This window comes from Nostoc sp. (genome assembly GCF_036917195.1).
Taxonomy (GTDB): domain Bacteria; phylum Cyanobacteriota; class Cyanobacteriia; order Cyanobacteriales; family Nostocaceae; genus Nostoc.
In genome coordinates, this window is sequence record NZ_JBALDG010000068.1 from 1 (window position 1) to 57671 (window position 57671).

The window sequence follows — 57671 nt, forward strand, 5'->3', positions numbered from 1 at the left end:
TTATTTTGGCGAACTCATTTGTTATTTCGGCGAACTCATTTGTTATTTTGGCGAACTCATTTGTTATTTTGGCGAACTCATTTGTTATTTCGGCGAACTCATTTGTTATTTTGGCGAACTCATTTGTTATTTCGGCGAACTCATTTGTTATTTTGGCGAACTCATTTGTTATTTTGGCGAACTCATTTGTTATTTCGGCGTGTCCATAATGCACCCTACGAAACTACTAGAATTGAAACCTATGCTGGTCATACTTGTGTGTACACCCTAGCTTCTAAAAGGAGAGAGGAATGGAATCTTACTCCCCTTCCCTTGCAGGGAAGGGGCTGGGGGTTAGGTCTGTATGAGACTCAACTGAGAAGTGTTATATTCCCTATTCCCCACGAAACACAAATCAAGACCTTAATATAACGAACAACAAACAGACCAATAATAAACCTAATAGCAACAGCAAAGCCTGATTGCGTTTTACCCAACTTTTCACAGTTACTGCAAAACTGTTAGTGTAACGCTGCTGTTGCAAATCTAACTTTGTCTCTTCAATATTTTGGTAAAGGGTACACTCTTTAGCGTAGGGACGCTGAGGAAAATTGCAAGTATCATCAGTGTGATAGGTGCAGGTGTCGCACAGATACCCATCCCCAGTGGCGCGGTGCAATGGAATACCAGGATGACCGTAAGCTTTGAGTGTTGTGCGGCAATAGGGACAATTAATAGCTTGACTATCAATGAGTTGATGGCAGTGGGGACAAGATACAGTAGCCAAAACCTTTAGTGCAAATAGGTTGAGTAAACACTTTGATTCTAGCCATTTACAAGGGTAATGGGGAAATACATACGTAGCCTGTTAATTTTAAATATGGCTAGCTCTCAGAATTGGTAATTTTAACAGTAAAAGTATTAATTTTATGATGATTTTTTAGATTTTTCTAAGTGATTTCTATCACTCCAAATAATTAAGGCTATGTCATAATCGAGCAAATATAAACTTTTGTCCCACGTCCAATAATTATTTAGAGGTAGAAAAATATTGCCTTTTAATCCTGAGCTGTGCCGTAACGAAAGCGAAGTTGAAAGCAAACTTATAGTGCAATATTTGCTACCGCAGCTAGGTTATACTCCTGACACCTGGCATCAAGAGGTTGCCCTTGGTAGCATCCGCTTAGACTTCTTAGCATTTGCCGCACAAGTGATTCCCTTTGTCTTAGATGCCAACTCACCGCTGAGTGTCGTCATGGAGGCAAAACATCCCAAACAAAACTTAAATAATCACGTCCTGCGACTTAGGCATTATTTAACCAGCTTAAATGTCAGATATGGATTGTTGACTAATGGCAAAGAGATTAGAATTTATCAAAAATTGCAATCCGATATTCAACTACTATTTCAATGTTCTGGGAAGGACGTTGAGGCGAAATTAGATAATATTAAAGCTTTAATTGGTAGAGACACTTTTAAAGAAGGACAGTTAGTAGAGAAAACAGAACTTGAAATAAATGAAACTAATTCAAATTTTGAAACAAAGAGGAAACATTCAATGAAAACGATTGCAATTTACCACAATAAAGGCGGCGTTGGTAAGACTACTGTTGCAGTCAACCTTGCAGCAGCATTAAGTAAAAAAGGGAAACGGGTACTATTAATTGATATAGATTCCCAGGCAAATACTACTTTTGCTACAGGATTAATCAAATTTCAATTTGAAGAAGATGATAATTTAAGAGAGCGAAACGTATACCATTTATTAGAATCAGGAGATTTTAACTTTATTCCAGAAGTAGTGCGTACATCTGATTATTTCAACAATCCAGAAATTGATGTTATTCCTTCACATATCACATTGATTCAATATCAGGAGATACTGAATAAAATATTAGCTAGTAGGAGCAGGCTAGTAACAAAATTAAAAAAGGTAGAAAATAATTATGATATTGTAATTATTGATACTCCTCCATCTAGAGATTTGTATGCTGAAGTTGCACTGATTGCTACTGATTACCTGATAATCCCATCCGATTTGAAACCATTTGCTAACCAAGGTTTACCAACTGTCAAAAATTTTGTTAATCAAATTAATGAATCCAGAGAAATTATGGGTAAACCGCCCATTATATTAATGGGCGTTCTTGCTTCTAAAATATCAACAAATGCTAGATTTTTACAATACAATTTTCCTAAACAGAGAGAAGTAATTTCAGAGCGCTATCAACTGCCACTCATGGAAGCTGTAATTTATGACAGAACAGCATTATCAGAGTGTATGAATCAGACTATCTCAGTTGGAGATTTAGAATATCCTGACCCGAAGTCTGTTATTAAATTTGCCGAATTAAAAACTTCTGCTCAAATTTCTGCTGAAGAATTTAATGTATTAGCAGATGAAGTTATCCAAAAAATGGGAGTTTATTAATGATTAATTTTTCTTTGGTGGATGTGAAAAGTATTGCTTCTAATGAACCTCGTTCAAATTTTGCAGAAGCTGATTTAGAGAACCTTGCAGACATAATTATAGAAACAGGAGGAATTATCAGACCATTAGTTCTGAAAGTAACAGGAGTAGAAAGCTATACGGTAGTTGATGGACATTTTGAATATTATGCTGCTGTCAGGGCAAGAGAAAAAAATCCTCGACAAGGTGAAATGGTTAATGCTTGTGTCATTGCCCCAAAAGTAGAGGATTTAGTAGTAAAGCAAGTTGCATCTTTCAAAGGAATTGATTCTTCTAGTAAAACAGTAACATCAGAGCCTGAAACCAAAAAATTAGAACCACGTTTGGCAAATCTAGAATTACGTCTTGAGAAACAATTTAATGAATTTAAGTCAGAATTTATACAAGAAAGACAGAGAATAGATGGTCAGTTCAAGCAACTTGAAAACCTGATTCCCCAAAAGGGTGAACAGAGTAATCCACTTAGTTTATTAAACTCTTTGGATAAAGAAGAGTTATCTAGAAAGTTACAACGCTCTAGAATTCGTGGGGCTGAAAAACTTGCAAAAGACATATTTGATGCTCGACGCAAGAAACCAAAGCAAGAGTTTGAAGATTATCGTGATCTAATGAAATCTATCCAAGGATTAGGCGTGCAAACAATTTTGACTATTATTGATGAGTGGTCAAGAAGTTATTAGAATTGTAGGTTGGATTGAACGAAGTGGAACCCAAAAAATCGCGAAAAAAGTTGGGTTTCGTTCCTCAACCCAACCTACGCAGGTTAAGGTTTTGGCTCTAACTGAACCCTATTACAATATGTCAATGCTTAACCCCGCACCTGTCGCAGTGCATTAAACGCCTTACCTCGTAACCCAATTGGTAACAACGATAATCCTAAACCAGTCCAAGCTTTAGGAGTTGAAAAAGACTGTCCCGCCAAAACTAGCTCTCTGCCTTTTTGCGTTTCACCCTTTTCAATTAAACGCAAGCCTAATAATAATTGCGTTTCTGTTAAACGATTTTTCCTGATTATCTCTATTTTTTTAGACTCAAATTTATAACTTTCTAAATACTGCATTTTATCAAATAAATAAGGAATGGCTCGATTAATACCTTGCTGCTCTGCATGAGAGCGATATTCCATCAATAATTCTGGTAAGTAATAACCATTTTTTCCAGCCAAAGCCAGACGCACAAATAAATCATTATCCTCGCAATTTTGCAGATTTGGCTGCATATATCCTAATTCTTGCAAGGTTTTACGGCGAAATAATGTTGCCCCAATTTGAAAGCTTTGGTGAATAAATACAACTTCTAACAAATTATCTACAATACCTGCTGGTAAATTCTTCCTACCCCAGCGTTGAGAATTTTCTTGAGTTTTTGCCTCATCCCGCACATTGTTAATATCAATTATCCAATGGTCTGTACCAACAAAATCAATGCTAGAGTCTTGAGCAAGAATCGCTGCGGTGCTTGCAAGAAAATCGGGTGTTAACCGATCATCATCATCAAATTTAATAAAATATTCACCGCTGGCAGCATCAAAGCCAGAGCGCATATTATTACTTTTACCAATATTTTGCAGATGACGGATATATTTAATCCGGTGGTCTGTGTACTGTGACATCAACTCAGGTGTGCGATCGCTAGAACCGTCATCACAAACAATTAGCTCAAAGTCTTGCTCAGACTGATTCAGTACACTGTCAATTGCATAAGGAAGAAGATGAACACGATTAAAAGTAGGAATGCAAACAGTAATTTTAGGCATATTATATACTAATAACTGCAAAATCTAGAAACTTTAGATCAATTGCTAATTTAATGCATCGCCAATAAAGCTATATCCATTTTCAAAAATCCTTTTTATCTTGAAGTTACTGAGTAACGCAAATAATATTATCGTTACTTTCTAAGCTATTATTCCCAAATAATTAATAATATACACATCTTTAGATTTTATGCTGAGGTCAAAGAGGAAGTGATTTTGGTTATGGATGATACTAAACATTACTCGTTGTTTGTCTGCATTGGCAAAACCCGTGTTGTGGTATCGCTTCTGTCAAAAATACCCTGTGCGCTTGGGCATTCGATTAAAGTACATGGCAGTGTACCAGTAATGAGAATGTCTTAGATGCTGTCTAGAATGCGATAATATTTGGGGTTGCTAAAGCAGTAGTGGTTGTCTCTCAACAAATTAGCAATAATGCACAGAGCAAATAAAAATTTATTTCTGAACTTGTATCAGCCCACAGTTATTCACTGATAAATAAACAATATTTTTGATTTAAGTATAAAAGGAGTAAAAATGTCTGACATTGAAGACAAAAAAATAATTGCTCGACGGTGGATTGAACTCATTAGTGAGCATCGGATTGAAGATATCTGCGAGATGACTGCCCCAACTTGGAAAATGCACGGTGGTTTACCTGGGCTTCCCCCAGGGCCAGATGGAGTACGTAAACTCTTTGGTTCATTTGGGGCTATCGAGCAGAAATGGACAATTGAAGACGTAATTGCTGAAGGTGACAAAGTTGTGGTGCGTGCAACCAACACCTGCGCTCAGGAAAGTTTCTTTGGAATACCTAGTCATGGTCGAGAGCAGACGTTCACGGCTATGTTCATTCATTGGATTGTTGATGGCAAGATAATTGAAACCTGGCGAAACGCTGATGATCTCGGACGAGTTCTTCAGCTTGGGGCGCGGATTGAGCCAGGTACGTCTGGGCAATAACTTTACCTGCTTCCCAGTGAAGGGTATCCCCATAATCTTTGATTTGGCGGCGAGACGGCAGTCGCTTCTGCTAAGGGAGACGCTGCGCGAACAAGTCGGTACCGGACGCCAGTCACCAGATAAAGGAAACGGAAACCTGTCTTCTCCTAAGGGAGACGCTACGCGTAGCTTGCTTCCCCGTAGGGGTACAATGCTGCCTCCCCAACGCGCTGCCTCATGAATTTAGGGCTAAAAACGAAACGCCCCTTAACTAATGCTTGCTCCAAGCAAGTGAGGGAGAGGAGTAGTTGAGTTTTTAACGACTCAGAGCTTGCTTCTTAGAGTTGTCTATGATAGTTTGCTAACTAGCATAAAATACAGTAACCATATCAAGTTACCGGGTTTTATTGAACACTATTGTTGATCTAGTTGAAGGAGTCTGGAGTTAAGAGTATCTAGGTACTCTATTAAATATATGACAAGCAGGAAAGAGATTCCCAGCGATTGAGAAGTCGATGCCTGGGATAAACCTAAATTTTTCAATTCATCCAGAGCATTTGTGATCAATGAAACGCCTACTGCGATCGCTGTAAACAAAATCGCCAGCGTTAGGGATGAAATACGTAGATAGTCTGGCATGGAAGCCGCTAATTTAGCACTACAAATGCTCAACAGGCGTTGTCTCTTGTAAAACTGTATTGCACGTCTGGTATTAAGCACAAAAGTACGGTAAACCCAAGTATTTGCAGAGGGTAATCATATGCAGATTGGACTGTTCCACCAAATGTGGGCTACTCCTAATATTGAAGACCGGGAATTTTTTGCTCAGACGATCGCCGATGTGCAATTGGCTGAGACACTGGGTTTTGAATCCTGCTCTTTTGGAGAACATCATTTTATTAGAGAGCGGCCTTTTTATGGTCGATTACCAGTTCCGGAAGTGTTCATTGCTAGGCTAGCCGGGGAAACAACCCGAATTAAACTTGGCACAGCAATTAAAATTCTCACCTTAGAAAGTCCACTACGTTTTGCAGAATCTGTATCTTTATTGGATTTACTAACTAATGGTAGGGTAATGTTTGGGCTAGGTCATGGAAGTCCTGCTGATATGGAACATACTGGCTTCAGCCAAGAGGAAAAACATCAAATCTTCCGTCAGCAACTTCTGGAAGTACTAGACTACCTTTCACCCCAGCGACAAGGCTCCCAAATTACACCAGTACCCCGCCAAGGGTTAGGAAAATTGTTCTGGTTAGGGGTACGCGATCGCGAAACCATAGTCTTAGCTGCTAAACTTGGTCTGAATCTACTAGTCGGACAAGGGGAAGGAGCATCTGCTCAAAACATCTATAGCGATATCTATCGACAAGCAGGTGGTACTGGAGCATTGCGAGGGTTTAGGCTGGTGTACGTTGCCCAAACCGATGCCGAAGCTCAAAAGACAGTTGCCTCATCTGCCGAAATATTCTTCAGCGTCAGAGAAAAGTTACCAGCATACATAGAAGCACAACGTCAAGGACGTATCGCCCTAGGGCCGCCGAAAGACTTAGCAGATATGTTGAAGCGGATCAATTACATTGTAGGTTCCCCCGCAACTGTTGCTGCACAACTTAACGAGTATGTTGCAGCTACTCAGGTAGACCGCTTGGGGATCAAGATTCATCTGCCAGGACTGGCGAATGAGCATGTAAGGCAAACAATGAAGCTATTCGCCCAAGAGGTTGCCCCTAAGGTGCAGTTATCAAAACAACCACAGGCAGCCTAAGCAATTCAAAATTCAAAATAAATCCCACTATAGATAGCAGGCATCCTGGCTATTGACTTGATACTTTCATAAAGCCTGGGCAGCTGATCTTTAGTTTCCTGAACTTGGTAGTCAGGATAGCACCCTACAATGAATATACGTATGCAAACTATTCACAACCGTAAAGTCAAAGGTGGAGGCTAAACGTTGGCACAATTGCAAACACAACCTTTGGCTTTGTCAGGCTCTCAAAAAAATTGGGTCTTACTCGGTGTCGGACTTGGGATATTTATGTCTACCCTAGATCTCGGCATCATCAATGTTGCTTTACCCACATTGGTGCAAGCCTTTGATACCAGTTTCCCAACGACCCAATGGGCTGTATTGAGTTACCAGTTGGTCAGTTCCAGTTTAGTTTTGGGGGCAACGCGCCTGGGGGATATGTGGGGCAAAAAGTCCTTATATCAGGGGGGACTTGTTGTGTTCACTTTCAGTTCGCTATTATGTGGTTTTGCACCTGGTATTGAGTGGTTGATCGGCTTTCGGGCCCTTCAAGGACTAGGGGCTGTGTTCATTTCTGGGCTTGGTTTGGCAATCATCACAGAAGTTTTTCCCTCTTCCGAACGAGGTCGGGCTGTTGGCATCATCGGTAGTGTAGTGTCACTGGGAATTGCTTTTGGCCCTTCCGCTGGCGGATTGCTTCTAAGCTTGTCAGGCTGGCATAGTATATTCTTCATCAATGTACCGCTGGGGATCATAGCTAGTTTCTTAATAGCTAGGGTGGTGCCTCCTTCTGTACGCATTCAGGGCAAACAGAAATTTGACTTTTTTGGAGCCATATTGGCTTTATTGACTCTGGGTAGTTTTGGGCTGGGTATGACGCTAGGGCAAAGCCAGGGCTTTAGCAGTAGCAATGCATTGATATTATTAGCGATCGCCGCCGCGAGTTTTATGACTTTTTTGGTAGTTGAAGCGATCGTAGAGCAGCCACTATTAGAGCTAAACCTGTTTCGCAATCTTCAGTTGAGTATGGGTTTGCTAAGTGGCTGGCTAGCATTCACTGTTATTGGCGGTTCACTGCTGATCGTCCCTTTCTTTCTAGAAGGCGTCAAGCATTATCCGACGGTAAAAGTGGGGCTGCTATTAGCCGTGTCGCCTGTACTTAGTGGGTTAATTGCCCCATTAGCTGGAACACTTTCAGACCGCTTTGGCGGTCGAGTGATCAGTTCCATTGGGCTGGGGTTGATGATTGGCGGCTGTCTGGGGATCAGCACCTTTGATGCTCAAATAACTGAGTTAGGCTATGTGTCGCGCTATTTTATTTACGGCATTGGACTGGGTTTATTCCAATCACCCAACAACAGCACTGTCATGGGAGCAGTACCGAGGGAGCGGCTAGGGATTGCTTCTGGGCTGCTGTCTTTGTCACGTACCTTAGGGAACACAGTAGGAGTTTCTCTAATCGGGGCAGTATTTGGAGCGCTAATCGCTAGTATGTCTGCGGGTGCAGATGTCTCTGTTGCCCCTCCTGAGGCGATCGTTGCGGGGTTCCAAGGGACTTTTCGCTTTGCAGCCCTAATACTGTGTGGAGCAGCAGTTGCATCCGTTTTGAGGAGCAGGGGGCAGGGGGCAGGGGAAGCAGGGGGAGCAGGGGGAGCAGGGGAGGAATAATTAATGCCCAATGCCCAATGCCCAATGCCCAATACAACTCTTGGAGAGGCTGCGCCAACGGCTTACCTCGGCTTTGCTACTTCGACGCCGCTCAGTACAAGTCGGCACAAGTCGCCCAACTCTTGGAGAGGCTTCGCCCTAAGCGTAGCTATGCCGCAGGCTTTACGACTACGCTCAGGACAAGCTCAGTACAAGTGCCCAATGCAACTCTTGGAGAGGCTGCGCCAATGACGCCTCTGAGTACAAGTGCCCGATATCCAATGTCCAATATTCAATTATCAATTACTAAGGAGTTAAATAAATGACAGGTAAATTAGAGGGGAAAGTAGCAATTATTACTGGAGCTTCAGCGGGAATTGGAGAAGCAACTGCGATCGCTTTGGCTTCAGTTGGAGCAACAGTAGTACTCGCTGCTAGGCGTGGCGATCGCATTCAGGCATTGACAAAACGCATCGAAGCTAGTGGTGGCAAGGCATTGCCTATTGTCACAGATGTGACAGATGAAACCCAGGTAAATAACTTGGTGGCAAAGGCAAATGCACAATTGGGAAGGGTCGATATCCTCGTCAACAATGCAGGGATTGCCTTACTCGGCACTATTGAAGCTGGAAATAGCTCAGACTGGCGGCGATCGTTCGACCTCAATGTATTAGGACTGCTATATGCTACTCATGCTGTTTTGCCTCTATTGAAGGCGCAAAAATCCGGGCATATAGTCAACATCTCCTCAGTGGCTGGTCGGACAGCGCGGGCGGGTCTTGGTGTTTATAATGCTACCAAATGGGGTGTGAATGCCCTCTCCGAAGCATTGCGCCAAGAAGTCCACAAGGACAATATCCGTGTCACCATTATCGAACCAGGTTTGGTGGATACGGAAATTGATAACCAAATTACCGATCCCATTGCCAAACAACGCATCGAAGAACGACGCAAGGCAATTACACCTTTGCAAAGCGAAGACATTGCTGCTGCGATCGTTTACGCCGTCACCCAGCCATCGCGCGTTAATGTCAACGAAATCCTCATCCGACCAACGGGACAAGAACATTAAAGCTAAAGGGCAAGCACTTTTGCTTTTCACCCAATTAAATAAGAGTTCTATATTTTGATTCCTAGCTTTTTGAAGCAATAATTCTTACCTGCGTTGGCGGACTCTCAAAATAGCACCTGAAACACCGAAAGCTAATATAGCCACGGGATAATTTGGTTCAGAAACTGCAATAATGCTCACCCTGTTGATGGCGAAAGCCCTATTTGACTCAGAAGTGCTGAAAACGAGTCGCGAGATGTTAGCAGTTTTACTGCCAATTCCAAGGAACAATGCCAAATTGTCCAATGTTAGTGAAAAGTAGCACGATTAGTTACTAATGTAACTACTTTAACTGGTAACGGGAGGACTGCTATTAGAGTTGTAATTGCTAGTTTGGTGGCAATTGCTGGTAAATATTTGATTGAGAACTTTAATAATTGATTTGCCGCAAATGCCACAAAGCTTACTCCTTATATCGTGGATTGGTATCATCAAAATATTGCTGCCTGTAGTTAGGCTTACTCTTAATCCTACGGAAAAGGGAGTTATATGATAATTAATTTATCTTAAAGTTCTAGTGAAATTACTGAAAATTTACAGAAAAAGAAATAATCTACATTATGTCACTCAGTCGTAGCGACCTCGAAGCCGGAAATGAACAGGCAAGACTATTAGAAGCATCACACTCTGGAATAAAGCTAACTACCCTGAGTGAAGATGAATTACAGCGATCGCTCGATGAAACACTACAACAGCAACCAGCAAATTCTGATATCTGGATATTTGCCTACGGTTCGCTGATTTGGAATCCCCTAATCACATATGTCGAGCGCCGTGCTGGGATGATTTATGGTTGGCATCGGCGCTTCTGTACATGGATGATCCTCGGTTACGGGACTCCAGAGAATCCCGGATTACTCTTAGGACTTGATCGGGGCGGTAGTTGTCGTGGTATTGCTTATCGAATTGCTGCTGCCGATGTACCATCCGAATTACTGCTGATTTGGCGACGCGAGATGTTAGCTGGTGTCTACGTTGCTCGTTGGGTAAGGATGTTTGATGGTAAGCAAGAATTCAAAGCGATCGCCTTCGTTGCCAATCGTCAACATCCCAGGTACGCTGATCATATACCATTCACAACCACTGTTGATAGTATTGCCACCGCATCTGGAAAATTCGGTGACTGCGCTGATTATCTCATGAGAACTGTCGATGGATTAATCGCAGAAGGCATTAAAGATAGACAATTACTCTTATTACGCGAACAAGTGCTGGCAAAACAACAAGCGCTTTTAGTTAGTGGCGGCTCTACTCAAACTACTACTTCAGAATAACTGTTGTAAACCTCTAATTGAATAATTAAACCGATACTAGAAAAATCTAGATTTGAAATTATGGAAAAGAATTATCCTGGAAAAACAATCACTGAGTATTTCTGGAAAAAATGAGTTTGAGCAGCGATCGGCCATACTCAGGTGCAATGTTTGCTTCCCAAGCAGATTGTTTAATTCAGATAAATATGACAAAGTTTGCGATTTACTGAATGTAGGTGCGTTCGCCCTATGGAAAGGGGTGACATTTCAGCTTTGCTCGTACAGCTCAACAGAACAGAAGGAAGGTTAGCGAACATAGCGAATCCTTTAAATTACCGCGCTATCACCATCGACTGTGGACCTCGTGCAACCGTGATCGAGAAGTCAGTCTTCACTAGTTCTGTACGCTTGGGGTCAGCGAAATCACCTGTCAGTCTCCAGAAATCGACTGATCCGTTCGGCTTTGAGCGGTCAAAATGTGCAAAACACACCACAGCCAGAAAGCGACTCGTGTTGTCAAAGACAGCGGACTCAGGTAACATGCCGTCGAAGGGAAACTCTCCCACGCGATCAATGCTCCCGGTCTGCGGGTCCAGCCGGAGCAGAGAGACGGAGGAGAAGAAGCCTTGCTTGGGGTCATCCAATGGTTGCGCGCTGCGTTCCAGATTCGTCGTAGCGATCCAGTGTTGATTGGGGCTTATGGCTAAACCCTCTGGCATCACGCCAGTGTCTGCCCTCGAAACGAGAAGATGGTGCGGGGTACCATCCGCAGCTGTGCTTTGTTCAAGCCGAATACTGGAAACGGTTCCACGAATATCAGTACCGAGCAGCATTGCGTTTACGATGGCAAACCGACCATCAGGGGTAAAACGCACAAGGAAAGGAGCGATGTCGAGGTTGACGGGATCGCCCCAGCTTGAGAGCACTACGGTCTTTGAGGTCGCGTCTACCTGAACTAAGGACAGCCTCGGATGCTCGCTGTAGACCAACCCAAGGACATTTTTCTTTGGATGGAACTCCGCACTCACAAGGGCATCACCAGCCTCAGGACCAGGAATGCTTGGAAGGAAAGGCTCAGAGAGTTTCCCTTGTTGAAGACGATACATGGCCAGAAGCGGCTGCTTCCGTTGAGGCGTTTTCTTGAAGACGATGGCTACGAGTGTGCCGTCTGCGTTGACCGACACAGAGAGGGGACTATCGAACCCTTCGATCTTCTGAACCACTTTCGGGTGATCCGGGTCGGAAAGATCGACGACCGTGATTATGCGGCCAAGAGGAAGGTCACTCAGCTTGGCATCCGGCAGTTTGCTGGGACGTGGACCTTGGGTTTCGATCACGATGGCGTACCTGCCATCCGGTGTGAGGGTGATCGAAGAAGGGGGACCGATCACTGAATTTGTGACCTCCACCGTAATGGGTTTCATAGCAGGAGGGGACCGATCAAGCCGTATTACCGAGAGCTCGTCGGAACCGGCCATGGGACCAAGTTTCCCGTCGATATACGCAGAAGGGAGCATGTCCGTGTCCGAAGCCACAACGAGGTATCGACCTTGGAAGTCGAAAGCCGGCACAGCGATCTGGTTCTGAGCGCTTACTTGAGAATTGGGAACGCCCAGAAGTCCTGCACCCAATACGCAAAACCAAAGGTAGGACAAACGCATCTTAAATGAAGCACAAAATGTGATCATAACGGCAGAGTCGACAAAGCATGGCTTTCGGGGTTTAGGCTAATTTTTGTCTCTTGTATGATATAGCAATTCTAAATTCAAAAGTTTAAGAGGAGTCAGTCGCTGGAGAGAGTACGAGTCCTTAAGCATGAAGTCAATTAAATGCTGCTAACTGCCAGCTTGAACTTTTAGTTTTTATATTTTTAGCTGTATAGCTTGCTAATTCAGTGCTGCTGAGTCATTTTGTCATGGCTTAATTTAAACTCCTGTATTGATATTCATAGTTATAATTCGGGTTTACCGAACTGATAAATTCGAGTAAACCGTAATCTTTTTAACTGTCTAATTTGTGCGGTAATCATCATTTATTAGGTGAAAGAACCGAATTCATCAGCTTGTTATTTTTGAATATTATGGGAATTAAAGCAAGGAATTAAATCCTCAGTTAATTGAGCAAAAAACTACTACTGTTACAAGGGATAAATTAATATGCTAGTTCGTTACAACCCCTGGCAAGAATTGAACACTTTAGAACGTCACATCAACGGCTTATTTGGAGATACCAGAGTCCCCTCTACACGGGTTGAAAAAGGCTTTATCAGAGTTCCAGCTGCTGAGTTGCACGAAACTGCTGATGCAATTCATCTCAAGTTAGAACTGCCTGGACTAGAAGCTAAAGACCTAGATATTCAAGTCACCGAAGATGCTGTTCACATTAGCGGTGAGCGCAAGTCCCAAACTCAAACCGAAAACAATGGCACTACTAAGAGCGAATTCTACTATGGTAAATTCCAACGTGTAATTCCTCTATCTGCTCGAATTCAAAATACCAATGTTACTGCAGATTATAAAGACGGCATTTTGAATTTGACACTGCCCAAGTCCGAGCAAGAAAAGAACAAAGTTGTGAAGGTTAATCTAGAGCAACCTGCTGCCTAATGGTTTCTGATGAGACGACTCTACGGACAATAATTGATTGAGATAGCTAAGAGCTTGGTTATGAGATGACCAAGCTCTTTTTTTGTAATAATTGTTTGTGAGGGAGCGATGGCGTATCTGCTTGCCAACTCTTAGAGTAAGTTTGAAAATTGGGTCTTCCTCTCTACGAAATGCTTTTGCTTGGAACTGGAGGTAGAGTATGACGCTCAAAGAAATTCCAAATCATCTGAGTTGAGTCCAAACCCAGGTTTTTATTGAACTTGTTAATATTTTTATCATTAGAAGTACCACCGTACCAAAGATGTCCCCCATTAACTACAGCCAATTCTAAAACCTCGGAACCAGCACTACAACCGGAGTAGGAATAGGTTTTAACTCTATCGCTACTGCGAGCATTGTCAAGGGCAAATGTTACATCCTTTGCAGCATAGGTGGGACATTGGTTATGATCGCGCCAAAAATTTACTACTTTCGGAATCGAAACGAGCGCTCCTTTTTGAGTTTTTTCGTCACCCTGATAATGTACAGATTGGTCATTTGTGCCGTTAATCATCAACATTGACACAGGAAGAAGGGGTTGGCATGTTTGTTCAAGTCGCATTGGCAAAGAACCAGCAACAGAAGCAAAAGCAGCTATCTGATCAGATAGTTGACAAGTCAAAGCCTGAGTCAATATTCCACCTTTAGAAAAGCCAGTAGCGTAGATTCTACGCTTATCAATATTCCTAACTTGCTGTAGGTGATTAATTAAATTTTTCACAAAAGAGATATCATCAATCTTCCTTTTGCCCTTCTTTCTCAAGCTCCATGTATGGTCAATTCCATCAGGATAAACTACAATAAACCCTTTTTGTTCAGCTAATTCATTAAACCCTGAGACATTACTAATTGATCGCCCGCTACCATCGTCCCCATGAAATACTAAAACTAATGGCATAGGACGACTAGAAGAATAAGACTTTGGTGTATAAATATAGTAAGTACGCACAGAACCTTGCTCAGTTAATTCGCCATCACTAGCACCAAAAATAACTTTGGATTGCCGAGCAGTTATTTGCTGTGCTTGAATTGATTCGCAAGCTGTTACTAAACCAATTAAGGTAAAAAAAATAAATACTCGCTTCAACAACTGAAAACTTAGATGAATATTCACGATAAATAAAATTTGGTAAAAGTATAAGTATTTTGTTTTTCATGCTGTTATGAATAACAAAGTACATCTATTCACTTACTATTTACCTCATACAAATGGTTGAATAATCGCTCAATTACAACTAGTAAAACTCTAACTACAGATAGTAAAACTCTAACTACAGATATAATCCAGTACTCATGGTGGGTTGGGGTGGGTGCGACGCTCTCCCATTTTCCTCTCTCCAAGACGCTCAACGCGTTTGCTTGAATGAAGGGCGGTACATTCCGGTGGTTTGTCTTTAGTCTATCATCTGGGGTGTCGGGGGGAATAGAGGCGATCAAGTCGGTGGTTTTCATCCTCCCGAATATACGTATTTGGGTACATCTAAGGGTTAAGGGAATCAATAAAACAGGAATAACTATTAAAACATTAGCCTTTTTTCCTCTCTTGATTGGGGGGCGATCGCATCTATTTCACGAATAAATGCTTATACTTTGTCTCGTTCTTTGGGAAAACTCCTCAGTTAAGAGCAAACTTACAGCCATGACAAATTCAGATGCACTACCAGCAAGTGTACCTACTGTTAAGGAGGGCAAAGCATTACCAACAAGGGAAACCAATGTTCCCAAAAATAACCACGGCCATTTCAGTCGGAACCAAATACCAATGCCAATTAGTAGAACAAACAGATTAACTACAATCGTGATAATTGGCGGCCCGCTCAAGTTGGCAACATGATAGCGCAGGATTCCCGCAAACTCTATTGAAACTAGTTCCAGCCCTATATAGTGGGTGGCAACATCTATCGCTGTAAGTCCCAATGCAATTACCCAAGATAAAACCCGCACTACTCTATTAGCCCAACTAGCTCCAGCGCGGTGAGCAAGTTCAACACCAATCACAATGAATAGCGGTACAACTAAATAATGTAATAGAAAACGCAGCATACTGAGAGTTTTCAAAAGCTCTCCTTCACCAATTATACTTCCTATTGAAAGAATGAGATTGTCATAGCTAATGCTCAGTAGCACTATAGGCAATACAATCATTGCGAGGCTGGTTGATTGCTGCCACAAACGAATTGCCCAGCTTATTAACACCCATTCGAGCAAGGCAAGACTGAAATGTGTTACGGGATAAATTATTAACATAAGTAATGTATTCAGATAGCAGAATGTATTCCAAGCACAAATACTGACTGCATAAGCCGATAAGGCTAATTTGTGCCTGGAATATAAGTTAGAGCGACTTATTCACTAAACTTGTGGTTGTAATTCCAGTTAAAACTGGTGTCTAAAAATCATCTGATAAAACCACTTTTAACTTGGTGTTAAGTTTTGGTGCAAAACCACTTCCTTCAGCTACATAAGTAATCGCTCCTCCAGCTTCTAAAACAGCAGGCCCACCACAGGCTTTAATTAAATCAACACCGTTCTTCACCTGAATATCTTGACAACCAAATTCAAGTCCATTTGGGCCAGTAATTTTAATTTTATTAATTGTTCCAGTTTCACCAGCCGATAAAAAAAGTTTAGCAGAGCGAATAACTGTTTTATCTGGCAAAGGAGTTGTTGTTGTGTCGATGCTGAACTTTCCTTCAGTAATTGGCGCTTTTTCCGTGATAATTAAGGTAGCAAGGGTGCTTGGCGCTGCGATCGCCTCTGTAGAGAAACAGAAAACCAGAAATGATAGAGCAAATGCTAAAATCTTGGTCAAGCGCATAGACTTTTTGAGTGAATTCATAACCATTTTTTGTTGAACCTGTAATTTTTAATGCCAGCTAGAGAAAAGATTGCTTCCATCGCTGTACTTAAAAGCTACGATATCAACTAAAAAATGTATCTAATAGTACCCTCAAGGGTACTATTATAGAAACTTGAGCAAAACTGATCAAACAATAGCTGCCTCTGGAATCGCACCCTGCATTCTCCTAAAAGCATCAATCAAATTCTGCAATTGTTGATCTGCTTTAAAAACTCCTAAACCACGCACTGTAAACTTTACCAGGAGAATATACAAACCACGTCTTGAAATTCTCTGGTAAATTAGCCGCCAATAGATTGCAAGCGGGTTTTTTCATCGGTGTTTCTAAAACGACGTGCTGCTTGTTTTCTAGTTTAATCCGGCTAAATCCAAGTTTTTTCGCTAGCTGTTTGAGTTCCATGACTCGCAAAAATTGATTCGCCGACACTGGTAAACTACCATAGCGATCGCTCTCCATAGCCGAAGTAGTAGAGTTTGAGACAGTTATACAATAAAGGCAAAGACGTTGAGGTTGAACTAACCTAATGGGTATACCTGAAACAAACCCAAAGATGCCAATGCCTTCACCAAGCCTCTACGAAACTGATTTTTACGCTTGGACACAGGAACAAGCAACTTTACTTCGCAATGAGCAGTGGAGTCAGATTGATCTGCAAAATCTCATTGAGGAGATTCAATCTTTGGGTAAACAGCAACGTCAAGAACTGCGAAACCGTCTGAGTGTGTTGATTGGACATTTACTAAAATGGCACTACCAGTCAGGGCGTCGTAGCCGTAGCTGGTTAGCAACACTTCGTATTCAACGCTTAGATATTGCTGAACTGCTTGAAGACAATCCTAGCCTAAAACCTTACCTTGAAGAAGCACTTCGCAAAGCCTACCTTAAAGGTGTCGAATTAGCTGTTGGAGAAACAGATTTGCCCAAGCGGACTTTTCCGGTAGAGTGTCCCTATAGTTTGCCAGAGATTGTGGACTATGATTTCTACCCCGGTGAACCAAGCAAGTTAATGGATGAATCAGAGCAGTAATTTGAAATTAAAGTAAATCTTCTTCAGATAGCTGGGCTATTTTCATCAAGGCTTTCAAGGTTCCAACTTTCAAATCTTGATTGCGGTGAACAGGAATTGACAGGATTTTTTCCACTTCAAGGTTTTCATAAATATAATGACTGCCAGTAATTCTTTGTAAAACCCAACCTTTTTGTTCCACAATCTTACAAAGTTGCTTGCCAGAAATCGATTTCATACAGCAATTTCGACAACTTGATCTGTTGACTCAATTGCATTACGACTGTTGGCAACTTCAAGCCAACCTTCAATAGCATCTTTTAAATTAGCCATCACTTCTTCTATGGTGTCTCCTTCGGTAATACAACCGGGAAGCGCGGGAACCTCTGCCCAATAGCCGCCTTCTTCTGCTGAATGAATGATTGCTCTGATTTTCATAAACCTGTTGAGCTAGTTTTTGAGAATATACTAATAACCATAACTGTTTGCTTTTAACTGTGGCTACTCAAAATAATGTTTGTTGCTACAGTTCAAAGAACAGATGTTTCTGCGATCGCTCTCCATAGGCGAAGTAGTAAAGTTTGAGTAAAAGCAAGTGTTGAGTTGATTCAGGAAACCCAAACTACGTTAAAGGCGATTGCACTACTGCCTCAGTTACGCAGAGAATTGGATATTTCTTAAGAATGGGTTCTATACTGATATCTGTCAAATGTACAGTTAACCCAAGCATATAACCTGTTTCTGTAAAGCAATAAAGGGCTGTAAATGAGGCTGTATTGGCAGCTTGCCATAGTCCGATAGTACGACCAACACGTTTTAATTCTAAGTAAACCTTTTCATCATTTGTAATGAAGTTGAGGCAATTTGGTTCGCTTCCTTTGATAGTTACTATTCCAGATTCTAGTTCGATTTGTTTGCCTTCTAGAGTGAGCTTGTTACTGCGAATCGCTTCCCACCCAAAATGACTTATCATCACGGCAACTTTACACCCTTGCTTATATAGCTCATTTACTGTTTTTTGCTCGTTTTGGACACTTCGCTCAAGTTCAGCCCGAATATGGTATGGATATCCAGCGTCAGCAGCGTTGTAAGTTCCTGTATGTTCTTTTAAGAGTTTAAGACCAGCAGCCGGAAGAGGATTCCATAAATGAAGATTTGCAATATTAACCTTAGCTACAGATATTCCAGCTTCAGCTGCTTTAGCATACGCAAGATATGCAAGTGAATAGAGTTTTAACTCAGAAAACGCACGCCCTAGATTATTTGCAGCAGTTCCTTGAACATCAACCTGATCTGCACACTGAGCGAAATAAGTAAGCAAAGAAGACCATTTATTATCAAGAGCCAACTCTGTGAGAGCGTTGAGTATAATTGAAGAGTCAGCTTTATCGCTTAGACCAGTTAATAAAATAACTAGTTTCTCAAGAAAGTGAGGCTTTTGGTCAAGATTTTGCCACGTTTCTACAGCTTCATATCTAAGGTCTCTATCTTCACCCACCATTGCTTGTCGTAAGGTGTCAAGTGCTATCTCTTGCTCACCGATTTTGAATCTTTCCTCAGCTAAATAAAGAGTTGCTCGGTTAGAAAAGAAAGTAGCATTATTGGCTGTAGCTAGACGTAGGGCTTCTTCATAATAGGAGATAGAAGCGGCAACACGAGATTCAAATAAGCCAAGCCAAAGCTGGCAATGGTAAGTATTACGTAATTCAGGAGCTAGCGACTCTAGCTCCTTTAGAGGATTACGTTCATCCTGATCACTATTTAGCAACCTCGCAATTCTAATCTTTGCTTTATCTTCGCTGGTGGATGTAGTTTCTTCAAGCCGTTCAAACAGCGTGTTAGCTTTCTCTACTTCTCCACGTTGCAAAAGCTTAATTGCTTGAGATAGAGATGAAGACTCTTCTATGTTTTCTTCAACAATCTCTGATAGAGATGAAGACTCTTCTATGTTTTCTTCAATAATCTCTATTTTTTGATAAGCTTCAATTTGTTTAGAAAAAGCTTGATATCGTTGACTAAAACGTGTCTTAATATTACCACCGACCGCCTGAGCGACTGCAATTAAGAGATGCTTAACTTCTTCTCGATCAGATGCTCGCACTGTTTAATAATCAGCCATAGTACTAGCTAGCTCACTTGGGCTTGTACCAACTAGTAAGGGTGCATACAACTGATTGCGTCCCCAAGCAGCTCCAGCTTCAAAGAAAAGCCACTCACGTTCCTTGGATTGCTGAGTAATGATAGCAATAAATGCTCGTGAAGACTGGGCGGCTGCTTGTATCTGGGGTTTGTAACCGATGTTAGATGGGCGTAGACCACCTGCCCCAGCAACAAAAACGTGAGGTTGAGGTTCTATTGCTCCCTCAATCAGTTCTTTAAGAGCAACTGCAAGACCTTGATCGGGGCTATCACGATAGGAAATAAATACCTCAAATTCACTGGAAACCTTTTCAGTTTTGGAACTACTATTGCTTGACTGGCTTATTTGAACTACCGAGGATTGTAGAGATGCATGAACATTGTCTGACATAATTTTCTGATTCAATAATTGTTTTGAGCGGACAGCCTTGTAATAAGTTTTTTGAGCAGCAAGACCAAGTATAGCTTCCTGTTTTTTAAAAGCAATGTGGTTCACTTTAAAAAAGAAAATGAGGGGAGGTGTGAAATTTGCGATCACTCTCCACAACATAACTATTGTTTAACTATCAATCAATTTTGCAATTAGTTGATCTGTGCCGATACGTTAATAAACTATTCCAGCACATCTCATACCAATTCTTTATGAAGCTGCGCTAAATAAGGCTTCAAGAATAAAGTCGTAAGAAGTGAGAGAGGCAATCATCGAAGGTGTAATTTCTTTGAGGACATCAGTTAAGTTGTGCTGTAGTTGTGTAAGAGTTTTACAATTTTCCCATTGGAGTTGAGATTTGAGAAATTCCCAAAACCGCTCAATAGGGTTGAGTTCAGGAGAGTGAGGAGGTTGAAAAATCGGGATAATGTTATCTGGGATATCGAGAGCTTTAGCTTTGTGGAAAGATCCTTGGTCGAACTGGATAACCGCGATATCATCACCTCTTGTCAGCAGATAGCAACTCCAAAAAGTGTTGAAAACAATCAGCATTCAGGTAGGGGAACTCATAGAAAAAGCTGTATCCACTTAAGGGTTCTACAACTCCGTATAAATAAAAATTTTCACGTTGCCATTGGCTTAAACCCACAGGTTTAACTCCTCTAGCTGTAATCAAACGTCCTGCAATTGTCTTTAATCCTAAACGTGTTTCATCCTGGCATAAGTACCTCAATCGTTTCCCCGCTCCAAATTCCTCCTGCAAGAATTTGAATGCTAAAGGCAGTTTTTTTTAAAGTGAGATAGACTTTGTGGGTGTTGTTTGGTGCTTTGAGGACGAGGCACTTTTAACTTCGCACCCAAACGCTGGCGAACAATTTCATAGACTGTTTTGTAGGCAAGTGAAAGTCCTAATTCGCTCTTGAGCCATTGTTGAATTTGACCATAGCTAGTAAACCCAGATGGCTCCTGTAACCGCTGTTCCAAGCGTTCTAAGTCTGAACCAGTAATGCTCGGAGCTTTTCCAGGTGCATGTTTGACTTCAAGCAAGCCCCTTGTTCCTTGATCTTTATACTTCCTTACCCAACGAGTTATGGTTGCTTCATCACGTCCTAAACGTTCTGCAAGCGATCGCCTGCTGCTATCTTGACCACTCTTGAGCCAATAAAGCATTTGTAATCTTTCTTTACTGCTTGCCGTCGTGGCATATTTGACAGCTTTCTCCAATTCTTCTTGGCTTTCTGAAATCTCAATTTGGAATGGACGACTCATCACAAAGTTACTCAATGCACCCATCTATAAGTTTGACTTAGTTTGGCGCATCTTTATACAGAATTGGTATCAGAGAGGCAGCTTTGCAATTCGATCAACCCACTCCTCTGCACTGGATATCGCCCAAATCATCAGCAGTTCCTCGATCGCGACTTCAACTGGTAGTTTTTGGGAAACAATGATCACTCCTGCACTATGATTGGTGGTGATGAACTCGGCAAATTCTGATGGCATTGTTTTACGATCATGACTGACGAGAATACGTCCCTGCTGTGCTGCGATCGCCAATACTTCAGAATCTTTTACACCTTCTAATCCAGCAGCCAAGGCTGTTTGAAAGTCAATGGTGGGTTCTTGTCGCAGAACTCCCATGACGATCGCTTGATTCAAATCAGCATCGGCTTGGTAGCTAACATTCACGATTCTACCTGTTGTCTTGTTGCCTTGGCTGCCATAAGCTTGTTATACAAAGCAGGATCGGCGGTTTCTAGCGGTTGAGGCATAGTGTCAAATGCTGCTTCCTCAGCTTCTAGATAAGCATCAATATCAGCACGATTGGCTAGATAAAACGCGATCGCTCCATAAACTTGTTCAAGTGTCAGTAACGGAAAAGAATTAACAATGCTTTCAGGCGATAATCCTTTTTGGAAAGCATAGACGATCGAGTCCAGGGAAATCCGAGTTCCTGCAACCCAATAAGCATCTTGACGATATTCTACGTAAGATTTAGCTGTTACAACTGACATAAATTTCTTTTGACTCTTATTATTAGGTTAAACTACGGTTCAAACAACAGCCGCCTCTGGAATCGCACCCTGCATTCTTCCGAAAGCATCAATCAAATTCTGCAATTGTTGATCTGCTTTAAAAACTCCTAACCCGCGCACCGTCACTTTACCTGGAGAATACACAAAGCGCGTCTTGAGATTTTCTGGTAAATTCGCCGCCAATAAATTCCAAGCAGGTTCTTCCATCGGCGTTTCTAAAACTACGTGCTGCTTGTTTTCTGGTTTAATCCGGCTAAATCCAAGTTTTTTCGCTAGCTGTTTGAGTTCCATGACTCGCAAAAGCTGATTCGCCGACACTGGTAAATTACCATAGCGATCGCTCCACTCGGCAGCAATTTGCTTTAATTCTGATTTAGATTTCGCTGTCGCCACCGCCCGGTATGCACTCATCTTTTGATCTAAATCGGTAATATAATCTGCTGGGATAAACGCCGTCAGGTTGAGATCAATCTGGGTATCCTCCACTTTCGGAATTTCTTGGCCTCGGATTTCCCGAATTGCTTCTTCCAGCATTTCCATATACAAATCAAAACCGATGGCATCCATTTGACCGGATTGTTCTGCACCTAGCAAGTTACCTACACCCCTGATTTCCATGTCGCGCATCGCCAGTTGATACCCAGAACCTAACTGAGTAAATTCCTGAATTGCTCGTAATCGTTGCCGGGCCGCATCAGATAACGTCCGCTGCTTCGGATAAAATAACCAAGCATGAGCTTGGATACCTGCACGTCCCACACGACCGCGTAATTGATACAGCTGTGCCAATCCAAAACGGTGAGCATCTTCAATCAAAATAGTGTTTACTCGCGGAATATCTAAGCCAGATTCAATAATTGTCGTACAAACGAGGATGTCTGCATCGCCATTACTGAAGGTGAGCATGGTTGACTCTAACTCGCTTTCATCCATTTGACCGTGAGCGATCGCAAACCTAGCCCCCGGTATCACTTCTCGTAAATTGGCTGTTGTCTCTTCAATTCCGTCCACACGTGGAACTACATAAAATACCTGTCCACCTCTGTCTAATTCTTGACGAATTGCTGTACGGATACTTTCAGAATTAATCGGTGACAGATGGGTTTTAATCGGGCGTCTGGTTGGGGGTGGCGTGGTAATCAAACTCATTTCCCGAATTCCCGACAAGGACATATACAAAGTCCGGGGAATGGGAGTGGCTGAGAGGGTAAGCACGTCCACCTGAGTTTTCAGGCTTTTAATTTTCTCTTTTTGGTTCACCCCAAACCGCTGTTCTTCATCCACCACCAACAGTCCTAAATCGCGGAATATCACGCCTTTACCTAAAAGTTGGTGCGTACCAATTACTACATCTAATTCACCCGTTGCCAATCGCTTTTGAATATCGCGGCGTTCTTCAGCGGAACGAAAGCGGTTGAGTAAGCCAACATTTACCGGGTAGGGAGCAAAACGTTCTTTTAGTGTATGGTAATGCTGCTGTGTTAAAATAGTCGTTGGCGCAAGGAGTGCCACTTGTTTACCGGCGATGACTGCTTTGAAAATAGCACGAATCGCCACTTCCGTTTTCCCGAAACCGACATCGCCACAAACTAAGCGATCCATTGGGCGATCGCTTTCCATGTCGCGTTTCACATCTTGGACAGCTTTGAGTTGATCCGTTGTGGGTTGGTAGGGGAAGGAATCTTCTAATTCTTCCTGCCAAGGCATATCGCCTGGAAAGCTAAAACCTTGTTGTTGCGATCGCGCTGCATACAGTTTCAACAAGTCCACCGCCAACTTTTTAATCGCTTTGCGGACTTTATTCTTGGTATTTTCCCAAGCTTTACCAGTCATCCTGTTGAGTTCCGGTGCTTTATCACCTGCGGCGCGGAACCGGGATAGAGCACCTACTTGATCGGCTGCGACTCTGAGTAACCCGTCAGCATATTGCACCACTAAATAATCACGGGTTTCGTTATTAATCGTCAAACTTTCCAGCTTGACAAATTTGCCAACACCATGATTTCTGTGAACCACATAATCGCCTGGACGCAGTTTATTGGGATCAACTTGTTTAGAAGTAGCTTTATGGCGCTTGCGGATATAGCCGGGAGTTGCCAAGGAATGCTGCCCAAAAAATTCCCGATCTGTAACGATTACTAATCGGTATGTAGGCAGGATAAAACCTTCTAGTTCGGCAAGACCAGAATATTTTAGGGCTATGGGAGTATGGTTAATTTGGAGCTTATCTATCGCTTGGTAGTCACGGGGATTCGGGATAAACTGAGCCGGACAGTCATGTTCTTGCAATAGTGAGACAGAACGCGAAGGTTGAGCAGAAAGCAGCCAGATAGAGAAATTGCGATCGCGTTCTTGACGGATTGTTTCAGCTAGTTTAGCAAACTGGTGCGGCGTGACTGGAATAGAGCGACTGGCAAGATTAATTCCACTATTTTCCTCTGAGAGTTCCGATAAATATAATGTTTTAAATTTGGCAACGTCAGCCAGACACTGATCAAAAGACCGATGAATTTTCGGCAATGTTGGGGGACTAGATTCTTCCCCATGCGCCATTATCCACTGTTCCTCAGCATTTTCCACCCAGCGATCACTATGAGCATGACACTGTTCTGGCTCATCAATGGCAATCAAGGTATTTTCTGCTAAGTAGTTTAGCACAGATGCTGGTTGCTCGAAAGCTAACCCCAAAAAGCGACGACTACCCTCCAAGAGTGATGAGTTCTGAGTACTAAGTTCTGATTCAGAATTTAACTCATAACTCCTAACTCCTAACTCAGAACTATTCTTGAGTGCCGCCATCACCACGGGAGCAAAGCTAGTAGGGGTAAGAATTAACCGATTAACTTTGTCTAGGGCGGAACGTTGAGTTGCAGGGTCAAATTCCCGCATTTGCTCGATTTCATCGCCAAACCATTCCAGCCGGACTGGAAACTCAGATGAAACTGGAAACACATCAACAATATCGCCCCGTCGGCTCCACTGTCCTTCTGTTTCCACCAAAGGGACTCGTTCGTACCCTAGAATAGTTATTTTCTCACTGAAGGCATTCAAGTCTAATTCCATCCCCCGCTTCAGGGTAAGACAGAATTGCCTAAAAGCTTCTGGCGGTGGTAAGTGGGGTTGTAGCGCCCCTTGAGTAGCCACAATCGCCATCTTGGGTAATTGTGAGGGATTGGGAATCTGGTTTTCTTCCCCATGCCCCATACTCAAATCTGCCAGTACCTGCATTTGTCCCCAACTCATTTCAGTTTCCGGGTCAAAAGGTTCGTAGGGAGAAGCCTCGGAGGTGGGGTAAAAATGTACTGTTTGCCATCCCATTGCCTCAAGTTGCGCGTAAACGCGTCCAGCTTCTTCCAGAGTGGCGCAAACTACAAATAAATCCTTGCCCGTAGCCCGCGCTAATGCCGAAGCCACCAGAGCCTTGGGCAGCCTGGGAATGCCATTTAACCGCAATTCTTGTTGTCGGTTTAGTTTAGAAATAAATTCAGTGGTGAGCGGCGATCGCGCTAAGGCACGCACAATAGAAGAAAATGACATAAGTACTACTTGCGGTGGGAGTCTTTGTGGGTCAGAAAATCTTGAAGCAGTTTATGTCAACTATTTTAAAAGTGTTAACAGTCTTCTTATTCTTTGGGTGGAAGAATAATGCAGAGCGACTAATAGACTTAAGAACTATAACTACTACTTTGTGTACAGTCAAAGCATTTATAGATGCACCTTTAATCCTAGATACTAAAAATTGAGCTACGTTCGCTCTGATAAGCAGCAATTTTAAACATGTCCTCCACAACTTTTGAAATTTTAATCATTTTGGTGCTAATTATTGCCAACGGCGTGTTTTCTATGTCTGAGATGGCAATTGTCTCAGCCCGGAAAGTTAGACTACAACAGCTTGCCAATCAAGGAGATCCCAAGGCAAAGGCAGCATTAAAACTAGCTGAATCTCCAAATCATTTCCTGTCAACTGTTCAAATAGGTATTTCCCTAATCGGTATCCTGACTGGTGCTTTTGGAGGAGCAACAATTGCCAACCGAGTGGCAGTCTATATAAAACGTGTCCCTTTATTAGCACCTTATAGTGACCCGCTTTCTTTCGGAATAGTGGTTTTGCTCATTACCTATTTCTCACTCATTGTTGGCGAATTGGTACCGAAGCGTCTGGCATTAAATAACCCAGAAAGGATTGCATCAATTGTAGCTATTCCGATGCAAGCTTTGGCGGCGATCGCTTCTCCAGTAGTCTATCTCTTAAGCGCTTCTACAGATTTGATCCTGCGAGTGCTAGGAATTACAGCTTCTACCGAGCCGCAAGTCACCGAAGAAGAAATTAAAATCTTAATTGAGCAAGGCACCGAGGCGGGAACCTTTGAGGAAGCCGAACAGGATATGGTGGAGCGAGTCTTTCGTTTAGGCGATCGCCCTGTTAGCTACTTAATGACACCCCGTCCCGATATTGTCTGGCTGGACTTAGAAGACACTGCTGAAGAAAATCGCCAAAAAATGGTTGATAGTGCCTATTCTCGGTATCCAGTTTGTCAGGGGGGACTTGACAATGTGCTGGGTGTTATCCCAGTTACCGACTTATTAGCCAGGAGTTTCCGAGGAGAACCGCTAGACTTGACGGTGGGATTGCGACAGCCAGTATTCGTGCCAGAAAGCACCCGTGGTTTGAAAGTTTTGGAATTGTTCAAGCAAACTATCACTCACATGGCGCTAGTAGTCGATGAATACGGCGTGATTCAAGGATTAGTCACTCTCAACGACATCATGAGCGAAATCGTGGGTGATGTTCCTTCAACAGATGGGCAGGATCAACCACAAGCTGTGCAACGCGAAGATGGTTCCTGGCTTTTGGATGGGATGTTGCCTGTAGAAGATTTTTTGGAACTTTTCGGTATGGAAGAGTGGCAATCTGAGGAACGCGGCAGTTATCAAACCTTAGGCGGTTTTGTGATCACCAATTTAGGTCGTATTCCTGCCGCAGCAGATTATTTTGAATGGCAAAGTATGCGAATTGAAGTGATGGATATGGATGGTAACCGCGTTGATAAGGTGCTAGTCGTACCGAAAGGAAATAAATCATCGGATACGACAAAATCTGATTAGTGTTGGGCACTTGTACTGAGCGAACCTAAGAGCGTCTAGTAGAGAAGCCGTAAAGCCTGCGGCATAGCTACGCCTTAAGCGCCAGCTTTTCCAAGAGTTGTATTGGGGATCGGGCATTAGGCATTGGGCATTGATAATTATTGTTTACTATTTCCCATGCCCAATGCCCTATTTATGCAATTTATCAAGTCTTAGATAGACGTTTGACAGCTTCACCCCCTAACAACTGATGGGCTTGTTCCAAAACTTGGGGGATTTTATCGGCGTGGGGATTGCGGGCGAGACATTGCCGCAAGTCTAATTCCTCTAACCGATCAGCTTTGTTACCAGGAAACCAGTGGCTGGCATTGCCAAGCAGGTTGTAGCGCATTTTAGCGTAGTCTAGCAGATCGTAGGCGATCGCTAGATTCCGCAGCCACAAAATCACCCGAATGTTTACCTCACCAGGGGTTTGGTCAAAGGTTGGTAGATTTGTCTGCCAGGATTTTACCCAATCTTCTCCCAAAGTAGCGATCGCTTCTGATTCCAACCTTGCTAAAATTGGTGGCAAAATTGACCATGCCCGGTCTACTAATTCTAAAGTTTTCAGGTGTTCATCAAAATCTTGTGGTTTTGCTGCTCCTAAACTCAGGGTATGCACTTGTTGATGACTCAAACAAAACAAATCATTAAACACCATTGGACTCAAAGGAGCGCAAAGATTTACTAATTTTTCTGGAGGTTTATATAACAAACCTCCTTTATCAGATGGGCTAATAATAAACACCCCCATATCGTGGCGTTTAGCTGCTTCAATTGCCTCCCAATTCCATTGATTAATGTAGTACCAGTGCAGGTTCACGTAATCAAATTTATTAGTATTAATTGTCTGCACAATCATATCTGTTGAGCCATGTGTAGAAAAGCCAATAAATCTGACTTTTCCCTCAGCTTGCAATTGCTGCGCTACTTCCAAACAGCCACCAGGACGGATACTGTAGTCGAATGACTCAGCATGATTGATGCCGTGCAACCCTAAAAGGTCAACATAATCTAGTTGGAGATTTTTCAATGATTGTTCAAATTTATTACGGAATTCTTTCGCATCTGCTGTTGGGTTTACTTTGGTCTGAACAATCAACTTTTCGCGGGGAAACTGGGGCAATATTCTCCCCAATTGCATTTCGGAACTGCCATAACCACGAGCAGTTTCAATATGATTAATCCCAACCTCAACTGCCTTTCTAATAGTCGCTTCCAGATTCGCCTGGTTATCAGCAGGAATTTCATTATTGTGAACATCTTCCCATTTGAACTGATATCTCATGCCACCGCAGGAAAACACTGGCATTTGTAATTCTGTGCGTCCAAATCGTCTATATAGCATCAGTGAATTGTGGATTGTTTACAACTTAAAATCTAAAAACGATAGTCATTCAAGCCTACTGTGCGACAATAATTACCTCTGTTCAATCTATGACACTAGCAAGATTTATCAGATTATTAAATTGCTCATACCAATTCTGTATGAAGATGCGCCAAACTATATGAGGAACGAACCGCATACTCCTACGGAGAAGCAAGCTACGCGCAGCGCGATGCCCTGAACGGCTGGTGAGCGCACTTGTACTGAGCGTAGCCGAAGTAGTCGAACCATGCCGCTGGCGCAGCCTCTCTAAGAGTTGGGTCTCCAAGAGTTGGACACAAAGCAAGAAAGAAGAAGCCAAGAAAATTTGGCGCAGCCTCACAAAGAAATGGTATCAGGACTAGGCAGGAGATTTTCCACGGGATTTGAGCGAGTGTTCTAATCACCGTTAAAATTACTCCTATAGACTGAGCAACTTTTCCAGGAATCAACAAGTAATTATGAATTGTTTATCGGACGGTTGACTTCTTTTGCGAAGGTAGCAGATTGTCAAATTAATTCTTTAGAGACTGCGCTTGGATTAAGCAATTTCTCAATGTTTCGGCTAACACCTGTACTTGCGGCTCATTAAGTAGGCCATGGTGAGATCCGGGAACGTAATGGACATCTAATTCTCCAGCAACTACGTCGCCCCAGCCGAATTGAGGATCGTATTCTGTGCCTATAGCTTCGTCCCGACTTTGATCCTCTGTTCGCAAGAGAATAGCTTGACCAAGGTAAGGTGAAAAGATATATTCACTGATGGCTTGAGTGTTAGCATCTATAATTTTTAAGTGCTTGTCAGTTTCAGGTAAATCAACTATTTCTTGCAAGTAACGGTTATATCTATTTTGGAGACGGCGCTTACGCCAATAATTCCATCTCACAGCCATTTGCCAAAGGTAGGTAGGTCCTTGTTGAACAATATTATTTAAATGCAAAAAAACTCGCTTGAGAAATGATGCCCGCCAGCTATAACCTGGACGACAACTATCAACCATAACTAGAATACCAACTTGTTCGCCTTGCTCTTGGAGTTGCCGAGCCATCTCGAAAGCAACTATACCCCCAAAAGAATAACCTCCCAGAAAATAAGGGCCATTGGGCTGAAGGGTCTGGATTTCTTGAATGTAGTGAGTTGCCATGTCTTCAATCCGCGTATGCAAAGGCTGTTTTCCATCTAGCCCTTGTGGCTGTAGTGCGTAGAATGGTTGATCTGATCCCAGATGCAGCGCCAATTCACGGAAACACAAGACTTCTCCACCCAGTCCGTGAATACAGAAAAAAGGTGGTTTTGAACCATTGGGTTGAATTTCTAAGAGAGATGACCAACTAGATTTTGATTCGTCTAAGGTATTTACTAAAGCCAAATTTATTGCTATATCTTCTTCTTGGCAAATTATTTTGGCTAGAGCCTCTACAGTACCTGACTGGAACAGAATCGCAAGAGGCAGATTTTTACTAAATGTCTTTTCAATTTGCCAAAACAGTTTTACTGCTAATATGGAGTGTCCTCCTAGCTCAAAGAAGTTGTCCCTGACACCGATAGGCTCAATGCCCAGAACTTGTTCCCAAATTTTGGTCAGTTGGAATTCTAATTCATCACGGGGAGCCAGATAGGTGTTTTCTGAATCAAGCCTTGTTGAGTCTGGTGCTGGTAAAGCGCGGCGGTCGATTTTGCCGTTAGGGGTTAGGGGTAAGGTGTCTAGTAAAACGAAAGCACTAGGCACCATATATTCTGGCAGTTTCTGTTTGAGGAAATGGCGCAGTTCGTCTGTGGTTGGTGTCTGTTCTGGGTGAGGAACGATGTAGGCGACTAGTCGCTGGTTTTCTGGATTATCAACTCTAGCTGTGACGACAGTTTGCTGTATATTGGGGTGTTGTGCTAATAAAGCTTCAATTTCTCCAAGTTCGATGCGGAAACCACGAATTTTTACTTGATTATCGAGGCGACCAAGATATTCGATATTACCATCACTTAGGTAACGGGCTAAGTCACCTGTTTTGTAAAGACGGCTTTCAAAGTCGCAACTGAATGGATTAGGAATAAATTTTTCTGTTGTTAATTTAGGCTGATGGAAATAACCCCGTGATAACCCTGCACCACCAATATATAGTTGTCCTGCAACACCCACAGGGACGGGTTGCAAATATTTATCTAAAATGTAAATCTGGGTGTTGGCTATAGGACGGCCAATGCTCACAAAAGCTTCTTCCTGCTCAATTCGATGAATTGTAGACCAAACAGTTGTTTCTGTCGGTCCGTATAAGTTCCAAACTTCAGCACCTCTTTGACGTAAGTGGGTAGCTAAATTTTCAGGTAAGGCTTCACCACCACAGAGAATTTTCAGTTGGGCATTTCCTTTCCATCCCGCTTCTAGTAAGATTTGCCAAGTCACAGGAGTGGCTTGCATAACAGTTGCAGCAGAGTTATTAAGTTGTTGTAATAACTGTAAACCGTCGGCAGTAACTTTCCGACTGACTAAAATTACCTTGGCTCCTAGTGTTAGGGGAAGAAAAATTTCTAAAACCGCAATATCAAAAGATAGGGAAGTAACTGACAACAGACTATCAAGGTTGGTTAATTGTAGGTGCTGTTGCATCCCCGTGAGGAAGTTGAGGACGCTGCGATGGGTAATTTGTACACCTTTGGGTTTTCCTGTGGAGCCAGAAGTATAAATTGTGTAAATTAAATTATCGGGATCAATGTAGCTTTGTGGCGAATTTTGCTGATGTGCGGCAATGCAATCCCTGTCGCTATCTAAAAAGATAACTTGGGCTTGGTGGGATGGAAGAGTTTTTAATAAATGTTGCTGGGTTAATAAAATGGAAATTTGCGAGTCTTGCAACATGAACGCCAAGCGCTCTTGGGGATAGGCCGGGTCTAGGGGTACATAGGCTGCACCTGCTTTCAGGATACCTAAAATTCCAACTATTAGATTTAGCGATCGCTCCACACAAATCCCCACCAGCATCTCTGGTTTGACCCCCAGTGATATCAGGTAATGCGCTAGCTGATTAGCACGGTGATTGAGTTGCTGGTAAGTTAGTTGCTGGTTCTCAAAGATTACAGCAATGGCGTTGGGAGTTCTTTCGGTTTGAGCTTCAAATAACTGATGGATGCAGGTATTTTTGGGGTAATCAGTTTGGGTATTATTCCACTCTATTAGTAGCTGATGCTGTTGGGCTGCTGTTAACAGAGGTAAATTTGAAATATGCTGTTCTGGGTTGGCGACGATACCTTCAAGTAAAGTTTGGAAATGCCCTAGCATTCGAGCGATCGTTGTAGCATCGAATAAGTCTGTGTTGTATTCAATTCCACCTTTGATCCCCTCTGGAGTTTCTTTAATATCGAAGGTAAGCTCGAACTTTGAGGTATCGTTATGGACTTCTAGAGGGGTAATGGTCAATCCCGGAAGTTCCCAGAGTTCGCTTGGGGTATTGTGGAAGGCAAACATTACCTGAAACAACGGCGAGTGGCTCAAATCTCGTTCTGGCTGTAGTTCTTCTACTAGCTTCTCGAAGGGCAGGTCTTGGTGGGCATAAGCTTTTAGTGTTACTTCTCGAACTTGACTAAGTAACTGTTGGAAACTTGGGTTACCTGAAAGGTTAGTGCGTATAGCTAGGGTATTGACAAAGAACCCAATCAACCCTTCGGTTTCAACTTGGTTGCGACCAGCAATGGGAGAACCGATGAGAATGTCTTCTTGCCCAGTGTAGCGGTGCAATACTATCCCAAAAGCCGCCAGCAATGTCATGAATAGGGTGACACCCTGCTGATGCGAGAGTTCTTTTAGAGATGCACTCAGCTTCTGGGGTAACATCAGGGATTGCACTGCTCCCTGGTAAGTTTGGACTGGTGGCCGTGGTCGGTCGGTTGGTAATTCTAATACAGTATTAGCACCTGCTAACTGAGTTTTCCAATAATTAATTTGGTTGGAGAGTATTTCACCTGATAGCCATTGGTGCTGCCACACAGCAAAATCTGCATACTGAATAGGCAATTTTGGCAGGGGGGAAGGCTTACCGCTCAAAAAGGCTTGATAAACGTCTGCTAACTGCTGCTCGATAATGCCTATTGACCAACCATCTGAGGCGATGTGGTGCATGACCAATAAGAGTATATGCTCCTGTTCATCTATTTGGAGCAAAGTAGCTCTGAGCATCAAGTCAGATTCTAAGTTGAAGGGGCGTTGCGCCTCTTGATTTAGGAGACATTCCACTTGCTCCGGTGCTACCTTAATTATTTTGAATTCCACTGGCCGAGGCGTGCCAATTACTTGTATGGGGCTACCATCAAGTGATGTAATAAAGTTTGTTCGTAGTGTCTCGTGATGGACAATGATCGCATCTAATGACTGTTGCAAAACACGCGCATTTAACTTGCCCGTTAAGCGCTGTGCATTCGAGAGGATATATGCTCGGCTGTTGGGTTGCAACTGCTGCAAAAACCACACTCGCTGCTGGGCAAAGGATAAAGGGGCTGACTCTCGGTTGGCTATTTGGGGAATAGTTTGATTTTGGGGATCATTTTCTTGACTCTCATTTTGGGCCAACGCTTGAGCTAAAGTAGCGATCGTTGGATTCTTAAATAAGAGTTGCAACGGTATTTCTATCCGAAAGGCTTGGCGAACTCGAGACATGACTTGAGTAGCCAGCAGTGAATGACCTCCCAATTCAAAAAAATTGTCGTGGATGCCTACTTGTTCCAGACGCAAAACTTTCGCCCAGATTGTAGCTAAAACTTGTTCTGTCGAATTCTCAGGTGGAACAAAGTTAGTTGAGAGCCTAAGAGGAAATGTATCCGGTGCAGGCAAGGCGCGGCGGTCTATTTTACCGTTGGGATTTAATGGTAGGGTGTCCAAAAATACAAAAAAACTAGGCACCATGTATTCAGGTAGCCGAGTTTCCAAAAAGCGACGCAATTCAGACTGGCTAGGGATTTGCTCTGGACTGGCAACAACATATGCCACGAGTTGCTTGTCACCAGGAACATCCTCTCTAGCTATGACTAGAGTCTGTGTCAGTGCCGGATGTTGACCTAATATGGCTTCAATTTCTCCCAATTCAATTCGGAAGCCACGTATTTTCACTTGGTGGTCAATACGACCAAGGAACTCGATGTTACCATCGCTCAAATAACGTGCTAAATCCCCAGTTTTGTAAAGACGTGCCCCTCTTTTAGAACTAAAAGGGTCGAAAATGAACTTGTCTATGGTCAATTCTGGACGGTTAAAATAGCCTTGCGCTAAACCAATACCGCCAATGTGTAGTTCACCTGATTCTCCAAAAGGCACAGGCTGCAAATTTTCATCGAGGATGTGAATCTCTGCATTAGTAATCGGGCGACCAATGGGAGCAATGGCGTAATTAGTGCCGCGCTGGCAAGTCCAGAAAGTGGTATCAATGGAAGCTTCTGTCGGACCATAGCAATTATGGAGAACATTGTCCAAATTCAGTTGAGCAAAAAAGCGTTCTATGAGTTCACCAGGTAAAGCTTCACCACCGCAGGTAATGTGCTTGATGAATCGGCAATTCTCAATTCCCTTCTCTTCCAATAAGACACGGAGTATAGAAGGGACTAAGGCCAGGACTGTGATTTGCTGCTCAGTAATCACCTTCACAAGGTAGGCAGTATCTTGATGTCCACCAGGTCGAGCTATGATCAATTGCCCTCCGAAGCACAATGGCCAGAATATCTGCCACACTGAGGGGTCGAAGCTAAAAGAAATAGTCAGTAAAACTTTGTCAGCCTGAGTTAATCCAAAAGTTGTTTGCTTCCAGTACAGTTGATTGCAAATCCCCCGATGAGGGATCATTACACCCTTAGGCTGTCCTGTAGATCCTGATGTGTAGATTACGTAGATAAGATTATCAGCCGTTGTCTCATTTAGAGGATTTTCTTGACTGTTTCGGATATTCCCTTGCCAGTTTGAGTCTAGACAAATTACTTGTGCTTCATGCGGTGGTAAATTATTGACAAATTTTTCTTGGGTTAACAATACTGGTGTCTGGGTGTCTTCCAAAATGAAGGCTAAACGCTCTGAGGGATATGCAGGATCTAAAGGTACATAAGCACCTCCAGCTTTCAGAATTGCCAGAAGTCCTAGAATCATTTCCAAGGAGCGCTCTAGGCAAATGCCTACAAGTACTTCAGACCCAACCCCTAAAGCACGTAGGTGGTGCGCTAGTTGATTGGCTCGGTGGTTTAACTGCCGATAAGTAAGTTGTGTATTTTCAAATACTACAGCAATGGCTTGGGGCGATCGCTCTACTTGCATCTCAAACATTTGATGGATGCACAGATCGTGATGATGAAGTGCTTGGGTTTCATTCCATTCCTGTAAAACTTGAGTGCCAATGATCTGACTTAAGGTATCTAACGGAATATTTTGCTTATATTCTGAAGTCTGGCTATTTATCTGCATTTTCTATATATCAACTCCATCAGGAAATAGCATTTTTTTAATTTATTTATTACTATGTATGGTGTGTTTATAGCAAATTATTTATTATATGTAAGTAATGCTGCATATTAACGCTTTCAAGATAAAAGTCTAAATTTATACAACCAAAGCCTACCTTGCTTTAAGAGTGGGACGCTGCGTGAATTGCAATGGCAAAGCTGAACGCAGACCTATACGCATTTTCAAAAATAATTAGTATTTAAAGCTCTAGCTAATCGATTTCCACTTAACATAATAATTCCCATATTTTTATTCGTTACTTTCTAACTAAAACTTTTAAGTCAAATTAAAATTAAAAAATGCACTATTGCATTGTTAAGATCCAGTCATACAAAAGCATTTGATTTGCGACTTTACCTTTCTTTGGCAAATATTTTTTTACGTACTTAGATAGACTAAATACAACACTGAAAAGACTTTATCGTTTTTTATAACAATTTGCTAAATGAAAAAATAATTATTACCGAATCTTCATTATGTTTCTTTATATGTAAAAATAATGTAAAGCTATAATTATGATTCGCTTAAATAATATAAGTAGGTTGGTGTAAAAAGTTGTCATTGGAATAATGCAGAAGGCTGGAAAAAGAGGGTTTTAGCCTGGTTCATCTTTCTTTAGATAGTTATCTTTAATTTGTGCTTTCCTACTTATGCCGACTCAGTGAAACCCTCATCAGGTGGGTTTCATGTCACTATAGATAAAGCATATATGAAGCTAAAATTTTGCACATGGACTTAACATATATATCAATGTGACGTAAGATACAAATAAAATCTTCAGTTTTTTCTTGCAGCGAACACCCATTCAAGCCGTTTGGCTACAAGCCAAGACTTGCAGTAAGCAAATCCAATGTTAATTTTTTATGGTAATGCCACCATGCCCAATCCCTCAATTTTTGATAGTTCAAGATTAGAACGGTCCAAAATGCAATGTTACAGGCACAAAAAAATTGGCTCTCTGTCAGGAGTAAAAAATGTCTATAAACCAGATATGGCAAGACTTACAAAGATGAAGCCTTGTTGATATTATTTCCAGTTATTAGAATTTATTTTCATGAATCTGTGACCAATTGTCTAGAAATGCCCATGAGACTGACCCAATAACCACAATCACCAGTATGTAAATTTTTGTAACAATAATCAAATTTTTGATGCATTTTGTTATAAGTTATGTGTGTAAGTTTTGTTAATCAGTAATTATGCGTAAATAAACAGAGAACTTCTAAGCAAGGCTAAATTAGTCTAGCTAAACATGCTACAGTAATTTAGGAAGGAATTATCATTATTATAGAAGTGCAACTCTGCAATGGAACTGTAGTAATTCAGTTCAACTATTACGCACCTTAAAAATCCTAATATTTATACCTGACCTACTTAATTATTAAGGTTAGGAATTTTATTAAACTATTAAGTTAACTCCCCAAGAAATTTTTGGCATCAAAGCTCAAAATTTCCAGACTAAATTGGATTTTACCCTGCAACAAAAGCTAAATATCTGGGTAGTAACCGCACTCAAACCGACCCTGGAAAATGCTTTTGCTTAAGAACTTAAAGTGACTCCAAACAAAATGGTTAATAGTAGACTACAAAGTCATAGTTTCTTTGAAATAAAAATGTGAAATACCCTACTTGTCTTATATAAATTTCCATCAAATAACTACATTAAGTGTTCCTAACTATGAGTAATCAAAGCATTACAACAAATAAATTCAGTGAAGTGCCTTTGGATTTACGTGCATCTGCATTTGTCCGGGTACGAAAGGGTTCGTGGTGGTTGAGATTAATAACATTGTTTTTAGTAGACTATACTCTTTTATCTTTAGCTTGGGTTTTAGCTGGATATCAATCTTCTTATGGGCATTTTACTAGGTATATACCGAGTCATTATTTACCGATTTTAATAACTATTGGGATTCAAATAGGATCACTAGCTGTCCAAGGTATTTATCGAGAAGGTCAAAACCGCTATGACTATTTCAATATCATCAAATCACTAACTTTTGCTCATGGATTAATACTTCTTGTTTGTTCTTTGTATAAACCAGTTGTTGATATTACACGTCCAAGATTAATTTTATTATCTTGGGTGCTAAGTATATTATTTATTTGTACTGGTAGATATGCTGTAAATCTTACTCTTGAATATCTGCGTAAGCAGAAAAAAATAGTTCGTTCTTCTGTATTCATTATTTGTGATCCTCAAGATCATGAACAGATTGCTAGTTTTATAAAAAAAGAAAAACATTACATCGTATCTGGAACGGCGAATGCTAATTCATTAGACAGATATCAACGTCAGCAAACCTTGAATCAACTTAATCAATTAGCTGTAACAGAAGTTTTTATATCTTGGGATGCTCTAAAAAACAGAATGTTTTTATGCTGGTTATTTCAAGCATCTGGCATCCAAGTGCATATTTTGCCAATGGAATTAAAACCGATTTATAAAAATGTAGAATTTAATAGAATAGGAGGAATGCCTTGTCTCAGCTTGGATTGTCCAATAATTACAGGTAAAGATTTTTGGATAAAGCGCAGTTGTGATTTTTGCTTCGCGGCTTTATTTGTAATGTTATCATTCCCTATTTATATAGCTATAGCTATAGCTATCAAACTGGACTCTCCCGGCACAATATTTTACAGGCAAACCCGTATAGGTTTACATGGGCAACAGTTTAAAGTATGGAAATTCAGAACTATGAGGTCTGATGCGGAAAAATTACAGAAAGAATTAGAAGCATTAAATGAAGCGAAAGATGGGATTATCTTTAAGATTAAAGACGATCCTCGCATTACCCGTGTTGGAAAATTTCTTCGTCGTTACAGCTTAGACGAATTACCTCAACTTTTTAATGTTATCTTTGGAGAAATGAGTATAGTAGGACCTCGCCCTTTACCTACTAGAGATGTTGATAAGTTTTCTGAACATCATTTTATCCGACATGAAGTTTTACCTGGTATTACAGGTCTTTGGCAAGTCTCAGGTCGCTCTGATATTTTAGATTTTGAACAAGTGATTAATCTTGATCTTAACTACATTGAAAATTGGTCGCTTGGGTTAGACTTTGAAATTCTGCTCAAAACAGTTATGGTAGTTTTGAAAAAAGAAGGTGCTTACTAAGAAAAAATAAAGCCAGGTATGTATAGAATGGCTAGAAAAACTTCTAACTATATATTTGAACAAGTCAAGTTATAACGTAATTGGGAAGCTTGGGAGGCGTTGTATTAGTTTCCCAATATAAGTTAATTTGTGCAGCCTTAATGGTATTATTAATGACTATTCTTGGTTTTAGCCAATTTATTTATTTCACCTATACTCGCCTATTTTCATTAAACTTATGGCGAATTATGATCCGAGCCTTAATGATAAGCATTTTAATGCTATTTGTATTTGTCTTATTGCAAAAAATTTAGCTTAGATTTTATGTTCACTCTAATTTTTGCAATTTATGCCTATGGTTTATTTGTGAGTTATCTAGGTATTCGTGCGTTTGGTGGTTTTCATTTTTTGTAGGTAAAACTTTTAATAAAAAATCCTGCTAATAATACATCCAAATTTGTTGATTAAATAAATAATTTAAATGAAAATATAATTTTAATTATGATTAAGGTTGCTCTATTACATTTTGGCTTTGAAGACTACACCATAGAATTAGCAAACAGTTTGGTTAAATATGTTGATTTAACGCTAATTCATCCAGAAAAAATTTCAGATGTCTGTAGTAAGGTTCTTGATTCCAATATCCACGTCGTTAGCTTTAAAAAACCACGGATTCGCGACCCGCGCAACCTATTGTCTATGGGCACTATGATGCATATCATCAAAAACATACAGCCAGATGTTTTACATGTGCAAGAAACTAACGATCCTTGGTACGATTGGACTTTGTTACTCAACAAAATGCCACCATTGGTGACAACCATCCACGATATATTCCGTCACCCAGGGGATAACAGCACTGCATTTGGTTCCGAGTATACCAGACGTATTGGCTTCTACCGTTCCCAACAATTGATTGTCCATACTAATCAACTAAAAAAAATTCTAATTGAGCAATTTCGTATACCTCAAGAGCGAGTCAATGTTTTACCTCATGGGGAACTTGGTAGTTTGTATCAGCGTCGAAGTAGTCAAAATATTCAAGCCCGTGAGCCATGTACCTTGCTATTTTTTGGACGTATCTTGCCCTATAAAGGATTGAAATATTTGCTTGAAGCTATGCCCTTAATTGCTGAATGTATACCTGAAGTCAAGCTAATTATTGCTGGAAAGGGAGAAAACATAAGGCAATATTTCCCTAATGGTTATGATGAGAAACGCTACAAGATTATCAATGACTTTATCCCTCTTGAAGAAGTAGGTAATCTATTTAAACGCAGCACGGCAACAGTTCTGCCATATATCGAAGCGTCTCAAAGTGGTGTGGCAGCTTTGTCTTATGGAATGGGAACGCTGGTTGTAGCTTCTGAAGTGGGGGGATTGAGTGAGATAGTTCAACATAAAAAAGATGGGTTATTAGTTCCACCCCGTGACGTTTCAGCTTTAGCTGATGCTATCATTTGTTTGCTAAAGAATCGCGACTTGCAACAAGGTATGCAAACAGCGGCACTAGCTCGCTCTCAAGAAGATTTAAATTGGTCAAATATTGCTGGTCAAACTGTGGAAGTTTATCAAAAAACTATAAAAATGACACATTAATACAACTGTACTCATTAGAGCATTTAACGAAAATAATAATTACAAATCTAATAAATAAAGTATTTCTCAAAATAAACTTAGACTACCAACCATGAATCCCTGACTTGCTTAATCTGTTTTCTATATGTATACATAATCATAAAAAATGAGGAAATTTTTAATTTCTGCCGAACAAATACTTACAGTAACTTGCTTGATGATCTACTCAGGAACTCCGCTAATCCCTCTTCTGACGGATGGCTTTACCGTAAAAGACACTGATAGAACTATATTTCGATTCTTTTTTACTTTTACATATATAGTTAGCCTTTCGTTAATTGCTTTACGCTGGAAGAAGGTTACTTACGTTTTTAGCAGAGATAAGTTTATTTGGGCATTGATTGGAGTTTGTGCACTTTCTAGTTTTTGGTCTTTAGATCCAGACACTACTGGACGTCGCGTTTTTGCTCTGGTAGCAACAACTATCTTTGGACTTTATTTAGCTTCACGCTACACCTTAAACGAGCAACTGAAGTTATGTGCATACATGTTTGGCTTCTCAGCAGTAATGTGCTTCTTATTTGTTATATTTCTACCACAATATGGTCTTGGAAACGATATTGATGGAGCTGGTTGGCGAGGAATATACCCAAGTAAGAATGTTCTTGGTGAGACATTTGTGTTGAGTGCAGCAATATTTTTCTTCCAAGCTATGACTAATCAAGAAAATCGCTGGGTTTCATGGCTTGGGTATGTTACTTCTGGAGTACTTATATTCTTCTCAAAATCAACAACATCTATAGTTAATTTTATAATCATTACAGCAGCTGTTGTTATATATTATCGAATTTTACATTTAAAGTATAAAGTGATGATACCTATTTTGACCTTCATATCAACCATTGCCATAGCTTTTTATACCTGGTTTATATCAGAAGCGGATACAATTTTAGGTTCAGTAGGTAAGGACACAACACTTACTGGACGTTCAGAAATATGGTCTGCTGTGTTGGAAATGATTGCGAAAAAACCGTTACTAGGATATGGCTATGGAGCATTCTGGATAGAGAATAATAGTGAGTCTACTATTGTTCAACAAACGATACAATGGAATGCTCCTAATGCTCACAATGGTTTTCTGGATCTCTGGTTAGAGTTGGGTCTATTAGGATTCTCGGTTTTTTTAATTGGGTTCGTTATTAATTTATTAAAAGCAATATATTTAATCCGGTGGAATAAAACATCTGAAAGTTTATGGCTCTTAGTCTATTTTACTGTTATTATTCTTTCAAATCTTGCTGAAACTACATTCTTAGAGCAAAATAGTGTGCAATGGATACTTTATGTATCAGCGATATTATCAAACAAACTTTCTACACGCGCAAATTTGTAAAAATAGAATCAATAGACTTTCCACGTTTTAGGAAAGGGATTGGCAGCGCTTTGAATCTGGGAAAATTAATCAAATGATAATTTGTGATTCTTTCGTTGATACATTAATCAAAGATAGACCAAATAATTAAAAAATTACAGCTTATGTGTCTAAGTAATACTCTCAAGATTATCATGCTAGGTCCTAGTTTACTCCAGCAGGGTGGTATTTCCGGTTACGAGAAACTTTTTTTGGCGTATGCTCCTTCTGAAGTCAAAATATGTCATATTATTACTCATGAGGAAGGATCTATAACACTCAAAGTTATGGTTTTTTTGAAAGCCATATGGAAATTTTTATGGATGTTAATAAAGGAAGAAGTTGATATTGTTCAAATTCAAATTTCACAGCGCGGCAGTGTTTTCCGACAAGCAATTATGATACTTTTAGCTGGGGGATTTCACAAACCGATAATTTTACATGCTCATGGTAGTCAATTTCATCTTTTCTACGCTGGACTTGCAAAATGGATTCAGAAATTACTAAGTTGGATATTTGGCAAGTGTCAACGCTTAATTGTATTATCTGAAAGCTGGAAAAGCTTCTACATAGAAAAACTTGGCCTGAAACCTGAACAAGTTGTAGTTTTTTACAATCCAGTAAAAATTCCTGCTGAAGTTCCAGACCGTTCAGTTTCTAAAAAAGTGAACTTACTTTTTTTAGGACGAATCGGTCAACGGAAAGGAGCATTTGATTTGATCAAAGCTTTTTCTTTTTTGCCTACTGAATATAAAGCAAGATCAAGTATGATTATGGCAGGAGATGGAGATATAGAACAAGCACGTAATTTAGTTACGACTTTAAGTCTAGAAAATTATATACAATTGCCTGGCTGGATAGGGTCAGATGAACGTGATATTCTTTTAACTAAAGCAGATGTTTTTGTGTTGCCCTCTTACAACGAAGGTCTTCCATTAGCAATGCTGGAAGCAATGGCTTGGGAGTTACCAGTCATAGTTACACCAGTAGGAGGCATACCTGAAATAGTTACTCAATCTGAAAATGGATTAATTGTTAATTCAGGTAATGTTGATCAGTTATCAGATGCTATGAAGTCTTTAATTGGAAATGAGGGTTTGAGGCTTTCTCTAGGTTCTAAAGCGAGAACAAGTGTTTTGGCTCTTGATATCAAAAATCACTGGGTTTCTTTTCTTGATTTATATCGTTCACTATTAAATTCAAATGATCAATAATGTGAGTGTAAACAGCTAGCAATTGCAAGACTGAAAGCTATGAGGATGCAGATATGCAGGTTATTGAGTCCAGTTTCCCCAGGTATGACTAAAATTTCCCCAAAAAAGGCAGATTTTAGAATTGACAAGTCAGTCTTTTACAAAACTCATTAAGAATTGAGATTATGGCATTACCTAAAAAAGTACTAATTATCGTTGAAAATCTGCCAGTTCCCTTTGATCGGCGGGTATGGATGGAAGCAACTACTTTGCAAAAAGCTGGGTATGAAGTTAGTGTAATTTCACCCACAGGTAATGGTTTTGAAAAAGACTACGAGGTTATCGAGCAGATTCACGTCTACCGTCATCCTCTACCACCAGAAGAAAGTTCTGTCATTGGGTATCTTCGAGAGTATAGTTGGGCAATTAATTGGCAATTCCGTCTAGCTCAACGGGTATGGCAAGAGCGTGGTTTTGATGTGATCCATATTTGTAATCCGCCGGATTTACTTTTTTTAGTAGCAGGATGGTTTAAATTATTTTATGGCACATGGGTTATCTTCGATCATCATGACCTCAGTCCGGAGATGTATGAAGCTAAGTATCAACGGCGGGATATTTTTTATCATGGATTACGCTGGGCTGAACGCTTGACCTATGCCACAGCAGATATAGTAATTTCAACGAACGAATCGCACCGAGAGGTAGCTCTTACCCGAGGGCACAAAAAATCAGAGAAAATCTTTGTAGTTCGTAGTGCACCCGACCTTTCCCGTTTTTGCCGAATGTCCCCAAATCTCAATTACCGTAGAGGTAAGAACTACTTGATAGGGTACATGGGTGTCATGGGTGAACCAGAGGGAATTGATTATCTCTTAAGAATGGTCTATTACATTGTCCGCAAAAAAAATCGCCAAGATATTCACTTTATGTTAATTGGTAGTGGACCAGCAGCCGAAAAACTTAAAGTCTTATCTAAAGAGCTAGAAGTGAGTGAGTTTGTAGAATTTACAGGGTTTAAGCAAGGGGAGGAACTTTTAGAGCGGCTTTCTAGTTGTGACGTGTGTGTAGAACCTTCTCCAACATCTGCTTATAACGAAAACTGTACCATGAATAAAATCCTCGAATACATGGCAATGGGAAAAGCAATTGTCCAGTTTGATTTGCGAGAGGGAAGACGTTCTGCACAGGAAGCATCTCTTTATGCCAAGCCTAATAATGAGGTGGAATTTGCCGAGAAAATTCTAGAGCTTCTAGATTCTCCTGAACGTAGAGAAAAGATAGGAGCGGAGGGGCGACGCAGAATGGAGAAGATCCTTGAGTGGCAATATCAAGCTCCGAAACTGTTAGAAGCTTATGATAAAATTTGGCAAAGCTAATACTTACTTTAAATTTAGGAATCACTATTAAGTGAGGCTGAGTAATGGTAGATATTTATCGTCAAAAATCGCAAACTGACTAAACGGTGAGTTTTTTCCTGGGCTGAGTAACTTTGGACAGTATGGGTGATTTGACAAGGGGTAGAGCCATATAATCTACGAGGAAACAAATCAAGCCTTTGATAATGGAAAAATAAATTTTAATAATAATGGCTAATGGCAAAAAAATTTTAAATGAATGTAGTGGCGCTAAAGGGTTGATTTATGGTGCGGCAGAGAGTTACGACACCTTTAACTCACCTCAAATCCAGAATTTCCCAAGTTTTTTGCTGATTAGCATGGTATCAACACTATGGCATCATGGTGTCAGAATGGGAACTAAATTTGTAACTTAGATAGTCTATACTATTGTCATATTGTCAAATCGCATCAGTCTTGTCAATTGCAATGGTTTGTGCATTGTCTAAGTCAATTTTTAGTTTCTTGCTTAATATCTGTACTTTGGAAGATTTATGTTGGAAAAATCTATGGAATCTAGAGAATCTATTGATTTAGACCTTAGTCGTTACTTATTGATCTTGAAACGATGGTGGCTACCTGCTACTGCAATATTTGCAGCTACAGTTATGCTCAGTGCTATAGCTACACAATTTATGAAGCCATCCTATGAAGCTGAAGGAAAACTGTTATTTAGAATTCCTTCTTTTAAAGTAGTAGGATCTAATCTTTTGCCTAGTAACGGTGAAGGAGGAGATCCAGGAGATTTAAAATCCCTACTAGCAACTCAAAATCCTATAAACACTCAAATTGAAGTTATTTCTTCACCTACTTTATTGCAGCAGGTAATAGACAAACTACGACTTAAAGACCAAGAAGGTAAACCTCTGGAAGTAGAAAAACTACGAAAATCTGTGGTAATGAAAATTGTTGGCGGCACAGATGTATTACGAGTTAGCTATACCAGCCGTGACCCCGAACAATCAGCGGCAGTGGTCAACACAATCATGAGGCTTTATTTAGAAAATGATATTATAACAAATCGCTCTGAGGCAGCAGCAACTCGTCAATTTATTGCCAAGCAGCTTCCTAAAACTCAAGAGGCTGTTAATAATGCAGAAGTAGCACTTCGTATATTTAAACAGAAGCATCGGATAGCAGATCTATCAGAGGAGACAAAGTCAGCCGTTACGACTATTGGAAATCTAGACAATGAGATGGATACTGTTAAGGCTCAACTGGATGAGGTAAACGCCCAAACCAGTGAACTGCGCCAGAAAGTAGAGCTAAATTCTCAGCAAGCGATCGCTGTGAGTGCCCTCAGTCAGTCACCTGCAGTCCAGGGAATTCTTACACAACTTCAAGAAACCGACCAACAGCTAGCGATTGAGCGTAGCCGTTTCCTAGATGACAACCCCGTAATTGTTAACTTAGTAGCAAAAAAAGCTAGCTTAAAATCTCTCCTGCAACAGCAAATTGGTCAGACTGTTGGCAATCAAACACAAATTCCGCAGAACCTATTGCAGATTGGAGAACTCAGACAAAACCTGATCGAAAATTTTCTCCAGTCAGAAATACAGCGCTTTGGCTTAATTAAAAGACTTTCCTCTCTAAATAATTCCCGTTCTACCTACGAACAGCGAGTGAAAATCATACCCCAGTTAGCACAAAATCAGCGGGAGTTAGAACGGAAAGTTGATGTTGCAGAATCAACATATCAAACTCTATTAAAAAAGGTTCAGGAATTACAGTTAGTTGAGAATACAAATACAGCCAGCTCGCGGATTATTGCTCAGGCTTTAGTCCCCAATAAGCCAGTAGAAGGCAAAAAAGTTGTGGTTTTAGTGCTAGGAGTGATGTTCGGTTTATTTTTGGCCACTACAACTGTTCTCTTTCTAGGAATGAGAGATAGATCTCTGAAAACACTTAAGGAAGTCAGAGATGTATTTGGATATACTTTGCTGGGAATTGTTCCTTTGTCTGTTAAAAAAATTCGCTCTCGTTATTCAAATTCAGAGTCAACAGTTCAAACAATTGCTGTCAGAGATACGCCCCACTCTTTAACAAGCGAAATGTACCGGATGATTCAAGCCAATCTGAAATTCCTGAGTTCAGATAAAGTGCTCAAAACTATCGTGGTAACTAGCGCAGTTCCTAAAGAAGGCAAGTCTACAGTTTCAGCTAATTTGGCAGCAGCGATCGCTCAACTAGGACGTAAAGTTTTACTAATTGATGCAGATATGCGAGTTCCTTCTCAGCATCATCTCTGGCAACTAACCAATGCAGTTGGTTTGAGCGAGGTTCTTATAGGTCAGGCTGAATTTGACATTACTGTATCTAAGGTAATGGATAATCTCGATGTCTTAACTGCTGGAGTTAGACCTCCCAACCCACTTGCTTTGCTTGACTCAAAACGGATGGCATCATTAATTGAAAATTTCTCATCTCAAAATAACTATGATTTTGTAATTATTGATGCTCCTCCCCTCCTTTTGGCAGCCGATGCTTTGACTTTAAGCCAAATGACTGATGGGATTTTGTTAGTAGCTAGACCTGGGGTAATTGATTCTAATAGTGCTAACGCTGCTCAAGAGATATTAGAGAGATCCAATTACAACGTCTTAGGTTTAGTCGTAAATGGAATCATTGATAAAAATGATTCTAGTATTTATTTATATCATGAGCATGAATATTTTAAACCAAGGGAGTTGACAAAAGAACTTAAGGGACTTGCAAAAAAGTAAAATCTCCAAAGTTTAGGGGCTACTAAAAGACATATCAATAAACCATTGACTAGAATTTCGTAGTTCCTCTGACCCCAGATTGTTTATCTCGACTTTATCCAAATCAAATAACGTCGCCTTATTATTTGACAAAAAGTAAGGATTCAGGTCATAGCAAAATGTCTACAATCGTTTCCTGATAACGCCTTCCGGGGATTAGTTACAATTTGGTATTCTCAATAATAATTACCTAACGCCTAGATTTCCGTGGTTTATTGCGACTAAGGGGATGTTAATAAGCCAAAGTAAATTTTGAAACTAGCTCTATGACTGGGTTTTAAACACCTGAATCCTTACGACAAAAATTCTAGCTTGTCATACAAGGTTTTTTCCAATGTGACTGATTTGGGTGACATTGATAAAGTCATAGTTACAGATGGATGAAGGTTTCAAAGGATAATTAAACACTTTTTATCAGCTTGCCATAGGCATTGCAATTCGGAAAAATGGATAAAGTTGAGCTAAGGGACTTCTAGAAAATAAATTATCCTACAAGCATCTAGGTAATTGATTTATCTGATATCTGTTATGGAAAAACGTAACTTTTTAAATAGCAATTAACAGGACTTAAACATTTTTGAGGAAAAAACAAGCCTCAAACCCGTGCAGAGTAAGGTAAATATACCAAATGCTCAAAAATAGCCAAAACCCAGATATATCAATAAACCAAGCAAAACGATGTCAAAGTCCATCTGTATATAGATTTGAGGTTCAATTATTGGGTATTTTTTGTCTAAGTCCCATAAAGAGACTATATCTAATTTGGTTCTACCGCCCTCTCATTTATGCTATAGCATTAAAATCAAGGTTTTATATCAGGTTCGGAATGTGGGTTACAACAACGGGTTGTAGACAAAAACCTTCTAAAAATCAGGATTTTGCCATACAACCCTATGCCATACTATTTACCCAATACCTTTGCCAAAGTAGGTTTAACTATTTGCTAAAACGACCTAAGGTAAGTGTGTGCTTGAGTGTTAAACAAAACATACAACCGCAGTGCATGCAGATAGGACAGTAAAAATTCCTTCCATAAAAACCATACAGGGTTTTATTGAATCAGTTTTTTACTTGATGGCAACAATAGGCACGCATCATCCAGTTTTGTTTTATGTCAATCTTCCTAAATTGGCAAAGGGCATTGTTAACTAATACCGCATTTCATATGCCCCTCTATCGGAGGCTGAACCATACACACGAGGGTTGCCTAGAGCATCAGTTTTTAAATTATTCCACTTAAAACCTTTATTGATTGCCGGACTCGTCTTTTTCAGTCTAAAGTCACCAGTCGAGGCATTAATAAATTGTGGATCTGCCATAATATCATTAGGCCCGAGAGCAATTTGACTAGAACCATTATTGTTGTAAAGGTTATAGTTAAAAGTACTGGTGGGACTTTGATTTATTGAGCTTATTGGTCTGTTACGCGCAGAATAAAGGATGTTATTGAAAACTTTGATATCACCTGAATGATTACTCATGATTTGCCCGTAATTAATTACTGGAGTCTGGTTATTCAGATAAGCTGTGTTGTGAACAATATCTACATGTTCGCTTTCATAAGTATGAATGCCCGAACCACCATTTTTATATGAGATATTGTTTGCAATCAAAATACGTCCTTTATACCCAAACCTTCTGTTACTATCAACAATAATGCCATTACCGTCTTGAATCCTTTTATTCTGATACCAGGGAATTAACATTTTATTGTTATAGACCTTGTTTCTGGTCACAACTATCTTGTAATTTTGGCTGTTGTCATAATTCCGAGAGGTGACCACCCCAATACCACTACAGGCGAAAACTGAGTACCAAGCATTATTAAACACCTCGTTATTATCCACTGTTACATAGTCCGATTCCATCATTCCAATACCTCCACCTCCACAATCGTGTACCTTGTTATTAAGAATACGTATATGGTGGGTGAGACGATTGTTTTTTCCATCTATAGTAACGCAGTTTCCATTCGTCAGCGGGTTTGATTTGTTATTCTTCTGACTTTGAGCATAAGCAAGGGTTATATTGCTATTGTTCCCTACAACCTCCAGCCCGTTTACCTCAATATATGACGCTCCATTGGAAATCGAAACTCCATGCCATCCATTGCTCTGAAGTTTCGGCCGATGTCCAGGATATGCTTTATACGTAATCCATGCATTTGCCCTTCCAGAGCGTTTAATATCTAGTACTGTTCCAACTTTACTTGTATTCTTGTATACTCCATTCATAATGAGTACTGTATCCCCAGGGTCAGTCAGGTTTGCTGCCCTTTCAAGTGTCTTAAACGCGGATGAGGTAGAGAGTCCGCTATTTTTGTCGTTTCCGTTACTACTAACATAGTATGTTGTCTTAGTTGAAACAGCACTGATCAGCTTGCGGCTTGGTAGTGGGATTTCCTGATCAGTGAATGACTGACGAACATCTTTAGCTAAAGACTCTGTTATTCTCTCTCCTGCAACCAGACCTGTTAATGCCCAGGGAAGTACAAGAGATGCGCTCAAACTGAGAAAACCGAAACCGTGAATGATCATAGGGAAAAAATAGGGTATGTTGCAAAAACTGAATCGTCAACGGTCAGTAGCTCTAGCCTTAGTAAATAACTCAATATTGGATCTGGTAGTGTAACTGCCGTTTGTTAAGTTTATACATGGTTTATTAGGTTACCACCTGAGAATTTCCACGTAAATATGGCTGAAAAGCCTTTTTAGCTCGTTTTCCAAAAACTGGCACATCTCTGGTAAAAGTACTGAAGGAAAATTATCAGTATCCAGAGATACCCAATAAATGGACACGAAGCAACTGTACAAATGCCATCATTTCCAATTCGACATCATTGTACTGTGTATACGCGTATCTATGGTTAAGATAGTATATCTGTCATCAATCAGTTAATTTACTTAAATAATTCTTATGATAATAATAATCAAAAAGTGACTAAAATAAAGGTATATACTATAATTATCGCCTTTAACTTTTAAATGATTCTCATTATCATAAAAAATTAGAGTAATTAAAACAAAGTTTGAAATAGCCTATCAATGGCAGATTAATAATTTTCAGTGATGACTTTAGGTCTACAGGATTTGTAAATGAGTAATAGTACCTAAAACTATCTTCAGATGTTGATAGAAAATACAATTTTTGAGTAAGCGATCCGAAAGGCAAACCAGTTCTGTACCCTAGTCTTGTCTTCTTTTGTGGTCGAGGCGGCGCGTAGCTTGCTTGTCTGTAGGAGTACCAGAACGGCTATTCTCAGTAAACCAAAAGCTTTTTCTTTGGAATAAGAGACGCTTTGTGTAGCTTGCTTCTCTACAAGAGTACGGCTCTATCGCTTATTCTTGCCCTCAAAAGGCAGTACAAGAGTTAATTTCAGTAGACCGAAAACTTCTGCGATCGCTCTGTCAAGAATACCTGCTCCAGTGGATTTTTGCGAAAAGCTAGTGCTTTTAGATACCATTATCTCATGTCTTTCTTTCAAGTGGAAACATAAGTAAAGCTAATAAATCAGCCAAGAGATCAGAGCAAACCTCGCACCATAACCATGTTTTGCTGCTATTTCAGGAATTTTGTCAAGGAGTTGCGGGAAGATTGAGCCAGAGAAATATCTGGTGCAAGCTATGACTGTAACTACCCTAGTTCTAACTGATAGTAAAACCTTGAATGAAGTAGTTAACTGTTTAACGGAGAATCTGACAATTCAGACTCAAGGTAAGTGTGAACAACAAAATATTTTTGAAATTTTAATTCGGGCTGCCAGGCAGAGGGATAGTATTGAAAACACTACTAAAGTCCTAAAAAATGTTCCGACCAGTAATGATATTCGTTACCATTTGGAGAAATATTCACACCTTCCTTCATTAGAAGAGGCTTTAAATAAAGCACTCCAAAGCCGCTTGCCAAGAGGTATACGACAAGGGCAACAGAAAATTGCCATCGACTTTAACTTAATTCCATATTATGGTGAGCCATCATCATTAGAAGCACCATATATTTATAGAAGTCAAGGGAAAAATGGTACAAGTTCATTTTATGCTTATGCTACTGTCTATGTCATTAAAAAACATAAAAGAGTAACTTTAGCCATTAAAGCTGTTCAACAACAGAATACTTTGGTTGCAATTATCACTTATCTTTTAGCAATAATTGAGCCATTAAACCTGAGAATTGAACGATTATATTTAGATAGGGAGTTCTTCTGTGTACCTGTAATCAGATGGTTGCAAGCTTTGGATATTTCATTTGAAATGCCAGCTATTATCCGAGGCAAACATGGTGGAACTAAACAATTAATTAGAGGTCAGCGGAGTTGCAAAACCAGTTACACTTTAAACAGTGATAAATATGGTTCAGTAACTTTTCCAGTGTGGATAGTTTGCACATATAAAAATGGTAAAAGACGAGAGCATGGGCGGGAATTTTTTGTTTACGCTGTCTAGAAAGTTAAATTAACTTTGCAGCTTATACATGATGACTATCGTCTACGTTTCGGGATTGAGAGTAGTTATCGGATGAAAAACCAATGTGGAATCAAAACTACTATTAAAAATCCCACCATTCGGCTTTTATTTATAGCTTTGGCATTCTTAATTATTAATGTTTGGATTTATCTAGTATGGCATTATATCAGCCGTTTAAAAAGAAGTACTAGACAAGTTTTTTCTCACCTATTTACTCTCAAACAGATGCTTGAATTTTTACGTCAAGCAGTAGACCGCAACTATGGGGTAGCCTGCGAAGTTTATTTAGCGTCCGGCTGATGTTTGTTGGTTTTTGGAGTTTATTAATAAGCTAAAATTATTATTTATCCAAGTCTTTCAGCTTTTGCACTTTTTTGGAAAAACGGTATCACGGACTACTATTTTTTAGTAATCGCAGAACTTTTCGGTCTACTGAATTTAATAGTCCCATTATGAATAAATAAGAAAGTTATTTTTCATAGCAATCCAAATCAAATCTTAAGAAAATATGGAGATTGATTCTGAATGCAGAATTAATGAGCGTGGGGGATTCAGACCCACTACTACCAAAGTTGACCACAAAACAAGAAAATTTGGTGGCGGACTTAACCCGTTTATTCATCCACCTTTCTTCTGACGGAGACGCTAACGCCTGCCGTAGGATGCCCGAACGCAAGAGCGTCTCCTGTCTTGAGAAGGGCTATAGGGAGAAGACCGCGCTGCCTCACCAGTCGCACAGAATTCAATTCTGAATTCTCGCTCCTGACTCTTGACTCCTGAATTCTTTCTTGTTAAAAGTACGTAGTTATAAACTTTTCAGCTTTTTTCTCTCTCATCAATGATTAAGCAGGGTTATATTAACTCTTGACTATTAAGCTTTGACTCATAGATAGTGTAATTTGAGGGACAGAGGGGGTTGACCAACGCCCCCAATTCACATCTGTACTTTAAACTAAAGTCCGATCAAATTCAAAAGACTAAAGATAACACCTAGAGGTCCAGTTATAGTGCTTATGGTATCGCCAGTCTTAGCTGAACCAGATCGGTTGACTACCACAACATCATTATTACGGAGTATAGGATTAGTTTGCTCATTAATCCCAGCAGAGAAATCCACTTTTACTATACGTTTAGTGACAGAACCATTGGGGTTAAGGCGAATCAAATCAACAGCCTTACTACTAGCTCTGGCATCATTAAATCCGCCAGCAGCGAGTATAGCTTGATTTAAAGAGCTATTTGGCTGAACGTCTGTTAAGCCTGGTTTTTTAACTTCGCCTACCACACCAACTTGAATGCGTGTAGGAGACAGAGTAGTGGTAGCTAATTGAGTAGCTTCTGCGGGGTTGATTTCAGTAGCCGTCGGAATAACAATTGTATCTCCGTCTTGCACAATGATGTCTTGATTGGCGTCACCACTCTGCAATAATTGCCAAAGATTAATATCTATAGCTTGTTCTGAGCCGGATCGTGTAGGCCGGCGTAGCCTAAGATTACGAACATCAGCCTGTGCTGTAATTCCCCCTGCTAGTTGAATTACCCGCGTCACATTTGGTAGACCAGCGGGATTGGCAGTGCCACTGTTAACGGTGTTAGGGGTTGCGTTCCCCTGGGCATCTGTGTTACCTGGGGTGACAAGATAGGAACCGGGACGGTTAACTTCACCAATAATTGTTACTGTGCGGGGTGTGGTTTGGCTAGCGGCAAAGTTAGATGCAAACAGATTGCGGGATTCTGCCACGTTGAAGTTGGTTGCTGTTGGGACAACTATGGTGTCTCCATCCCGCAAGGTAATATCCTGTGATAATCTACCTGTTTGAATGAGTTCCTTCAAATTGACACTGACGGCTTGCTCTGAGGAGCGTCCTATTTTACGCCTTAATTGAACTTGAGTCACATCCGCAGCTAGGGTTACCCCCTGTGCTGTTGTCAATGCAGTTAATACTGTGGGGTATTGTACGCCTGGATTATCTCCCGCGCCTCCGCTCAAGCTGAGAGTGTAAGCTCCTGGACGTGTCACCTCTCCAGCAACGAAAACATTGATGGGACGAGGCGATAACAAATTGATTGAGATTAAGGGACGTTTGAGGAAGCGAGCATATCTTCTAGCAATTTCGTCAGCAGCCTGTTCAGTTGTTAGACCGAGGACTGACACGCTGCCAATTAAAGGCAGGTTGATTGCTCCACCTGGGGGAATTTGGTATTCACCTGTATATTCAGGTACTTCAAATACATTTACACGGATGCGATCGCCGCCTCCTAATGAATAATTAGTATCTATTTGTGTTTGTGTGGTTGGTGAAAGTGTAGTTGGTGGTAATGGTTGTCCCTGAGCTAAACTGATACATGGCACAGCGGCATTGACAGCAGTTAACAAAGCCACACCCACAACTGGCTGAGTTAGGAATTTAAACAAACTTCTGTTAAGCATATTTACTTGAGACTCTAAAACTACGATCAATAATGTACTGTCTAAACATTTTTATTTGGACTATACCTAAGTATTCAAGTTCCCCGACACTCTTATTTTCCTCGAAAAGTGTGATTTCCCGGAGGAAATTTGTTGATTGAATTTGAATTTTTAGTGAAGTTAATTTAAAGTTAACTTTGCTTGATGGATATAGCAATTTTAAACACCTAAAATTTCCTACTTTGCAATAAGCAACAACACTAATTCAGTGAGTTATTTTTTGTTTCGATTTGTTGAATAAAAAACTCTTCTAGGGAGTAACGCGACAAGTTCATGGCAATAATTTTACCCTCCATGAGACGAAGACTGGCGAGAAAATCATAGTGATCGTCTTGTAGTGCACCTTGCCAAGAACCATCTGATTCAAATCTGAGAGTAGGTATCCATTTTTTGAGAATTTCCCAGTCACCACCTTGGCCTTTGACGTGATATGTGTTTTTTGTGCCTAAGAGTTCATTAAGGGAACCAGAGCAAATTAATTCACCTTGAGCGAGGATGGCAATGCGATCGCAAATCTGTTCTACTTCACTAAGAATGTGGCTGTTGAAAAAAATCGTCTTACCAGCGGCTTTTAGCGCCAGGATAATTTCCCGCATTTGGTAGCGTCCCACAGGATCAAGACCAGACATCGGTTCATCAAGAAAAACCAAATCTGGCTCGTTAATTAGCGCCTGTGCCATGCCAACACGCTGTAGCATTCCTTTGGAATAGCGGCGCAGTACTTTTTTGCGGGCATCGGCTTGGGATAAACCCACTAATTCCAACAGTTGGGGAATGCGTTGGCGTTGGACACTTTTGGGAATTTGGAATAGCCCAGCTGCTAGCTGCAAAAATTCCCAGCCAGTGAGATAGTCATACAAATAGGGATTTTCCGGCAGATAGCCGATATGTTGCTTAACATTGCGATCGCCTACTGGCTCACCCAATAATAATCCCCGTCCAGAGGTAGGACGAATAATTCCCAGCAACAATTTTAAAAGGGTGGTTTTACCCGCACCATTTGGCCCCAGCAACCCAAAGGTTTCCCCTTTATAAACCGTTAAAGAACAGTTTTTGAGAGATACAATTTTTTGATTTAGCCAAAAACCAGTGCGATAGACTTTTCGCAACTCAGAAGTTAGGACTACTGGCGGAGTTTCTGTCGGATTAAGTTGAGAATCAGGGTCATCTGCAACAGACTTCATCTCGATTAAATCGCTTTTTACCAGCTTGGTATTAATTACAAGTTACCCGATAGGCTGATAATAACCATCACTAAGCAGTGTGTCAATTATCGCAAACAGAGTAGCTGAATTAATACTATAAATGTCAGTCCTGGTAAGTAATTCTGGCTAACTTTACAAAATGCCTTTAGAACTGGGAATTACACCAGCCCGACGGGAGTCAATTTCCACTGCCAACCGGGTTGCCCTCGCAAACGCCTTAAATGTTGCTTCAATAATGTGATGGGAATTAATGCCATCCAGTTGCCGAATATGCAGTGTCATTTGGCTATGGTTCACCAGTGCCATAAAGAATTCACGCACCAGTTGGGTGTCATAGGTTCCTACGCGTTGGCTAGGAATTTGCAAGCCGTAGCTGAGGTGAGGGCGTCCGGAAAAGTCTAGCGCTACCTGAACTAAGGCTTCATCCAATGGTGCGAGAAAATTACCAAAGCGGACAATACCTTTTCTGTCGCCTAGTGCTTGGTTCAAAGCTTGGCCCAAGGTAATGCCTACATCTTCGTTGGTATGGTGGTCATCAATTTCCCAGTCTCCCGTGGCTTGCACATCTATATCAATCAGCCCGTGGGAGGCAATTTGATGCAACATATGATCCAAAAACGGAATGCCAGTTGCTGCGGTGCAAGTTCCTCTACCATCCAGGTTGATGGTAACTTGCACATCGGTTTCACCAGTGGTGCGGTGAACAGTGGCAATCCGAGGGGTTTTAGTTGACTGGTCGTAGTTTGAATTAACTTGGCGATTGGTTGTTTGCATGGGGAGTGGAAAGAGTTAGAAGTTAGGAGTTATGAATTTTTAACTCTTAACTCCTCACTTTATCGCGTCACATTCCCATAATTTCATATCCTGCATCTACATACAGAATTTGTCCGGTAATGCCGCTGGACAAATCACTACACAAGAAAGCCGCAGCATTGCCCACTTCTAACTGAGTGACGGTGCGTCGTAAGGGAGCTACTTCTTCTACATGATGAATCATATCCAAAATCCCGCCCACTGCTGAAGATGCCAAAGTGCGGATGGGGCCTGCGGAGATGGCATTGACGCGGATATTTTGCAGCCCTAGTTCAGCGGCTAGGTAACGCACACTAATTTCTAACCCCGCCTTGGCAATTCCCATAACGTTATAGTTAGGGATTGCCTTGACACCGCCTAAAAATGTCAGGGTGACGATACTACCTCCCTCTGTCATCAAAGGTTTCGCTGCACCACTTAACTGCACCAGCGAGTAGGTACTGATTTCTAAGGCGGTGTTGAAGCCAGAACGAGAGGTGTGGCTAAAATCTCCACTCAAATCGTCTTTGCTAGCAAAGGCAAGACAATGGATGAGGATGTCTAGCTTCCCCCATTGATCGCGGATTGTCTCAAAGGTAGATTGGATCTGTTCGTCATTTTGAACATTACAAGGAAGAAATAAGCTGGGGTTGAGGGGTTCTACCAATTCCGCAACTTTTTTCTCCATCTTGCCGCGTTCATCTGGCAGGTAGGTAATACCCAGGTTTGCTCCAGCTTTATGCAGCTGTTGGGCGATGCCCCAGGCGATCGAGCGGTTATTGGCAATACCTGTAACAAGAGCATTTTTTCCAGTCAGATTCAGCATAGAAATTATTAATGCGATCGATCATTAGGAGCATACTAGAATCTGAGGCACGTTTTGTCTTTGTTTTACATAGGATTTGCAAAAATGAATATTGGTAAGGGTGTTTCCTGTGACAAAATTCTTGATTTTTCCTAAAGATATTCTCAAGATATCTTTATTTGTTCTTTAAAAAACCCTTTTTAATACAGCTATTGGAACTACTTATCAAGAACTAGTAGCTGAAAGGATCAACAATTATGTATCATTATAAACAAAGAGTTATGAAGCGATTAGTTTGAGTATAGGAAAGTACAGAAAGGTTGACGGTGCTTTATTCATTTTTCAGGTGTATTCTTAGGTAATCAGTTTTTGTTTTTCCGGCATTGGGTAGGGGAAGGGAGATGATCGTGACACAAGATAAAGCCCTAGCAAATGTATTTCGTCAGATGGCGACCGGGGCGTTTCCGCCAGTTGTGGAAACGTTTGAACGCAATAAAACGATCTTTTTTCCTGGCGATCCTGCCGAACGAGTTTATTTTCTTTTGAAAGGTGCTGTTAAACTTTCCAGGGTGTACGAGGCAGGAGAGGAAATAACGGTAGCACTGCTGCGAGAAAATAGTGTTTTTGGTGTATTGTCATTGCTGACAGGAAATAAATCGGATAGGTTTTACCATGCGGTTGCATTTACCCCTGTGGAATTACTGTCAGCACCAATTGAACAAGTGGAGCAAGCACTCAAGGAAAATCCAGAATTATCAATGTTAATGCTGCGAGGTCTGTCTTCGCGCATTTTACAGACAGAGATGATGATTGAAACTCTCGCTCACCGAGATATGGGTTCCAGGTTGGTGAGTTTTTTGTTAATTCTTTGTCGGGATTTTGGGGTTCCTTGTGCAGATGGGATCACTATTGATCTGAAGTTATCTCATCAAGCGATCGCAGAGGCAATTGGTTCAACTCGTGTTACTGTCACTAGGCTACTGGGGGATTTGCGTGAAAAAAAGATGATTTCTATCCACAAAAAGAAGATTACTGTGCACAAACCTGTTACCTTAAGTAGGCAATTCACATAAATGCAATTGGAGAAAGGGGAATCGGCGCGTGTTGTATTTTGAAAAATGACACTAATAGCTAGAGGTAAATCTAAAATTGAGTAATTTCAGCTATTGCCAATTTCCACTTCTTTCCAGACAATGGTTAAAAGTAGTAGGCTGTATCTGGAAGGATTTCGGTAGCTAAAGATGACCACCGGATACATCCTCATCGCAGCAATTTTAATTCTGGGAGGCGTAATTGCAACCGTGGGCGATCGCATCGGCACACGAGTTGGCAAAGCCCGCCTCTCACTTTTTAATCTTCGTCCGAAAAACACTGCTGTACTGGTAACAATTTTTACTGGTGGTTTGATTTCAGCATCAACTTTAGGGATTTTATTCACTGCTGACGAAGGCTTGCGAAAGGGAGTCTTTGAATTAGAGGATATTCAAACAGACCTCAGGCAGAAGCGGGAACAGCT

General features: G+C 40.8%; 46 protein-coding genes and 1 pseudogene (1 of these 47 running past the window's edge). 20 read left to right on the plus strand and 27 right to left on the minus strand.

The window, feature by feature from the left end:
• A partial coding sequence (locus tag V7K40_RS22320) for a hypothetical protein (RefSeq protein ID WP_334963553.1) occupies positions 1–214 on the minus strand: 214 nt, incomplete at its 3' end.
• A gap of 180 nt (positions 215–394) precedes the next feature.
• Entirely contained in the window at positions 395–766 is a 372-nt protein-coding gene (locus V7K40_RS22325) for a zinc ribbon domain-containing protein (RefSeq protein WP_334963555.1), read from the minus strand.
• A 264-nt stretch (positions 767–1030) separates the two neighbouring features.
• Here V7K40_RS22325 and V7K40_RS22330 point away from each other — a divergent pair, with 264 nt between their 5' ends.
• Together V7K40_RS22330 and V7K40_RS22335 are read left to right on the plus strand one after the other, a co-directional pair.
• A complete protein-coding gene (locus V7K40_RS22330; RefSeq protein WP_334963557.1) occupies positions 1031–2410 on the plus strand; it encodes an AAA family ATPase in 1380 nt (459 codons plus the stop codon).
• Positions 2410–3129: a chromosome partitioning protein ParB gene (locus V7K40_RS22335; RefSeq protein WP_334963559.1), complete on the plus strand. Its 720-nt coding sequence runs from the start codon at positions 2410–2412 to the stop codon at positions 3127–3129. Before V7K40_RS22330 ends, V7K40_RS22335 begins: the two co-directional genes overlap by 1 nt.
• A 128-nt stretch (positions 3130–3257) precedes the next feature.
• On the opposite strand, the gene V7K40_RS22340 is transcribed toward V7K40_RS22335, so the two are convergent.
• Entirely contained in the window at positions 3258–4205 is a 948-nt protein-coding gene (locus V7K40_RS22340) for a glycosyltransferase family 2 protein (protein ID WP_334963561.1), read from the minus strand.
• Between the two features lie 537 nt (positions 4206–4742).
• Here V7K40_RS22340 and V7K40_RS22345 point away from each other — a divergent pair.
• Positions 4743–5168 carry a nuclear transport factor 2 family protein gene (locus V7K40_RS22345; protein ID WP_298917397.1) on the plus strand — a complete coding sequence of 142 codons (426 nt, stop codon included), beginning with the start codon at positions 4743–4745 and terminating at the stop codon, positions 5166–5168.
• Between the two features lie 393 nt (positions 5169–5561).
• Here the strand turns inward: V7K40_RS22345 and V7K40_RS22350 are convergent, their stop codons facing one another.
• Positions 5562–5786 (minus strand): hypothetical protein, encoded by a 225-nt coding sequence (locus V7K40_RS22350; protein WP_334963564.1) that lies wholly within the window; start codon positions 5784–5786, stop codon positions 5562–5564.
• Positions 5787–5907: 121 nt separating this feature from the next.
• Between V7K40_RS22350 and V7K40_RS22355 the strand changes: the two genes are divergently transcribed.
• The 4 genes from V7K40_RS22355 to V7K40_RS22370 all read left to right on the plus strand — a co-directional run bounded on the left by V7K40_RS22355 (position 5908) and on the right by V7K40_RS22370 (position 10926).
• A complete protein-coding gene (locus V7K40_RS22355) occupies positions 5908–6912 on the plus strand; it encodes an LLM class flavin-dependent oxidoreductase (RefSeq protein ID WP_334963566.1) in 1005 nt (334 codons plus the stop codon).
• 216 nt (positions 6913–7128) lie between these two features.
• Entirely contained in the window at positions 7129–8562 is a 1434-nt protein-coding gene (locus V7K40_RS22360) for an MFS transporter (RefSeq protein ID WP_334963737.1), read from the plus strand.
• Positions 8563–8863: 301 nt separating this feature from the next.
• On the plus strand, positions 8864–9613 hold the full coding sequence (locus V7K40_RS22365) for an SDR family NAD(P)-dependent oxidoreductase (RefSeq protein ID WP_334963568.1): 750 nt from the start codon (positions 8864–8866) through the stop codon (positions 9611–9613).
• A 599-nt stretch (positions 9614–10212) separates the two neighbouring features.
• On the plus strand, positions 10213–10926 hold the full coding sequence (locus V7K40_RS22370) for a gamma-glutamylcyclotransferase (protein WP_334963570.1): 714 nt from the start codon (positions 10213–10215) through the stop codon (positions 10924–10926).
• Positions 10927–11237: 311 nt separating this feature from the next.
• Here the strand turns inward: V7K40_RS22370 and V7K40_RS22375 are convergent, their stop codons facing one another.
• Positions 11238–12329 carry a hypothetical protein gene (locus V7K40_RS22375; protein ID WP_334963573.1) on the minus strand — a complete coding sequence of 364 codons (1092 nt, stop codon included), beginning with the start codon at positions 12327–12329 and terminating at the stop codon, positions 11238–11240.
• A gap of 732 nt (positions 12330–13061) precedes the next feature.
• Between V7K40_RS22375 and V7K40_RS22380 the strand changes: the two genes are divergently transcribed.
• The gene (locus V7K40_RS22380) at positions 13062–13511 is read left to right on the plus strand and encodes an Hsp20/alpha crystallin family protein (protein WP_334963575.1); all 450 of its coding nucleotides are present in this window, start codon (positions 13062–13064) and stop codon (positions 13509–13511) included.
• A 163-nt stretch (positions 13512–13674) separates the two neighbouring features.
• Here V7K40_RS22380 and V7K40_RS22385 read toward each other — a convergent pair whose 3' ends face one another.
• The 5 genes and pseudogenes from V7K40_RS22385 to V7K40_RS22405 all read right to left on the minus strand — a co-directional run.
• Positions 13675–14664 carry a PHB depolymerase family esterase gene (locus V7K40_RS22385; protein ID WP_334963577.1) on the minus strand — a complete coding sequence of 330 codons (990 nt, stop codon included), beginning with the start codon at positions 14662–14664 and terminating at the stop codon, positions 13675–13677.
• Positions 14665–14735: 71 nt separating this feature from the next.
• Positions 14736–15002 carry a hypothetical protein gene (locus V7K40_RS22390; RefSeq protein ID WP_334963579.1) on the minus strand — a complete coding sequence of 89 codons (267 nt, stop codon included), beginning with the start codon at positions 15000–15002 and terminating at the stop codon, positions 14736–14738.
• Positions 15003–15119: 117 nt separating this feature from the next.
• Positions 15120–15797, minus strand: coding sequence for a hypothetical protein (locus V7K40_RS22395; protein WP_334963581.1), 678 nt, complete (start codon positions 15795–15797; stop codon positions 15120–15122).
• Positions 15798–15939: 142 nt separating this feature from the next.
• A complete protein-coding gene (locus tag V7K40_RS22400; RefSeq protein WP_334963583.1) occupies positions 15940–16389 on the minus strand; it encodes a hypothetical protein in 450 nt (149 codons plus the stop codon).
• A 147-nt stretch (positions 16390–16536) separates the two neighbouring features.
• A pseudogene (locus V7K40_RS22405) lies at positions 16537–16861 on the minus strand (TRCF domain-containing protein); the annotation flags it as partial.
• Between the two features lie 106 nt (positions 16862–16967).
• On the opposite strand from V7K40_RS22405, the gene V7K40_RS22410 reads away from it, so the two are divergent.
• Positions 16968–17438 (plus strand): DUF29 domain-containing protein, encoded by a 471-nt coding sequence (locus V7K40_RS22410; RefSeq protein ID WP_334963585.1) that lies wholly within the window; start codon positions 16968–16970, stop codon positions 17436–17438.
• 7 nt (positions 17439–17445) lie between these two features.
• Here V7K40_RS22410 and V7K40_RS22415 read toward each other — a convergent pair whose 3' ends face one another.
• From V7K40_RS22415 to mfd, 9 genes are all read right to left on the minus strand, one after another.
• The gene (locus tag V7K40_RS22415) at positions 17446–17655 is read right to left on the minus strand and encodes a type II toxin-antitoxin system HicA family toxin (RefSeq protein ID WP_334963587.1); all 210 of its coding nucleotides are present in this window, start codon (positions 17653–17655) and stop codon (positions 17446–17448) included.
• Positions 17652–17855 carry a type II toxin-antitoxin system HicB family antitoxin gene (locus V7K40_RS22420; RefSeq protein WP_334963589.1) on the minus strand — a complete coding sequence of 68 codons (204 nt, stop codon included), beginning with the start codon at positions 17853–17855 and terminating at the stop codon, positions 17652–17654. Before V7K40_RS22420 ends, V7K40_RS22415 begins: the two co-directional genes overlap by 4 nt.
• Before the next feature lie 184 nt (positions 17856–18039).
• Positions 18040–19518 carry a hypothetical protein gene (locus V7K40_RS22425; RefSeq protein WP_334963591.1) on the minus strand — a complete coding sequence of 493 codons (1479 nt, stop codon included), beginning with the start codon at positions 19516–19518 and terminating at the stop codon, positions 18040–18042.
• Between the two features lie 3 nt (positions 19519–19521).
• Positions 19522–19947, minus strand: a complete 426-nt coding sequence (locus tag V7K40_RS22430; RefSeq protein ID WP_334963593.1) for a hypothetical protein — start codon at positions 19945–19947, stop codon at positions 19522–19524.
• Positions 19948–20196: 249 nt separating this feature from the next.
• Positions 20197–20538, minus strand: a complete 342-nt coding sequence (locus V7K40_RS22435; protein WP_334963595.1) for a transposase — start codon at positions 20536–20538, stop codon at positions 20197–20199.
• Between the two features lie 222 nt (positions 20539–20760).
• Positions 20761–21255, minus strand: a complete 495-nt coding sequence (locus tag V7K40_RS22440) for a helix-turn-helix domain-containing protein (protein WP_334963597.1) — start codon at positions 21253–21255, stop codon at positions 20761–20763.
• A 69-nt stretch (positions 21256–21324) separates the two neighbouring features.
• A complete protein-coding gene (locus V7K40_RS22445) occupies positions 21325–21675 on the minus strand; it encodes a DUF5615 family PIN-like protein (RefSeq protein ID WP_334963599.1) in 351 nt (116 codons plus the stop codon).
• Entirely contained in the window at positions 21672–22001 is a 330-nt protein-coding gene (locus V7K40_RS22450) for a DUF433 domain-containing protein (RefSeq protein ID WP_334963601.1), read from the minus strand. The genes V7K40_RS22445 and V7K40_RS22450 overlap by 4 nt, the downstream gene beginning before the upstream one ends.
• A 39-nt stretch (positions 22002–22040) precedes the next feature.
• The gene (gene mfd / locus V7K40_RS22455; RefSeq protein ID WP_334963602.1) at positions 22041–25559 is read right to left on the minus strand and encodes a transcription-repair coupling factor; all 3519 of its coding nucleotides are present in this window, start codon (positions 25557–25559) and stop codon (positions 22041–22043) included.
• A gap of 240 nt (positions 25560–25799) precedes the next feature.
• Between mfd and V7K40_RS22460 the strand changes: the two genes are divergently transcribed.
• Positions 25800–27128 carry a hemolysin family protein gene (locus V7K40_RS22460; RefSeq protein ID WP_334963604.1) on the plus strand — a complete coding sequence of 443 codons (1329 nt, stop codon included), beginning with the start codon at positions 25800–25802 and terminating at the stop codon, positions 27126–27128.
• A 184-nt stretch (positions 27129–27312) separates the two neighbouring features.
• Here the strand turns inward: V7K40_RS22460 and V7K40_RS22465 are convergent, their stop codons facing one another.
• Both V7K40_RS22465 and V7K40_RS22470 read right to left on the minus strand, forming a co-directional pair.
• Positions 27313–28494, minus strand: coding sequence for an aldo/keto reductase (locus V7K40_RS22465; protein WP_334963606.1), 1182 nt, complete (start codon positions 28492–28494; stop codon positions 27313–27315).
• Positions 28495–29027: 533 nt separating this feature from the next.
• Positions 29028–34940 (minus strand): amino acid adenylation domain-containing protein, encoded by a 5913-nt coding sequence (locus V7K40_RS22470; RefSeq protein ID WP_334963608.1) that lies wholly within the window; start codon positions 34938–34940, stop codon positions 29028–29030.
• Positions 34941–36657: 1717 nt separating this feature from the next.
• Between V7K40_RS22470 and V7K40_RS22475 the strand changes: the two genes are divergently transcribed.
• The 6 genes from V7K40_RS22475 (at position 36658) to V7K40_RS22500 (ending at position 46381) form a co-directional block, all read left to right on the plus strand.
• Entirely contained in the window at positions 36658–38100 is a 1443-nt protein-coding gene (locus tag V7K40_RS22475; protein ID WP_334963610.1) for a sugar transferase, read from the plus strand.
• 480 nt (positions 38101–38580) lie between these two features.
• Positions 38581–39678: a glycosyltransferase family 4 protein gene (locus tag V7K40_RS22480; protein ID WP_334963612.1), complete on the plus strand. Its 1098-nt coding sequence runs from the start codon at positions 38581–38583 to the stop codon at positions 39676–39678.
• A 145-nt stretch (positions 39679–39823) separates the two neighbouring features.
• Positions 39824–41050, plus strand: coding sequence for an O-antigen ligase family protein (locus V7K40_RS22485; RefSeq protein WP_334963614.1), 1227 nt, complete (start codon positions 39824–39826; stop codon positions 41048–41050).
• 173 nt (positions 41051–41223) lie between these two features.
• Entirely contained in the window at positions 41224–42282 is a 1059-nt protein-coding gene (locus tag V7K40_RS22490) for a glycosyltransferase family 4 protein (RefSeq protein WP_334963616.1), read from the plus strand.
• 164 nt (positions 42283–42446) lie between these two features.
• Entirely contained in the window at positions 42447–43640 is a 1194-nt protein-coding gene (locus V7K40_RS22495; protein ID WP_334963618.1) for a glycosyltransferase family 4 protein, read from the plus strand.
• A gap of 512 nt (positions 43641–44152) precedes the next feature.
• Positions 44153–46381, plus strand: a complete 2229-nt coding sequence (locus V7K40_RS22500) for a polysaccharide biosynthesis tyrosine autokinase (protein ID WP_334963620.1) — start codon at positions 44153–44155, stop codon at positions 46379–46381.
• 1187 nt (positions 46382–47568) lie between these two features.
• Here V7K40_RS22500 and V7K40_RS22505 read toward each other — a convergent pair.
• Together V7K40_RS22505 and V7K40_RS22510 are read right to left on the minus strand one after the other, a co-directional pair.
• Positions 47569–48927: a right-handed parallel beta-helix repeat-containing protein gene (locus V7K40_RS22505; protein ID WP_334963622.1), complete on the minus strand. Its 1359-nt coding sequence runs from the start codon at positions 48925–48927 to the stop codon at positions 47569–47571.
• An 824-nt stretch (positions 48928–49751) separates the two neighbouring features.
• Positions 49752–49883, minus strand: a complete 132-nt coding sequence (locus V7K40_RS22510) for a hypothetical protein (protein WP_334963624.1) — start codon at positions 49881–49883, stop codon at positions 49752–49754.
• Positions 49884–50043: 160 nt separating this feature from the next.
• On the opposite strand from V7K40_RS22510, the gene V7K40_RS22515 reads away from it, so the two are divergent.
• On the plus strand, positions 50044–50862 hold the full coding sequence (locus V7K40_RS22515) for an ISH3 family transposase (protein ID WP_334963626.1): 819 nt from the start codon (positions 50044–50046) through the stop codon (positions 50860–50862).
• Between the two features lie 72 nt (positions 50863–50934).
• Positions 50935–51183: a hypothetical protein gene (locus tag V7K40_RS22520; RefSeq protein WP_334955866.1), complete on the plus strand. Its 249-nt coding sequence runs from the start codon at positions 50935–50937 to the stop codon at positions 51181–51183.
• Between the two features lie 652 nt (positions 51184–51835).
• On the opposite strand, the gene V7K40_RS22525 is transcribed toward V7K40_RS22520, so the two are convergent.
• From V7K40_RS22525 to fabI, 4 genes are all read right to left on the minus strand, one after another.
• Positions 51836–53314 carry an SLBB domain-containing protein gene (locus V7K40_RS22525; protein WP_334963628.1) on the minus strand — a complete coding sequence of 493 codons (1479 nt, stop codon included), beginning with the start codon at positions 53312–53314 and terminating at the stop codon, positions 51836–51838.
• A gap of 239 nt (positions 53315–53553) precedes the next feature.
• Positions 53554–54537: an ABC transporter ATP-binding protein gene (locus tag V7K40_RS22530; RefSeq protein WP_334963630.1), complete on the minus strand. Its 984-nt coding sequence runs from the start codon at positions 54535–54537 to the stop codon at positions 53554–53556.
• 153 nt (positions 54538–54690) lie between these two features.
• Positions 54691–55332, minus strand: coding sequence for an imidazoleglycerol-phosphate dehydratase HisB (gene hisB / locus V7K40_RS22535; RefSeq protein ID WP_334963632.1), 642 nt, complete (start codon positions 55330–55332; stop codon positions 54691–54693).
• A gap of 67 nt (positions 55333–55399) precedes the next feature.
• On the minus strand, positions 55400–56176 hold the full coding sequence (gene fabI / locus V7K40_RS22540) for an enoyl-ACP reductase FabI (protein ID WP_334963634.1): 777 nt from the start codon (positions 56174–56176) through the stop codon (positions 55400–55402).
• Positions 56177–56556: 380 nt separating this feature from the next.
• Between fabI and ntcA the strand changes: the two genes are divergently transcribed.
• On the plus strand, positions 56557–57228 hold the full coding sequence (ntcA, locus tag V7K40_RS22545) for a global nitrogen regulator NtcA (RefSeq protein WP_010998529.1): 672 nt from the start codon (positions 56557–56559) through the stop codon (positions 57226–57228).
• 168 nt (positions 57229–57396) lie between these two features.
• Positions 57397–57671: the start of a DUF3084 domain-containing protein gene (locus tag V7K40_RS22550; RefSeq protein WP_334963636.1), read on the plus strand. 1216 nt of this gene lie beyond the right edge of the window; 275 of the gene's 1491 nt are visible here — the first part of the coding sequence; it begins with the start codon at positions 57397–57399; its stop codon lies off the right edge, out of view.

Coding starts and splice junctions, on each gene's coding strand:
- V7K40_RS22510 (WP_334963624.1), bottom strand. CDS start 49,883: ATGGTATCTAAAAGCACTAGCTTTTCGCAAAAATCCACTGGAGCAGGT.
- V7K40_RS22500 (WP_334963620.1), top strand. CDS start 44,153: ATGTTGGAAAAATCTATGGAATCTAGAGAATCTATTGATTTAGACCTT.
- fabI (WP_334963634.1), bottom strand. CDS start 56,176: ATGCTGAATCTGACTGGAAAAAATGCTCTTGTTACAGGTATTGCCAAT.
- V7K40_RS22430 (WP_334963593.1), bottom strand. CDS start 19,947: ATGTCAGACAATGTTCATGCATCTCTACAATCCTCGGTAGTTCAAATA.
- V7K40_RS22440 (WP_334963597.1), bottom strand. CDS start 21,255: ATGAGTCGTCCATTCCAAATTGAGATTTCAGAAAGCCAAGAAGAATTG.
- V7K40_RS22345 (WP_298917397.1), top strand. CDS start 4,743: ATGTCTGACATTGAAGACAAAAAAATAATTGCTCGACGGTGGATTGAA.
- V7K40_RS22475 (WP_334963610.1), top strand. CDS start 36,658: ATGAGTAATCAAAGCATTACAACAAATAAATTCAGTGAAGTGCCTTTG.
- V7K40_RS22450 (WP_334963601.1), bottom strand. CDS start 22,001: ATGTCAGTTGTAACAGCTAAATCTTACGTAGAATATCGTCAAGATGCT.
- V7K40_RS22470 (WP_334963608.1), bottom strand. CDS start 34,940: ATGCAGATAAATAGCCAGACTTCAGAATATAAGCAAAATATTCCGTTA.
- V7K40_RS22465 (WP_334963606.1), bottom strand. CDS start 28,494: ATGCTATATAGACGATTTGGACGCACAGAATTACAAATGCCAGTGTTT.
- V7K40_RS22410 (WP_334963585.1), top strand. CDS start 16,968: ATGCCTTCACCAAGCCTCTACGAAACTGATTTTTACGCTTGGACACAG.
- V7K40_RS22340 (WP_334963561.1), bottom strand. CDS start 4,205: ATGCCTAAAATTACTGTTTGCATTCCTACTTTTAATCGTGTTCATCTT.
- V7K40_RS22350 (WP_334963564.1), bottom strand. CDS start 5,786: ATGCCAGACTATCTACGTATTTCATCCCTAACGCTGGCGATTTTGTTT.
- V7K40_RS22390 (WP_334963579.1), bottom strand. CDS start 15,002: ATGAAAACCACCGACTTGATCGCCTCTATTCCCCCCGACACCCCAGAT.
- V7K40_RS22355 (WP_334963566.1), top strand. CDS start 5,908: ATGCAGATTGGACTGTTCCACCAAATGTGGGCTACTCCTAATATTGAA.
- V7K40_RS22435 (WP_334963595.1), bottom strand. CDS start 20,538: ATGCTGATTGTTTTCAACACTTTTTGGAGTTGCTATCTGCTGACAAGA.
- V7K40_RS22335 (WP_334963559.1), top strand. CDS start 2,410: ATGATTAATTTTTCTTTGGTGGATGTGAAAAGTATTGCTTCTAATGAA.
- V7K40_RS22485 (WP_334963614.1), top strand. CDS start 39,824: ATGAGGAAATTTTTAATTTCTGCCGAACAAATACTTACAGTAACTTGC.
- V7K40_RS22520 (WP_334955866.1), top strand. CDS start 50,935: ATGAAAAACCAATGTGGAATCAAAACTACTATTAAAAATCCCACCATT.
- V7K40_RS22380 (WP_334963575.1), top strand. CDS start 13,062: ATGCTAGTTCGTTACAACCCCTGGCAAGAATTGAACACTTTAGAACGT.
- V7K40_RS22395 (WP_334963581.1), bottom strand. CDS start 15,797: ATGTTAATAATTTATCCCGTAACACATTTCAGTCTTGCCTTGCTCGAA.
- V7K40_RS22495 (WP_334963618.1), top strand. CDS start 42,447: ATGGCATTACCTAAAAAAGTACTAATTATCGTTGAAAATCTGCCAGTT.
- V7K40_RS22530 (WP_334963630.1), bottom strand. CDS start 54,537: ATGAAGTCTGTTGCAGATGACCCTGATTCTCAACTTAATCCGACAGAA.
- V7K40_RS22515 (WP_334963626.1), top strand. CDS start 50,044: ATGACTGTAACTACCCTAGTTCTAACTGATAGTAAAACCTTGAATGAA.
- V7K40_RS22375 (WP_334963573.1), bottom strand. CDS start 12,329: ATGAAACCCATTACGGTGGAGGTCACAAATTCAGTGATCGGTCCCCCT.
- V7K40_RS22460 (WP_334963604.1), top strand. CDS start 25,800: ATGTCCTCCACAACTTTTGAAATTTTAATCATTTTGGTGCTAATTATT.
- V7K40_RS22525 (WP_334963628.1), bottom strand. CDS start 53,314: ATGCTTAACAGAAGTTTGTTTAAATTCCTAACTCAGCCAGTTGTGGGT.
- ntcA (WP_010998529.1), top strand. CDS start 56,557: ATGATCGTGACACAAGATAAAGCCCTAGCAAATGTATTTCGTCAGATG.
- V7K40_RS22415 (WP_334963587.1), bottom strand. CDS start 17,655: ATGAAATCGATTTCTGGCAAGCAACTTTGTAAGATTGTGGAACAAAAA.
- V7K40_RS22490 (WP_334963616.1), top strand. CDS start 41,224: ATGCTAGGTCCTAGTTTACTCCAGCAGGGTGGTATTTCCGGTTACGAG.
- V7K40_RS22480 (WP_334963612.1), top strand. CDS start 38,581: ATGATTAAGGTTGCTCTATTACATTTTGGCTTTGAAGACTACACCATA.
- V7K40_RS22370 (WP_334963570.1), top strand. CDS start 10,213: ATGTCACTCAGTCGTAGCGACCTCGAAGCCGGAAATGAACAGGCAAGA.
- hisB (WP_334963632.1), bottom strand. CDS start 55,332: ATGCAAACAACCAATCGCCAAGTTAATTCAAACTACGACCAGTCAACT.
- V7K40_RS22365 (WP_334963568.1), top strand. CDS start 8,864: ATGACAGGTAAATTAGAGGGGAAAGTAGCAATTATTACTGGAGCTTCA.
- V7K40_RS22400 (WP_334963583.1), bottom strand. CDS start 16,389: ATGAATTCACTCAAAAAGTCTATGCGCTTGACCAAGATTTTAGCATTT.
- mfd (WP_334963602.1), bottom strand. CDS start 25,559: ATGTCATTTTCTTCTATTGTGCGTGCCTTAGCGCGATCGCCGCTCACC.
- V7K40_RS22420 (WP_334963589.1), bottom strand. CDS start 17,855: ATGAAAATCAGAGCAATCATTCATTCAGCAGAAGAAGGCGGCTATTGG.